At 71.6% G+C, this 55,650-nt stretch carries 51 protein-coding genes, 2 tRNA genes and 1 riboswitch (2 of these 54 cut by a window edge); of the genes, 21 read left to right on the top strand and 32 right to left on the bottom strand.

The genetic code is table 11. From position 1 onward, the window contains the following. The 3 genes from ACTWLT_RS08645 to ACTWLT_RS08635 all read right to left on the bottom strand — a co-directional run. Positions 1 to 1,666, bottom strand: partial view of an acyl-CoA dehydrogenase gene (locus tag ACTWLT_RS08645; RefSeq protein ID WP_445317854.1) — the 5' portion only. It extends 191 nt beyond the left edge of the window; only the first 1,666 of its 1,857 coding nucleotides appear in the window; the start codon lies at positions 1,664 to 1,666; its stop codon lies beyond the left edge, outside the window. 138 nt (positions 1,667 to 1,804) lie between these two features. Then, on the bottom strand, positions 1,805 to 2,932 hold the full coding sequence (locus ACTWLT_RS08640; protein ID WP_252417032.1) for a PP2C family protein-serine/threonine phosphatase: 1,128 nt from the start codon (positions 2,930 to 2,932) through the stop codon (positions 1,805 to 1,807). A 101-nt stretch (positions 2,933 to 3,033) separates the two neighbouring features. Further along, complete coding sequence (locus ACTWLT_RS08635; RefSeq protein WP_445317820.1) at positions 3,034 to 3,666, bottom strand: septal ring lytic transglycosylase RlpA family protein; 633 nt, start codon at positions 3,664 to 3,666, stop codon at positions 3,034 to 3,036. 187 nt (positions 3,667 to 3,853) lie between these two features. On the opposite strand from ACTWLT_RS08635, the gene ACTWLT_RS08630 reads away from it, so the two are divergent. Genes ACTWLT_RS08630 through ACTWLT_RS08620 form a run of 3 tightly spaced genes read left to right on the top strand, consistent with a single transcriptional unit; the run spans position 3,854 to position 5,985 of the window. After that, a complete protein-coding gene (locus tag ACTWLT_RS08630) occupies positions 3,854 to 4,405 on the top strand; it encodes a phosphoribosyltransferase family protein (protein WP_445317819.1) in 552 nt (183 codons plus the stop codon). A gap of 33 nt (positions 4,406 to 4,438) precedes the next feature. Further along, complete coding sequence (locus ACTWLT_RS08625) at positions 4,439 to 5,497, top strand: questin oxidase family protein (RefSeq protein ID WP_445317818.1); 1,059 nt, start codon at positions 4,439 to 4,441, stop codon at positions 5,495 to 5,497. A 56-nt stretch (positions 5,498 to 5,553) separates the two neighbouring features. Continuing rightward, positions 5,554 to 5,985: an ASCH domain-containing protein gene (locus ACTWLT_RS08620; RefSeq protein WP_445317817.1), complete on the top strand. Its 432-nt coding sequence runs from the start codon at positions 5,554 to 5,556 to the stop codon at positions 5,983 to 5,985. Positions 5,986 to 6,009: 24 nt separating this feature from the next. Here the strand turns inward: ACTWLT_RS08620 and ACTWLT_RS08615 are convergent, their stop codons facing one another. Beyond that, positions 6,010 to 6,888, bottom strand: coding sequence for an LLM class flavin-dependent oxidoreductase (locus ACTWLT_RS08615; protein WP_445317816.1), 879 nt, complete (start codon positions 6,886 to 6,888; stop codon positions 6,010 to 6,012). A 234-nt stretch (positions 6,889 to 7,122) separates the two neighbouring features. Between ACTWLT_RS08615 and ACTWLT_RS08610 the strand changes: the two genes are divergently transcribed. Continuing rightward, on the top strand, positions 7,123 to 7,824 hold the full coding sequence (locus ACTWLT_RS08610; protein WP_445317815.1) for a dihydrofolate reductase family protein: 702 nt from the start codon (positions 7,123 to 7,125) through the stop codon (positions 7,822 to 7,824). 17 nt (positions 7,825 to 7,841) lie between these two features. Here ACTWLT_RS08610 and ACTWLT_RS08605 read toward each other — a convergent pair whose 3' ends face one another. Beyond that, a complete protein-coding gene (locus ACTWLT_RS08605) occupies positions 7,842 to 8,207 on the bottom strand; it encodes a VOC family protein (RefSeq protein ID WP_445317814.1) in 366 nt (121 codons plus the stop codon). A gap of 70 nt (positions 8,208 to 8,277) precedes the next feature. Here ACTWLT_RS08605 and ACTWLT_RS08600 point away from each other — a divergent pair, with 70 nt between their 5' ends. After that, complete coding sequence (locus ACTWLT_RS08600) at positions 8,278 to 8,922, top strand: dihydrofolate reductase family protein (protein WP_445317813.1); 645 nt, start codon at positions 8,278 to 8,280, stop codon at positions 8,920 to 8,922. Positions 8,923 to 8,998: 76 nt separating this feature from the next. Here ACTWLT_RS08600 and ACTWLT_RS08595 read toward each other — a convergent pair. Next, positions 8,999 to 9,069, bottom strand: a tRNA-Gly gene (locus ACTWLT_RS08595). 227 nt (positions 9,070 to 9,296) lie between these two features. Between ACTWLT_RS08595 and ACTWLT_RS08590 the strand changes: the two genes are divergently transcribed. Further along, a complete protein-coding gene (locus tag ACTWLT_RS08590; protein WP_445317812.1) occupies positions 9,297 to 10,280 on the top strand; it encodes a zinc metalloprotease in 984 nt (327 codons plus the stop codon). 85 nt (positions 10,281 to 10,365) lie between these two features. Here the strand turns inward: ACTWLT_RS08590 and ACTWLT_RS08585 are convergent, their stop codons facing one another. Further along, a complete protein-coding gene (locus ACTWLT_RS08585) occupies positions 10,366 to 10,923 on the bottom strand; it encodes a pyridoxamine 5'-phosphate oxidase family protein (RefSeq protein ID WP_445317811.1) in 558 nt (185 codons plus the stop codon). 99 nt (positions 10,924 to 11,022) lie between these two features. On the opposite strand from ACTWLT_RS08585, the gene dcd reads away from it, so the two are divergent. After that, on the top strand, positions 11,023 to 11,601 hold the full coding sequence (gene dcd / locus ACTWLT_RS08580; protein ID WP_089018323.1) for a dCTP deaminase: 579 nt from the start codon (positions 11,023 to 11,025) through the stop codon (positions 11,599 to 11,601). 59 nt (positions 11,602 to 11,660) lie between these two features. Here dcd and ACTWLT_RS08575 read toward each other — a convergent pair whose 3' ends face one another. Then, positions 11,661 to 12,638, bottom strand: coding sequence for a C40 family peptidase (locus ACTWLT_RS08575; protein WP_445317810.1), 978 nt, complete (start codon positions 12,636 to 12,638; stop codon positions 11,661 to 11,663). Between the two features lie 75 nt (positions 12,639 to 12,713). Then, positions 12,714 to 12,849: riboswitch (cyclic di-AMP (ydaO/yuaA leader) on the bottom strand. A gap of 234 nt (positions 12,850 to 13,083) precedes the next feature. On the opposite strand from ACTWLT_RS08575, the gene ACTWLT_RS08570 reads away from it, so the two are divergent. Continuing rightward, entirely contained in the window at positions 13,084 to 15,102 is a 2,019-nt protein-coding gene (locus tag ACTWLT_RS08570) for an N-acetylmuramoyl-L-alanine amidase (RefSeq protein WP_445317809.1), read from the top strand. A gap of 56 nt (positions 15,103 to 15,158) precedes the next feature. Here ACTWLT_RS08570 and ACTWLT_RS08565 read toward each other — a convergent pair whose 3' ends face one another. The 5 genes from ACTWLT_RS08565 to ACTWLT_RS08545 form a co-directional block, all read right to left on the bottom strand. Next, positions 15,159 to 16,169 carry a C40 family peptidase gene (locus ACTWLT_RS08565; protein WP_445317808.1) on the bottom strand — a complete coding sequence of 337 codons (1,011 nt, stop codon included), beginning with the start codon at positions 16,167 to 16,169 and terminating at the stop codon, positions 15,159 to 15,161. A gap of 167 nt (positions 16,170 to 16,336) precedes the next feature. Continuing rightward, on the bottom strand, positions 16,337 to 17,338 hold the full coding sequence (locus tag ACTWLT_RS08560; protein WP_252417017.1) for a hemolysin family protein: 1,002 nt from the start codon (positions 17,336 to 17,338) through the stop codon (positions 16,337 to 16,339). Next, positions 17,331 to 18,644 carry a hemolysin family protein gene (locus ACTWLT_RS08555; protein WP_445317853.1) on the bottom strand — a complete coding sequence of 438 codons (1,314 nt, stop codon included), beginning with the start codon at positions 18,642 to 18,644 and terminating at the stop codon, positions 17,331 to 17,333. The genes ACTWLT_RS08560 and ACTWLT_RS08555 overlap by 8 nt, the downstream gene beginning before the upstream one ends. 118 nt (positions 18,645 to 18,762) lie before the next feature. Continuing rightward, entirely contained in the window at positions 18,763 to 20,961 is a 2,199-nt protein-coding gene (locus tag ACTWLT_RS08550) for a (Fe-S)-binding protein (protein WP_445317807.1), read from the bottom strand. Between the two features lie 287 nt (positions 20,962 to 21,248). After that, positions 21,249 to 21,512, bottom strand: coding sequence for a cell division protein CrgA (locus tag ACTWLT_RS08545; protein ID WP_445317806.1), 264 nt, complete (start codon positions 21,510 to 21,512; stop codon positions 21,249 to 21,251). Between the two features lie 222 nt (positions 21,513 to 21,734). On the opposite strand from ACTWLT_RS08545, the gene ACTWLT_RS08540 reads away from it, so the two are divergent. The 4 genes from ACTWLT_RS08540 to ACTWLT_RS08525 are packed head-to-tail and all read left to right on the top strand — an operon-like array spanning position 21,735 to position 24,922. After that, positions 21,735 to 22,538 (top strand): DUF881 domain-containing protein, encoded by an 804-nt coding sequence (locus ACTWLT_RS08540; RefSeq protein ID WP_445317805.1) that lies wholly within the window; start codon positions 21,735 to 21,737, stop codon positions 22,536 to 22,538. Next, complete coding sequence (locus tag ACTWLT_RS08535) at positions 22,535 to 23,980, top strand: class E sortase (protein WP_445317804.1); 1,446 nt, start codon at positions 22,535 to 22,537, stop codon at positions 23,978 to 23,980. Before ACTWLT_RS08540 ends, ACTWLT_RS08535 begins: the two co-directional genes overlap by 4 nt. 4 nt (positions 23,981 to 23,984) lie before the next feature. Beyond that, positions 23,985 to 24,269 carry a hypothetical protein gene (locus ACTWLT_RS08530; protein WP_252417012.1) on the top strand — a complete coding sequence of 95 codons (285 nt, stop codon included), beginning with the start codon at positions 23,985 to 23,987 and terminating at the stop codon, positions 24,267 to 24,269. 2 nt (positions 24,270 to 24,271) lie between these two features. After that, complete coding sequence (locus ACTWLT_RS08525; RefSeq protein WP_252417011.1) at positions 24,272 to 24,922, top strand: aminodeoxychorismate/anthranilate synthase component II; 651 nt, start codon at positions 24,272 to 24,274, stop codon at positions 24,920 to 24,922. A gap of 51 nt (positions 24,923 to 24,973) precedes the next feature. Here the strand turns inward: ACTWLT_RS08525 and ACTWLT_RS08520 are convergent, their stop codons facing one another. From ACTWLT_RS08520 to ACTWLT_RS08485, 8 genes are all read right to left on the bottom strand, one after another. Further along, positions 24,974 to 25,636, bottom strand: coding sequence for a SanA/YdcF family protein (locus ACTWLT_RS08520; RefSeq protein ID WP_445317803.1), 663 nt, complete (start codon positions 25,634 to 25,636; stop codon positions 24,974 to 24,976). Positions 25,637 to 25,700: 64 nt separating this feature from the next. Further along, positions 25,701 to 27,518: a Stk1 family PASTA domain-containing Ser/Thr kinase gene (gene pknB, locus ACTWLT_RS08515; RefSeq protein WP_445317802.1), complete on the bottom strand. Its 1,818-nt coding sequence runs from the start codon at positions 27,516 to 27,518 to the stop codon at positions 25,701 to 25,703. Further along, positions 27,515 to 28,930 (bottom strand): serine/threonine-protein kinase, encoded by a 1,416-nt coding sequence (locus tag ACTWLT_RS08510; protein WP_445317801.1) that lies wholly within the window; start codon positions 28,928 to 28,930, stop codon positions 27,515 to 27,517. Before ACTWLT_RS08510 ends, pknB begins: the two co-directional genes overlap by 4 nt. 1 nt (position 28,931) lies before the next feature. Continuing rightward, positions 28,932 to 30,437 carry a peptidoglycan D,D-transpeptidase FtsI family protein gene (locus ACTWLT_RS08505; protein WP_445317800.1) on the bottom strand — a complete coding sequence of 502 codons (1,506 nt, stop codon included), beginning with the start codon at positions 30,435 to 30,437 and terminating at the stop codon, positions 28,932 to 28,934. Beyond that, positions 30,434 to 31,924: an FtsW/RodA/SpoVE family cell cycle protein gene (locus tag ACTWLT_RS08500; protein ID WP_252417006.1), complete on the bottom strand. Its 1,491-nt coding sequence runs from the start codon at positions 31,922 to 31,924 to the stop codon at positions 30,434 to 30,436. Before ACTWLT_RS08500 ends, ACTWLT_RS08505 begins: the two co-directional genes overlap by 4 nt. A 30-nt stretch (positions 31,925 to 31,954) precedes the next feature. Further along, a complete protein-coding gene (locus ACTWLT_RS08495; RefSeq protein ID WP_445317799.1) occupies positions 31,955 to 33,430 on the bottom strand; it encodes a PP2C family protein-serine/threonine phosphatase in 1,476 nt (491 codons plus the stop codon). Beyond that, positions 33,427 to 33,912 carry an FHA domain-containing protein FhaB/FipA gene (locus ACTWLT_RS08490; protein ID WP_074315675.1) on the bottom strand — a complete coding sequence of 162 codons (486 nt, stop codon included), beginning with the start codon at positions 33,910 to 33,912 and terminating at the stop codon, positions 33,427 to 33,429. The genes ACTWLT_RS08495 and ACTWLT_RS08490 overlap by 4 nt, the downstream gene beginning before the upstream one ends. A gap of 6 nt (positions 33,913 to 33,918) precedes the next feature. Beyond that, positions 33,919 to 34,707 (bottom strand): FHA domain-containing protein, encoded by a 789-nt coding sequence (locus ACTWLT_RS08485; protein ID WP_252417004.1) that lies wholly within the window; start codon positions 34,705 to 34,707, stop codon positions 33,919 to 33,921. A gap of 207 nt (positions 34,708 to 34,914) precedes the next feature. Here ACTWLT_RS08485 and ACTWLT_RS08480 point away from each other — a divergent pair. The 3 genes from ACTWLT_RS08480 to ACTWLT_RS08470 all read left to right on the top strand — a co-directional run bounded on the left by ACTWLT_RS08480 (position 34,915) and on the right by ACTWLT_RS08470 (position 36,984). Beyond that, a tRNA-Leu gene (locus tag ACTWLT_RS08480) sits at positions 34,915 to 34,997 on the top strand. Between the two features lie 68 nt (positions 34,998 to 35,065). Beyond that, the gene (locus tag ACTWLT_RS08475; RefSeq protein WP_445317798.1) at positions 35,066 to 36,181 is read left to right on the top strand and encodes an NAD-dependent epimerase/dehydratase family protein; all 1,116 of its coding nucleotides are present in this window, start codon (positions 35,066 to 35,068) and stop codon (positions 36,179 to 36,181) included. Continuing rightward, positions 36,178 to 36,984 (top strand): WecB/TagA/CpsF family glycosyltransferase, encoded by an 807-nt coding sequence (locus ACTWLT_RS08470; protein WP_445317797.1) that lies wholly within the window; start codon positions 36,178 to 36,180, stop codon positions 36,982 to 36,984. The genes ACTWLT_RS08475 and ACTWLT_RS08470 overlap by 4 nt, the downstream gene beginning before the upstream one ends. Before the next feature lie 66 nt (positions 36,985 to 37,050). Here the strand turns inward: ACTWLT_RS08470 and ACTWLT_RS08465 are convergent, their stop codons facing one another. Continuing rightward, entirely contained in the window at positions 37,051 to 38,922 is a 1,872-nt protein-coding gene (locus ACTWLT_RS08465; RefSeq protein WP_445317796.1) for a S8 family peptidase, read from the bottom strand. A gap of 213 nt (positions 38,923 to 39,135) precedes the next feature. Between ACTWLT_RS08465 and ACTWLT_RS08460 the strand changes: the two genes are divergently transcribed. Next, positions 39,136 to 39,735 carry a hypothetical protein gene (locus ACTWLT_RS08460; protein WP_445317795.1) on the top strand — a complete coding sequence of 200 codons (600 nt, stop codon included), beginning with the start codon at positions 39,136 to 39,138 and terminating at the stop codon, positions 39,733 to 39,735. Here ACTWLT_RS08460 and ACTWLT_RS08455 read toward each other — a convergent pair. From ACTWLT_RS08455 to ACTWLT_RS08445, 3 genes are all read right to left on the bottom strand, one after another. Next, positions 39,703 to 40,104 carry a hypothetical protein gene (locus ACTWLT_RS08455; protein ID WP_445317794.1) on the bottom strand — a complete coding sequence of 134 codons (402 nt, stop codon included), beginning with the start codon at positions 40,102 to 40,104 and terminating at the stop codon, positions 39,703 to 39,705. The genes ACTWLT_RS08460 and ACTWLT_RS08455 overlap by 33 nt on opposite strands. A 216-nt stretch (positions 40,105 to 40,320) precedes the next feature. Next, positions 40,321 to 40,542: a DUF397 domain-containing protein gene (locus ACTWLT_RS08450; protein WP_121656330.1), complete on the bottom strand. Its 222-nt coding sequence runs from the start codon at positions 40,540 to 40,542 to the stop codon at positions 40,321 to 40,323. Beyond that, a complete protein-coding gene (locus ACTWLT_RS08445; RefSeq protein ID WP_252416998.1) occupies positions 40,512 to 41,393 on the bottom strand; it encodes a helix-turn-helix domain-containing protein in 882 nt (293 codons plus the stop codon). The genes ACTWLT_RS08450 and ACTWLT_RS08445 overlap by 31 nt, the downstream gene beginning before the upstream one ends. Before the next feature lie 626 nt (positions 41,394 to 42,019). Between ACTWLT_RS08445 and ACTWLT_RS08440 the strand changes: the two genes are divergently transcribed. Further along, positions 42,020 to 42,304 carry a hypothetical protein gene (locus ACTWLT_RS08440; RefSeq protein WP_445317793.1) on the top strand — a complete coding sequence of 95 codons (285 nt, stop codon included), beginning with the start codon at positions 42,020 to 42,022 and terminating at the stop codon, positions 42,302 to 42,304. Positions 42,305 to 42,402: 98 nt separating this feature from the next. After that, the gene (locus tag ACTWLT_RS08435; RefSeq protein WP_445317792.1) at positions 42,403 to 42,837 is read left to right on the top strand and encodes a hypothetical protein; all 435 of its coding nucleotides are present in this window, start codon (positions 42,403 to 42,405) and stop codon (positions 42,835 to 42,837) included. 7 nt (positions 42,838 to 42,844) lie between these two features. Here ACTWLT_RS08435 and ACTWLT_RS08430 read toward each other — a convergent pair whose 3' ends face one another. Continuing rightward, on the bottom strand, positions 42,845 to 43,744 hold the full coding sequence (locus tag ACTWLT_RS08430) for a PASTA domain-containing protein (RefSeq protein WP_445317791.1): 900 nt from the start codon (positions 43,742 to 43,744) through the stop codon (positions 42,845 to 42,847). Positions 43,745 to 43,933: 189 nt separating this feature from the next. Then, a complete protein-coding gene (locus tag ACTWLT_RS08425; protein ID WP_445317790.1) occupies positions 43,934 to 44,629 on the bottom strand; it encodes a PASTA domain-containing protein in 696 nt (231 codons plus the stop codon). 122 nt (positions 44,630 to 44,751) lie between these two features. Between ACTWLT_RS08425 and ACTWLT_RS08420 the strand changes: the two genes are divergently transcribed. Beyond that, a complete protein-coding gene (locus tag ACTWLT_RS08420) occupies positions 44,752 to 46,143 on the top strand; it encodes a hypothetical protein (RefSeq protein ID WP_445317789.1) in 1,392 nt (463 codons plus the stop codon). 48 nt (positions 46,144 to 46,191) lie between these two features. On the opposite strand, the gene ACTWLT_RS08415 is transcribed toward ACTWLT_RS08420, so the two are convergent. After that, entirely contained in the window at positions 46,192 to 47,670 is a 1,479-nt protein-coding gene (locus ACTWLT_RS08415) for a glutamate-cysteine ligase family protein (RefSeq protein ID WP_445317788.1), read from the bottom strand. Positions 47,671 to 47,968: 298 nt separating this feature from the next. After that, a complete protein-coding gene (locus tag ACTWLT_RS08410) occupies positions 47,969 to 48,550 on the bottom strand; it encodes a YceI family protein (RefSeq protein ID WP_252416991.1) in 582 nt (193 codons plus the stop codon). A gap of 100 nt (positions 48,551 to 48,650) precedes the next feature. On the opposite strand from ACTWLT_RS08410, the gene ACTWLT_RS08405 reads away from it, so the two are divergent. Next, the gene (locus ACTWLT_RS08405; protein ID WP_252416990.1) at positions 48,651 to 49,163 is read left to right on the top strand and encodes a MarR family winged helix-turn-helix transcriptional regulator; all 513 of its coding nucleotides are present in this window, start codon (positions 48,651 to 48,653) and stop codon (positions 49,161 to 49,163) included. Between the two features lie 234 nt (positions 49,164 to 49,397). Here ACTWLT_RS08405 and ACTWLT_RS08400 read toward each other — a convergent pair whose 3' ends face one another. The 3 genes from ACTWLT_RS08400 to ACTWLT_RS08390 form a co-directional block, all read right to left on the bottom strand. Next, a complete protein-coding gene (locus ACTWLT_RS08400) occupies positions 49,398 to 52,091 on the bottom strand; it encodes an ATP-binding protein (protein ID WP_445317787.1) in 2,694 nt (897 codons plus the stop codon). Positions 52,092 to 52,231: 140 nt separating this feature from the next. After that, positions 52,232 to 53,380, bottom strand: a complete 1,149-nt coding sequence (locus ACTWLT_RS08395) for an acyl-CoA dehydrogenase family protein (protein WP_252416988.1) — start codon at positions 53,378 to 53,380, stop codon at positions 52,232 to 52,234. 79 nt (positions 53,381 to 53,459) lie between these two features. Next, the gene (locus ACTWLT_RS08390) at positions 53,460 to 54,992 is read right to left on the bottom strand and encodes an acyl-CoA carboxylase subunit beta (RefSeq protein ID WP_445317786.1); all 1,533 of its coding nucleotides are present in this window, start codon (positions 54,990 to 54,992) and stop codon (positions 53,460 to 53,462) included. A gap of 178 nt (positions 54,993 to 55,170) precedes the next feature. Between ACTWLT_RS08390 and ACTWLT_RS08385 the strand changes: the two genes are divergently transcribed. Further along, a protein-coding gene (locus ACTWLT_RS08385) for a snapalysin family zinc-dependent metalloprotease (protein ID WP_445317785.1) crosses the window boundary here: on the top strand, positions 55,171 to 55,650 show its 5' portion. The gene runs 96 nt beyond the window's last position; only the first 480 of its 576 coding nucleotides appear in the window; it begins with the start codon at positions 55,171 to 55,173; the stop codon falls past the right edge of the window.

Here is a 55,650-nt window from a genome sequence, read left to right as displayed (position 1 = left end):
GGAGCAGCCAGCCGACCACCAGGTCGCCGATGGCCAGCAGGAAACGCCGGCTGCTCAGCCCGACCTTGTACAGGGCGCGGGCGTCGCCGCCCTGCGCCTCGCCGAGCCAGCCGGTCAGCACGCCGAGGATGTTCTGGATCTCGGCGAGCGCCTTGCCGAGCGCCTGCCGCTCCTCCTTGAGCTGGCCGTTGCCCGCCTCGGAGGAGATGAACTCCTGGATCTCGCCGGCGACCGCCATCAGCGCCTTGCCGTTGTCCCGGACGATCTTGCGGAAGATCAGGTCCAGGCTCTGGATGGCCGTGGTGCCCTCGTACAGGGTGTCGATCTTGGCGTCCCGGACGTACTGCTCCAGCGGGTAGTCCTGGAGGAAGCCGGAGCCGCCGAAGGTCTGCAGCGCCTCGTGCCCGAGCAGCTCGTACGCCCGCTCCGAACCGACGCCCTTGACCAGAGGCAGCAGCAGGTCGTTGACCCGCTTGGCCAGCTTGGTGGCCTTCTCGTCGCCGGCCGCCTCGGCGATGGCGACCTTGTCCTGCCAGGTCGCGGTGTAGAGGACCAGGGCACGCAGACCCTCGGCGTACGACTTCTGCAGCAGCAGCGAGCGGCGCACGTCCGGGTGGTGGGTGATGGTGACCCGGGGCGCGGTCTTGTCCGCCTGCTGGATCAGATCGGCGCCCTGCACCCGGTTCTTCGCGTACTCCAGGGCGTTGAGGTAGCCGGTGGAGAGGGTGGCGATGGCCTTGGTGCCGACCATCATCCGGGCGTACTCGATGATCATGAACATCTGGCGGATGCCGTCGTGCTTGTCGCCCAGCAGCCAGCCCTTGGCCGGTACGCCGTGCTCGCCGAAGGTCACCTCGCAGGTGTTGGAGACCTTCAGGCCCATCTTGTGCTCGACGTTGGTGGCGTAGACGCCGTTGCGCTCGCCCAGCTCGCCGGTGGTCTCGTCGAAGTGGTACTTCGGCACCACGAAGAGCGACAGGCCCTTGGTGCCGGGGCCGCCGACGCCCTCCACGCCCACCGGGCGGGCCAGCACGTAGTGCACGATGTTGTCGCTCAGGTCGTGCTCGCCCGAGGTGATGAAGCGCTTCACGCCCTCGATGTGCCACGTGCCGTCCGGCTGCTGGATGGCCCGGGTGCGGCCGGCGCCCACGTCAGAGCCGGCGTCGGGCTCGGTGAGGACCATGGTGGAGCCCCACTGCTTGTCGATGAAGAGCTTGGCCCACTGCCGCTGCCGCTCGTTGCCCTCGACGTGCAGCACGTGCGCGAAGGACGGGCCGGAGGCGTACATCCACACCGGGGCGTTCGAGCCGAGCACCAGCTCGGCCAGGGCCCACCAGAGGGCGCGCGGGGCATTGGTGCCGCCCAGCTCGGGCGGCAGGTCCAGGCGCCAGAACTCGGAGTCCATGAACGCCTGGTAGGACTTCTTGAACGACTCCGGCAGCGGCGCGGTGTGCGTGGCCGGGTCGAAGACCGGCGGATTGCGGTCGCTGTCCGTGTAGCTGGCGGCCAGGTCCTCGCGGGCGAGGCGGTCGACCTCCGCGAGGAAGCTGCGGGCGGTGTCGGTGTCGAGATCCGAGTACGGCTCCTGGCCGAACGCCCGGTCCGCCCCGAAGACCTCGAAAAGGTTGAACTCGAGGTCCCGGAGGTTGCTCTTGTAGTGGGTCATGCTCACTGGCCCCGCTTCCGGACAGGTGTTACCGATCAGTAACCCCGACTGTATTACTCGCGGGTAGCCAGCGACAAGCGGATCTCGTAAGTGACGGCCATTACACACTCGCGCCGTCCGGGCCGCCCAGCCGGTCGGTCAGCTCTCGGTGGCGCCGACTTCCCAGCTCGGCACGGCTGCCGCCACCCCGGTCCGGGCGCCGACGTACTCCATCAGGACCAGCGCGATGTCGTCGTCGAGCCGGCCGTGCACCCACTCGACCAGGGCCGTCTCCAGCGAGGCCAGCCCGTCGGCGACCGTGCCGTGGCCGAGCAGCCGCCAGGCCCGGTCGGCCGTGGGGAAGAACTCGCCGTCCCGCCGCGCCTCACCGAGACCGTCGGTGAACAGCAGCAACCGGTCACCGGGCTCCAGGCGCTCGACCCGGGGGCGGACCACCGGCATGAAGCCGAGCGGGGGTGCCGGCGCCGGCGGCTCCAGCGGGATCACCGCGCCCCGACGCAGCAGCAGCGGCGGCGGATGCCCGCAGTTGACGATCGTGAGCGTGCCGCCACGCTCCTCCACCAGCGCCGCGGTCACGAAGTCCTCGTCGCCGACGTTGCGGGCCACCGCGCGATCCAGGTCCGCGACGACGGCGCGCAGGTCCGCCCGTTCGTAGGCCACGTGCCGGTAGGAACCGAGGACGATGCTGGCCAGCCGGACGGCGTCCAGGCCCTTGCCGCGCACGTCACCGATGATCATGCGCACGCCGTACGGGGTGTCGATCGCCTCGTACAGGTCGCCGCCGATCTGGGCGGTCGCCGTGGAGGAGATGTAGCGGCCGGCCACCGAGAGCGTGCCGACCTGCGGGCCGAGGGGACGCAGCACCGCCTGCTGGGCCACCGAGGCGAGCTTGGACAGCTCGCCGATCTGCTCCGCCTGCCGCTGCCGCACCGACGCCACCGCGACGGCCAGCCCGGTGGCGAGCGCGACCGCGACCACGTTGGCCGAGGTGACCAGCGACATCTTCGGCTCGACCACGGCGAAGCCGGCCCCGATCAGGGTCGCCGCGGTGCCGACCCCGAGCACCACCGACCAGGACGCCAGGGAGGCGGCGAGGAACGGGGCGGCCACCAGCAGCGCGACGTAGTGCGCCCTGCGGCCGTCCGCCACCTCCACGGCCGAGACGATCGCGAGCAGAACGAGGGCCGCGCCGAGGCCGGCGCGGGATCCGGGGCTCAGCGGGCTACGGCCCGACTGGAGGAGTCGCGTGGGTACGAGGGACAGCATGCCTGATCCTCGTGAACGGGTGAATGAACCTGGCCCGTCGTCTGAGGATGTTCTGTCCACCCGGCCCGGGTGTCCGGCCAGATCGGCGTCGGCCACGCCGGTCAGCCGAGGACCTCGTACCTGACGGTCAGCGCGCCCACGTCGACCGAGGCGATGGTGGCGAACGCGGCCCGGGAGAGGTCGAGGCAGCGGCCGTCGATGAACGGACCGCGGTCGTTGATGCGCACCACGACCGACTTGCCGCTGCTCGGGTTGGTCACCCGGACCCGGGTGTCGAACGGCAGGGTCTTGTGGGCCGCGGTCAGCTCGTTCGGGTTGAACGACTCACCGTTGGCGGTGAGCTGACCGTCGGAGTAGAAGGACGCGCCGCACGAGCCGCTCTCCAGGACCTTCGGCTTCGCCGTGGTCTTCTTCGCGGTCGGGGTCGGCTTCGGCGCGGCGGTGCGGGCCTTGTTCCGGGAGGCGGCCTGCGGCGAGCGGCTGGCGGACGGGCTGGCCGACGCACTCGGGGAGGCACTGGCACTCGGGGAGGCCGCCGGGGAACTCGCGGCGAGGCTGCTGGGGGCGGCGGTCGGGGCGAACTCGATGGCGGCCTGCTCCGGCTGGGCGGAACCCGAGGTCAACCGCACGGCGCCGACGGTGCCTCCGACGGCGAGCGCGACGCCGACCGCCGCGGTGGCCGCGATGCCCGCCGGGGAGGAGAACATGCGGGTACGGGAGTGCCTACCAGCCACCGGCCCGGTCCTTTCGTCGACTGAACAAACCGGGTCGGACCGTAACGAGAGAAGCACTTCCGACGTCAACGTGATCATCGTGGTATGCCCGCATTTGCGCTGGTACGTGTAGCCGATCATCCGAGGCGGGATGGGCCGCCCGGCCCGGGTGCCGACACGCCGGGCACGCGTGCCCCAGGATGGACGGATGCCCGCCGAGCTGACCGAACGCCTCACCGCCCTGTTCCGGTGGATCGACCCCGGGCCGGGCACCAGCCACCTGGTCAGCGACATCTCCGGTTGGTGGCGCGACCCGGCGGTGCTGGCTGAGTTGGGGCCGGCCCTCGTGGCGCCGTACCGGGCCGCCCGGCCCACCGTCGTCCTCGCCCCCGCGGTCACCGGGCTGCTGCTCGGGCCACTGGCCGCCACCGCCCTCGGGGTCGGCTTCGTGGCCGCGCACAAGCCCGGCGACGGACGGCTGCCGGCCGGGCCGCTCACCTGGGCGCAGAGCCCGCCGGACTACCGGGGCCGGCGGGTCGACCTGGCCGTGCGGGACCGGCACCTCAACCCCGGCGACCGCGTCCTGGTGGTGGACGACTGGGTGCGCACCGGGGCACAGATCCGCGCCCTGTACGACATCTGCGCGGCGCGCGGTTCCGAGGTGCTGGGCACCGCCGTGGTGGCCGTCGACTGCCCGCCCGACGTCGCGACCGAGCTGCGGATCACCGGTCTGATCGCCGGCGCGGATCTGCCGTCTTGACCTGAACCCTGGTTCATCTCCGACGATCGGCACATGAGCGACGGGATTCTCGACGAGGCGTACGAACGGCTGCACCGCACCGGCCCCGAATACGAGGGCTGGCTGTCCAACCACGGGCCGATGGCCGTCGAGGCGCTGGCCCGGCACGGGCACCAGCAGCGGGTGCACCGCTGGCTCGACGACTACCTCGGTCGCCTCGACGACCTGCCCAGAGGGCTGCGCCCGATCGACGACTGGCGGGAGGCACTCGGTGACCCCAAGCGGGCCGGCGACTGGCTCGCCTACTTCGACCGGGAACTGCGCGAGCACCCGTGGCGGGAGGTGCTCGGCACCTGGTGGCCTCGGCTGCTGCCCGGAATCGCCGCGGGCGCCACCCACGGCGTGATCCGGGTCGGGCACGCCGTACGCGCGCTCGACACGGCCGACGCGAACCCACAGCGGCTCACCGAGCTGGGCCAGGCCCTCGGCTACTGGGCCGCCCGCTGGCAGCCCGTCCCCGGTGCCGACGGAATCCTCGACCCGGCGGCGTCGAGCGAGCACCACTCCGCCGAGGCGGGAGGGCCGGACGTGGCCGCCGCCCTGGCCGCACTGCCCCGCATCGACGACCGCTCCGGGGGCATCCTGGACCGGCTGGGCCGGCTGCGAGGCGTACCCCGGTGGGAGCCCGCGCTGGCGGCGCTGCGCCCCGCGCGGACCCCGGCCGAGGCGGAGCGCGGGCTCACCACGCTGGTGCACCGGGCCGGCCTGGACTACCTGCGCTTCGGGCACGCCGAGCCGGTCATGCTGGTGCACGCGGTCACCGCGCCGACCGCGGTGCTGCGTACCCTGCCGGCACTGGACCGGGCACTCTGGGCACCGAGCCTCGCCGCGGCCTGGGCCGCGACGGCGGCCGTGACCTCGGTGTACGCCCCGACGGACGGAATCGCGCCGCCAACCGTGCCGGCCGCCACCCCAGCGGAGGTCTTCGCCCGAGCGGCCCGGCACGGTGACGCGCACGTGGTCAAGCTGGCCGACGCGGTGCTCGACGCGCACGCCGCCACCGGCGACGACCGGCTGCTCGGCGCCGCCGGCTACGCCGGCCAGCTCATCTGACCCGGCGCGGCGTATTGCGGCGGCGGCGCGGGCCGGGCTGGCCTAGCCTCGGCAGGATGTGGCCTCGGATCGGTGAACTGCGCACGCTCGCTCTCGGCACCCCCGGCGAACTGCGGGCGACCCTGAACACCCTGGTGCTGGCCGGCGTGAAGACCGCCACGGCCGGCCGGCTCGCCGAGTACGCCGAAGAGAACGAGGAGTTGGAGCGGGTCGGCGAACGGCTGGCCCTCGTCGACGACGACGACGCGCTGGCCGGCGTCGTGGAGATCACCGGCGTGGAGGTGGTCCGCTTCGCCGACGTGCCCTGGGACTTCGCCCGCTCCGAAGGGGAGGGTGACCGCTCGATCGAGGAGTGGCGGGCCGGCCACTCGGCCTACTGGGCGCGGCTCGGCACCCCGGTCGACGACGACACTCCCATCGTCTGCCTCCGGCTGCGGCTCGTCTCCGGCGGCGAGGGCGGCGTGGCCAGCGGCGACCTCGGCACGTGACGTCGGCGATGCCGGCGGCGCGGCTCAGCCGCGCAGCTCTGGCAGCAGGCGGGTCGCCACGTCCGCCAGCACGGCCTCGTCACCGGCGTACCAGCTGCTGGCCCGCGGCCAGTGCGTCACCACGTCGGTGAAACCGAGGTCGGCGGCGCGGCCGACCTGGTCGGCGAAGAACTGGGCGCTGCTGAGCGAGAAGACCGGGGCCGCGTCCAGCGACAGGTAGCGGTCCAGGGTCGCCGGGTCGCGGCCGGCCTCGTCCAGCGTCCGGTCCATCCGGCCGCACAGCGCCGACACCGTGCCCCACCAGCCCTCCACGTCCTCCGCCTCGGTGCCGGTGGTCACCCAGCCCTGACCGAACCGGGCCACCAGCCGCATCGACCGCGGCCCGTTGGCGGCCACCACGAACGGCACCCGGGGCCGCTGCACACAACCCGGGTTGTTGCGCGCGTCCACCGCCGTGAACCAGTCGCCACGCCAGGTGGTGCCGTCCTCCCGCAGGATCAGGTCCAACAGTTCGGTGAACTCGGCGAACCGGTCGACTCTCTGGCGCGGCGGCAGCGTCTCGCCGCCCAGCACCGCCGAGTCGAACCCGATGCCGCCCGCGCCCAGACCGAGCAGCAGCCGACCGCCGGAGACGTCGTCCACAGTGGTGATCTGCCGGGCGAACGCGGCCGGGTGCCGGAAGTTCGGCGAGGCCACCAGGGTGCCCAGCCGAATCCGGGAGGTCACCGTCGCGGCTGCCGTCAGCGTGGTCATCGAGTCGAACCACTGGCCGTCCACCAGATCCCGCCAACCCAGGTGGTCGTACGTCCAGGCATGGTCGAAGCCCCACTCGTCGACCTGTCGCCAGCGACGCTGCGACTCCGCCCAGCGCTGGTCCGGCAGGATCACGATGCCAATCCGCATGATCGCCAGCCTAGCCGTGCCGGTGGCGATCGGGCTTCCACCGCTACGCAGGTGCACCTGGGTCGATCGCGGCAGTCAGGTTCGACAAGGCTCCGGTGGGCCCGGTTGCGGCGTCACTGCGAGATGTGACTGCCATCACATACCGATCGTGTAGGCGTCCTCCGATCGGCTCCGACCCGTTGCTGAGCGAGCACCCAGGCTGGGTGTCGCACGACCGGAGAGGAACCACACGAGATGACGAAGGTGACCGCACAGCTGTCGGTGTCGGTGGACGGGTTCTACGCCGGCCCGCAGTTCACCGGCGACGGCAACTGGATGGACTCGGCCGAGAGCCTCGGCTTCTTCCGGGTCACCCGCTGGGCGACCGAGGCGATGGCGTGGCGCGAACGGCTGGGCTTCGCCGGTGGGGAGCAGGACACCAACTCAGACGTGCTCGCCGAGTCGTTCGGGGCGGCCGGCGCGTACGTGATGGGACGGCGGATGGCCGACGGAGGTGAGGTGCCCTGGGGCGAGGAGCCGCCGTTCCGCGCGCCGGTCTTCGTCGTCACGCACCGCCCCCGCCAGCCTCTCCTGCGTGGAGGTGGCACCAGCTTCACCTACGTCACCGATGGTGTGGCCAGCGCCGTCGAGCAGGCACGCGAGGCGGCCGGCGGCCGGAACGTCGCCGTGGCCGGAGGCGGCAGCCTGGTGCGGCAGGTGCTCAAGGCCGGCCTGCTGGACGAGTTGGAGCTGCACGTCGTACCGGTCGTGCTCGGCACCGGCCTCAGGCTGTTCGACGCGGACCTCGACCTGGGCGAGAAGGAGGCGATCGAGCTGACGCCGACCCGCGTCCTCCACACGCCGCAGGTCACCCACATCCGGTACGCGGTGACCGGTCGCGCCCCGCTCGTGCTCGACGACCGGGGCAGCGGCGGCGGCCCGACGGTGACCGAGTGATTCCCGGCGACCGGCGCCTACAGGCGCGACAGCACGAGCAACCGGTTGCCGTCGGGGTCGGTGACCCGGGCGGACCGCTCACCCCAGGGCTGGTCGACCGGCTCCTCGGTGACGGTGGCACCCGCGGCTCGCAGCACGTCCACGGCCTCGTCGCAGTCGTCGGCGTAGACGCACAACTCCCATCGCAGCGCCGCGGACGGACCGCCCGCCTTCGGGTCGGCGGCCAGGCCCAGTTCGCTGTTGCCCAGCCGGAGCGCGACGAACTCCGGGTCGCCCTCGTCCGGAAACCGGTAGGTCTGCTCGAAGCCGACGACGTCCCGGTAGAACGCGATCAGCCGGGGCAGGTCGGGCGTCGTCACGATCGGAAAAGCTTCGGTGAACACGGGATCACCTCCAAAACGGACACTAGCCCTTCCCCGTACCGATCTGCTGAACAGTTACCGAGGAGGATCGATGCCGCAGTTGTTGAGGGTGCAGTGCTTCAACGTGTCGCGTGACGGGTTCGGCACAGGTGAGGGGCAGAGCTTGGAACGGCCCTTCGGCCACGCGGACCCCGCACCCCTGTTCTCCTGGCGCGCCGCCACCGCCAGCTTCCACTACCGAACCGAACCCGGCGGCACTCGCGGGCTGGACGACTACATGACCCGCGACTACGACTGCAACATCGGCGCGGAGATCATGGGTCGCAACAAGTTCGGCCCCCACCGTGGCCCCTGGGAGAACCACGAGTGGCAGGGGTGGTGGGGGGACAACCCACCCTTCCACACGCCGGTCTTCGTGCTCACCCACCACGAACGCCCGTCGTTCACCCTGGCTGACACCACTTTCCATTTCCTCAACGCGGACCCGGTCGAGGCGCTGGCACGCGCGAGGCGGGCCGCCGGCGACCGGGACGTACGCCTTGGTGGTGGAGTCGCCACCATCCGCGAGTTCATCGAGGCCGACCTGGTCGACACGATGCACATCGCCGTCGCGCCCGTCGACCTCGGTCGCGGTGAGCGGCTGTGGGAGAGCCACACCGATCTTCTCGACCGCTTCCACCTCGACTCCGTGCCAAGCCCCAGCGGAGTCACCCACCTCCTGTTCTGGAGACGGTGACGGCCGTCGCTGCTGACCGCAGCAACGTCGAAGGCCCTGGCTAGGACTTGCGTCCTGACCAGGGCCTCGACCTCGGAGCGGGTGACGGGAATCGAACCCGCACTGTCAGCTTGGGAAGCTGATGTTCTGCCATTGAACTACACCCGCAGGCGGCACCACTGTACCTGAGTCACCCAGCCGGTGCACCAAGGTACCCCTGCGCGCCAGACCCACCCCGCCGCGCCGCCGTCGGCATACCGCAGCTTGCAGAAAGAAGTTTCCGGACGGCAACATATGGCCGTTCTCAAATGCGTCGATGAGTTGTAACGTCTGCCACACGTTCTCAGCCCGGCGTGACACACCCCCTGCCACGCCGCCAGAAAGAAGGTGGGCCAATGGGGCTCCGTCCCAACCTGCTGACCCGGCGTGCCGCCGGTGTCGCGTCGACGACCCTCGCGCTGCTGCTCAGCACCGCTGCGGTGGGCGTCGTTCCGGCTGCTTCGGCCTTCTCCGCGGCGCCCGGTGGCGCCTGTGTGGAGCCGGCCGACAGCCACGCCAACGCCCGGGTGAAGCCCGGCGCCGCGGCCAAGCACGAGCCGAACGAGCTGACCGCGAAGCAGGTCCGCGAGCGGGACGCCGACCTGGCCGCGGCGCTGCGTGAGCGCGCGAACTTCCGGACCGGGGCCGGTGCCTCGGTGCTGGCCACCGTCACCATCCCGGTCGTGGTGCACGTGATCCAGCGGGACAGCACCCGGGCCGGCGGCAACATCCCCGACTCGCTGATCACCGCCCAGATCAACGTGCTGAACCAGGCCTACGCCGGCGCCACCGGCGGCGCGGTCACCGCATTCGACTTCCGGCTCGACAAGATCAACCGGGTGACGAACCCGTCCTGGTACCCGATCGTCGAGGGCTCGACGGCGGAGCGGTCGATGAAGTCCTCGCTGCGAGTCGGCGGCAAGAACACGCTCAACATCTACCTGGGCGAGCTGAGTGACGACCTGCTGGGCTGGGCGACCTTCCCGCAGCGGAAGCTGAGCAGCATGGACGGGGTGGTCGTGCTGAGCGAGTCGCTGCCGGGTGGCACGGCGACCAACTACAACCAGGGCGACACCGGCACCCACGAGGTGGGCCACTGGCTGAACCTCTACCACACCTTCCAGGGTGGCTGCGGTGGCTCGGGTGACAGCGTCAGCGACACCCCGGCCGAGGCGTCGCCGGCGTACGAGTGCCCGACCGGGCGGAACACCTGCTCGGCGACCGGGCTGGACCCGATCACCAACTTCATGGACTACACCTACGACTCGTGCATGTACCAGTTCACTCCCGGTCAGGCGAGCCGCATGCTGACCGCGTGGAACGCGTACCGCGCGGCGTAGCTCTCCCGCGTACCACCGGTGCCGGCTCCGTCACGACGGAGCCGGCACCGGTGTCTTCCCCCAGGACCGGGTCTGTGGGCCGCGGTCAGGCGGCCGAACGCTGGACGTCACGGCTGCGACGGGCCGGGCGGGTCTGCGGTACGGCGGCCGGCTTGGCCGCCACGGCCGGGGGGTGCGGGTCGAGCCAGACCTGAACGGCAGGCCCGCCCGGCGCGTCACCGGGCAAAACTGCGGCGTGCTGCTCGCGGCGGGTCAGCATCGCCACGTCGACGGTGAACTCGAACAGCTGCCAGTCGACCTGCGGAGCCGCCCGGGAACTCTGCGCCAGCCGAGCCACCCGGGCCGGATCGGTCACCGGCCAGGCGCGCCCCGCCACGTACGCCTCGTCGTCGCTCTCCTCCGGTGGGAAGGAGTGCAGCGCGTAACGGCCGTCCCGTTCGAGGTCACGGCGCTTCGGCGAGTCGATGACGAAGCAGAACAGCCCCTCGTCGGTGATGACCGGGGAGACGGGATGAACCCGGGGCCCGCCGTCGGCGCGGACCGTTGCCAGGTAGCCGAAGCCTGGCCCGTACTGCTGGAGGAGAACGCGGATCCCGTCGGCGAGGCGGGGCTCGTCGGCGGCGAATTCGGACCAGGAAGCCATGCCGACATTCTATCGAACAAATGTACGACTAGCGACCTCGACGCGCTGGTCACCGGCACCGGATCCGGGCGTTCTCGGCAACGCCGCTATGGTGGTCGAATGCTGCTCTCCGACCGCGACCTGGTCTCCGAGATCAAGGCCGGCACGCTGGGCCTGGAGCCGTTCGAGCCCACCCTGGTCCAACCGTCCAGCATCGACGTACGACTCGACCGGCTGTTCCGGGTCTTCAACAACCATCTCTACACGCACATCGACCCGGCGATGCAGCAGGACGACCTGACCTCGGTGGTCGAGGTGCCCGACGGTGAGCCCTTCGTGCTGCACCCGGGGGAGTTCGTGCTCGCCTCCACGCTCGAGGTGATCTCGCTCGGCGACCAGCTCGCCGGCCGGCTGGAGGGCAAGTCGAGCCTGGGCCGACTCGGCCTGCTCACCCACTCCACCGCCGGGTTCATCGACCCGGGATTCTCCGGTCACGTGACGCTGGAGCTGTCCAACGTGGCGAATCTGCCGATCACCCTCTGGCCGGGCATGAAGATCGGGCAGCTCTGCATCTTCCGGCTCTCCTCGCCGGCCGAGCACCCGTACGGCTCGGTGGTCTACGGCTCCCGGTACCAGGGCCAGCGGGGGCCCACTCCGAGCCGCGCCTGGCAGCACTGGCGCACCTGGCCGACGCGCTGACCCGGTAACGACGAGGGCCCGCCGCGACGAATCGCGACGGGCCCTCCGGTCATCCGGGATCAGCCCGGGCGGCCGTAGCTGTGGATCGGGCCGTCGTCGACCTTCTTCATCTTGATGGGTTGGCCGGCCTGCGAGGCGTGCACGACCCAGCCGTTGCCCACGTACATGCCGACGTGGTGGATGTCGCTGTAGTAGAAGACCAGGTCACCGGCGCGCAGGTCGGCCCTGCTGACGTCCTTGGTCACCCGGCTCTGCTGGGCGGCGTTGTGCGGCAGCGAAACCCCGGCCTTGGCCCAGGCGGCCAGCATCAGGCCGGAGCAGTCGTACGAGTTCGGGCCCTCGGCGCCCCACACGTAGGGCTTGCCGATCTGCGCGCAGGCGAACTTGACGGCCACGCCGGCACCGCCGCCCGGGTAGCTGGCCGGGCAGGGCGCCGGACGCAGCGGGCCGCCACCACCGTTGCCGTACACCTTGAGGCGCAGCTTCTGCAGCCGGTCGATCTCCTCGTTGATCTGCTTCTTCTTGGCCGCCAGCTGGGCTTCGGTCCGGGTCAGCTGGGTCACCATCTCGTCCAGCGGCGCCTTCTGCCGGGCCAGCTCGTCGCGCAGGTCGGCGACCTGCGCGACGTCCTCCTGCTGGTTGTGCGCGAACCGGTCGAGCATCTCGAGCTGCCCGACCACCTCGCTCGGCGACCGGCTGCCCAACACGGCGTTGACGGTGGAGACGGCCTCACCCTTGTAGGCGCGGACGGCGAGCGCGCTGACCTTGTCCATCGCCGCGTCGACCTGGCGTTCCAGCGGGGCGATCCGGGCGGCGAGCGCGTCGGCCTGCCTGCGCTTGGCGGCCAGGTCGGTGCGGGTGGCGTTGTGCCGTTCGATGATCGGTTCGAGTTTGTTCCAGTCGGCGTCGATCTGGCGCTCGATCTCGGCGACGGACGGGTCCGCGTGGGCCGCGGTCGCGCTGCCGGTCAGGACGACGGCGACGCCGACCAGTGCGGCGAGGGCGGTGGTGAAGCGGGACCAGCGTGGGCGCGGCACGATCGACGTCAGGCCGGCTGACGCCGACCGTTCGGACGACGGCCGCGGGGCATGGTGAGCCACCGGGTTCCGTACTCCTTCTTCCTGACCGCCTACCGGGTTAGCTGACGGGTTCGGGCGGGAAGTTGGCGCCCTACCGCAGTGGTTGCGGATTCACCCCGGAAAACCTGGGTCCCCGGTTCGCTCGGAAGCGACTCGGCGGTGTCGGTCCGTTACCGCCCGGGCTGGGTGGACCTGCTGTCGGGCCGACGAATGACCAGAGTAGAGACGGCTGTTACCGATCCGCAACCCGCGCGGCCGTGACACTCCGTACCGATCCGACGGGATCACCCACCGTGGCCGGAGATTTGTTTCCTATCGCGCCGATATTCGGAAAGATATTGACGCGGACTCCCGGACGGCGCGAAGGTGACCTCACGTGTACTCGCTATATCTAGGGGGTTCGATGCACCATCCAACCCTGTCGACCGGCCGGCGCGCGCTGCTCGCCGCCACCGTGGTCGCCGCCCTGACCGCCGTACCACTACCCGGGCCGGCCACCGCCGCGCCCACCGCCGACCGCCAGCAGCAGTACGCCGCCGCAGCCGCCGAGTACGGCGTTCCGGAAAGCATCCTGCTCGGCGTCTCGTATCTGGAGTCCCGGTGGGACACCCATCCCGGCACCCCCAGCACCAGTGGCGGCTACGGGCCGCTGCACCTGACCGACGCCGCCCACGTCACCACGCTGCCCGCCGGTGGCCACGTCGACGAGGGCGAGGACCCGCGCGGCGACGAGTCCCGGCCGCTGACCGTCACCGCGCCCACGGTGACGGGATCGCGGCAGGCCCCGCCCGCGGCGGCGGCGCTGCAGACCCTCCAGGCAGCGGCGAGCCTCGTCGGAGTCGGCACGGAGACGCTCCGCTCCGATCCGGCCGCCAACATCCGCGGCGGGGCCGCGCTGCTCTCCTCGTACCAGAGGGATCTCGGCGGCCCGGTCGGCGCGGTGAGTGACCCCGGGGCCTGGTACGGCGCGGTGGCCCGGTACTCCGGCGCCGACACCGAGGACGCCGCGGCGGCCTTCGCCGACGAGGTGTACGACCAGATCCGCGTCGGCGCGAGCCGGCGGACCGACGACGGCCACCAGGTCACCCTGACCGCCCAGGCGGTCAACCCGGACGCCAGCGCGCTGCACCGGCTCGGGCTGCGGCGGACGGAACGGCCCGACGGGCTGGAGTGCCCGGTCCGCCTCGCCTGCGAGTGGATTCCCGCCCCGTACGAGAAGTACGGGCCGGGTGCCGGCGACTACGGCAACCACGACCTGGGCAACCGCCCGGCACAGCAGAAGATCGAGTACATCGTCATCCACGACACCGAGGGCTACTTCGCGCCCAGCGTCGACCTGGTCAAGCAGGCGGACTACCTGGGCTGGCACTACACGCTGCGCTCGGTCGACGGCTACGTGGCCCAGCACGTCAAGACCAAGGACGTCGGCTGGCAGGCCGGCAACTGGTACGTCAACGCCAAGTCCGTCGGCATCGAGCACGAGGGCTTCGCCGGCCAGGGCACCTGGTACACCGAGGCGATGTACCGCACCTCGGCCAAGCTGGTGCGGCACCTGGCGACGAAGCTCAACATCCCGCTGGACCGCCAGCACATCATCGGCCACGACAACGTGCCCGGCACCATCGCGGGGAACGTCCGCGGCATGCACTGGGACCCGGGCCCCTACTGGGACTGGTCGCACTACTTCGACCTGATGAAGGCGCCGTTCCGGACCATCGGCACGGCCCGCACCGGCCTGGTCACCATCGACCCGGACTTCGCCACCAACCGGCCCGCCTTCCACGGCTGCAACCAGCAGCCGCCGGGCGTACCGACTCCGGTGCCGCCGGCCGCGCCGTGCCCGTCGCGCGGTTCGTCGGCGGTGATCCTGCACAGCGCGCCGAATCACGACGCACCACTGGTCAACGACATCGCCCTGCGCCCGGACGGCTCACCGGACACGATGTACGTCTCCGACCACGGCGCACGCGCCTCGGCCGGCCAGACGTACGCCGTGGCGGAGGTCCGCGGCGACTGGACGGCGATCTGGTACCTCGGCCAGAAGGCCTGGTTCCACAACCCCACCTCGGCGCGGACCGCGAAGTGGGCCACGGGCTTCGTGGTGACGCCCAAGCCGGGCAAAGCCACCATCCCGGTCTACGGGCGGGCCTACCCGGAGCAGGCCGCCTATCCGGCCGGCGTGCCCTACCAGGCCATCTCGCCGTTGCAGTACACGTTCGCTGCCGGGCAGCGGTACGCGGTGGGCGGGATCCTGCCGAGCGAGTACTACCGCGCGACCACCTTTGACGGGTCGTCGCCTGGCGACTGGACGGTCGTCCGCGGTGACCTGCGCTACGTGCAGGTCCAGTTCGGTCACCGGATCATGTACGTCAACCTGGACGACGTGCTGCTGCTGCCGTCGCCGCTGGGCGCACCCGGCTGAACGGAAACGACGGCCCCCGGTCGGTGACCGGGGGCCGTCGTCGTGCGTGCGGTGGGTCAGGGTCTGCGGAACCCGGCGACCGGCATGTTGTTGATGCTGGCCACCTGCACCGGTTTACCGGCGCGTGGCGCGTGCACCATCTGGTCGTTGCCCAGATACAGGCCGACATGGTGCAGGTCGCTGAAGAAGAAGACCAGGTCACCGGGACGGGCGTCGGCCCGCGAGATGGCCTTGCCCTCGTGCCACTGGTCACCGGTGTGGTGGGTCAGGTTGATCCCGGCGGCCTTGTAGGCGTACTGGGTCAGGCCCGAGCAGTCGAACGAGTTCGGGCCGGTGGCGCCCCAGACGTACGGCTTGCCGATCTTTCCGCAGGCCGTCCGGATCGCGGTGCGGGCCTTGTCGCTGACCACACCGTTGATGGTCGGGCAGCCCGCGGTCTTGACCGTGGTCTTCGGCAGGGACGCCTCAAGCCGCTTGATCTCGCCGTCGATCTGCTTCTTCTTGGCCGCCAGCTCGTTCTGCTGCTTCGTCTGGGTGACGATCAGCGCGTCGAGCTTCTGCTTCTGACCGTCGTACTTGGCCCGCACGGCCAGCACGCCCTCGACCTCCTTGCGCTCCTGCGCGGCCAGGCGGTCGAGCACGGTGAGCTGCTCGGTGAGCGTGTCCGGCTTGGCGCTGACCAGCAGCGCGCCGATGTCCTGCGACGGCCCGGACATGTAGTAGCGGGAGGCGAGGTCACCGACCCGGTTCAGCGCCAACTCGCTCTGCAGTGCCAGCGGCTCGATCTTCTTCTGCAGGTCCGTCGACTTCTTCCGGTTGTCCTTCAGCTGCGCCCGCACCTTGTTGTACTGCTCGATGGTGGGCTCCAACTGCTCCCACTGCTTGTCGATCTGCGCCTCGATCTCGTCGACCGTGGGCTCGGCGTACGCCGGCGCGGCGAGGACTCCGGCGCCGACGGCCGCGGCGGCGACCAGAACGAGTAGACGGTGGGCGACACGACGCAGACCGCCCGGCCGAGTGGACAGTCCAGGGGCGTGACGATGAGGGGGCATGGTTGCCACCGGCACCGACTCCTTTGCGACCGACCGCCGGGCGCCTCGCGTGAGGGAAGGGCCGAGGCAGACGACCCACAGCGGTCGGTGCCCCACATTAGGGAAGTGGCGGGCGGTAATCAAGGCGGACCGCGTCATCATCACTGTGCCGCAACCGCTTGCACACCAAGGGTATTGGCCGATTAGCCAACGATTGCGGTCAATACGTCGTCGAGCGTGACCACACCGAGCGGTCGCCGACCGTCGCTGACCAGCACCATGTGCCGCCGCTCGCGGCGCATGGCCAGCAGCAGATCGGCCAACGTACGCTCCGGCGGCACCACCGCCAGCGGCCGGTAGACCTGCGCCGGAACCGGTGCCCGGCGACCCTGCCCGGCGTACCCGAGCACGTCCTTCACGTGCACGAAGCCGAGCACCCGGCGGGTGGAGCGCTGCACCACCGGGAACCGCGACCGGCCGGTCCGCGTCGCCAGCACCTCCAGCGACGCCGGCGAGACGTCCTCGGCGACCGTCACGACCGTCGACCACGGCTGCAACGCGTCCGCCGCGGTCCGGGTGTGCAGGGCGAGCGCGCCCGTGATCCGCGCGTGCTGCTCGGCGTCGAGCAATCCCTCGGTACGCGCCTGGGAGACCAGCCCCGCCAACTCCTCGGCCGTGAACACCGTCTTCACCGACTCGGACGCCTCGACCCGCCAGAGCGCCAGGACACGGCGGGCCGCCCACTTCATCGCCAGCAGCAGCGGCTTGGTGGCCACGCAGAACGCCAGCATCGCCGGGCCGAGCCAGAGCGCCGAGACCTCCGGACCGGCCAGCGTGATGTTCTTCGGCACCATCTCGCCGACCACCGTGTGCAGGAAGACCACCACACCCAGCGCCAGCACGAACGCCACCGGGTGCACCGCCCTGTCGGGCAGGCCGGCCGCGTGGAACGGCGACTCCAGCAGGTGCGCCAGCGCCGGTTCGGCGATCGCGCCGAGGCCCAGCGAGCAGACGGTGATGCCGAGCTGCGCGCCGGCGATCATCAGCGGGATCTGGTTCATCGCCGACAACGCCCACCGGGCCCGCTTCGAACCGGCGGCCAACGGCTCGATCACCGTCCGCCGGGACGCGATGAGCGCGAACTCGCTGCCCACGAAGAACCCGTTGCCGAGCAACAGGACCACGGTCACCAGCAGCTCAGTCATCGTCGTCCGGCTCCGCCGGTCGCAGCACCCGGACCTGCTCGATCCGGTGCCGCTCCACCTCCACCACGGTGAACTCCCAGCCACCCTCCTCGACCGTCTCACCGGCCAGCGGGATGTGCCCGAGCCGGGCCATCAGGAACCCGGCCAGCGTCTCGTACGGCCCGTCGGGCAGCTGGAAACCGGTCTGCTCGGCCAGCTCGTCGGAGCGCAGCACCCCGTCGACCAGCACCGTGCGCTCGCCGCCCGGCACGGTCAGCTCACCCGGGCCGGCGTCGTCCACGCTGGCCGGGTCGAACTCGTCGGCGATCTCCCCGACCAACTCCTCGACCAGGTCCTCCACCGTCACCACGCCGTCCGTGCCGCCGTACTCGTCGACCACGATGGCCAGGTCGGCCCCCGCCGCCTTCAACGCGGCCAGCACACCGTCCAGGTCGAGGCTCTCCGGCACGTACACCGGCTCACGGGCCACCGACGCGACCATGGTCGACGCCCGAGCTGCCAGCGGCACCCCCAGCGCGTCCGGCACTCCCGCCACGCCGGTGACCAGGTCCAGGGTCTCCTCGTACACCGGGAACCGGGTCCGCCCGGTCTGCCGGGACAGGTCGAGCAGCTCGGCCACGGTGGCCGTGGCGCGCAGCGCCACCACGTCGACCCGGGGGGTCATCGCCTCGGCCGCCCGCTTGTCACCGAAGCGGATGGTGCGGCGCAGCAGCATCGCGGTGTCCGTGGGCAGCGCACCGGCCCGGGCGGAGATGGCCGCCAGCAGACCCAGTTCCTCCGGTGAGCGGGCGCTGGCCAACTCCTCCTGCGGCTCCACCCCGAGCGCCCGGACCAGCCGGTTCGCCGAGCCGTTCAACCCCCGGATCACCCAGCCGAACGTGCGGGAGAAGGTCCGCATCGGGCCGGCGGTGGCCAGTGCGGCCGGCATCGGCCGGGCCAGCGCGGCGTTCTTGGGCACCAGCTCGCCGAAGAGCATGGAGATCAGAGTCGCGAGGGCCAACGCCAGGAACGGGGTGAACCGTTCGGTGTTGTCGCCGGCCACCGGGTGCAGCAGCGGGGTGAAGATCCGCGCCAGGGCCGGTTCGGCCAGGTAGCCGGTGAGCAGCGCGGTGATGGTGATGCCGAGCTGCGCTCCGGAGAGCTGGAAGGACAGCTCGCGCAGCGCCGTGCGTACCCTCAGGGCGGCCTCGTCGCCGGCGGCGGCCCGCCGGTCGATCTCCGCGCGATCGACCGTGACCAGGGCGAACTCGGCCGCGACGAAGAACGCGTTGCCCGCGGTCAGGGCAACGAAGCCGACCAGGGGCAGCAGCGTGGTCAAGAGCAGGCCGTCGATGTTCGCCTCACCTCGGCGAGATTCTTGCACGACGGCGGCGGCACCCACGGGTGCCGCCGCCGTCGACCATATCGACCGGGGGGTACGGGCCTCAGCCGGCGACCGGCGTGGCCTCCTTCTCGCCCTGCTGCTGCTCCGGCTTGACCGAGCGGAGCAGCACGGTGGCCACGTCGATGACCTCGACCTGCTCGCCGGCGCCCTTGCCGTTCACCCCGTCGCTGAGCATCGTCGAGCAGAACGGGCAACCGACGGCGACCGTCTTCGCCCCGGTGGACATGGCCTCCTCGACCCGGTCCACGTTGATCCGCTTGCCGATCTTCTCCTCCATCCACATCCGGGCACCGCCGGCGCCACAGCAGAAGGAGCGCTCGCTGTTACGCGGCATCTCGGTGAGCTCGCCCTCGATGGCGTCCCCCAGCACCTCGCGGGGAGCCGCGAAGACCCGGTTGTGCCGGCCCAGGTAGCAGGGGTCGTGGTAGGTGACCCCGCCGTCGACCGGCTGCACCGGGGTGAGCTTGCCGGTGGACACCAGGTGGGCCAGGAGCTGGGTGTGGTGGACCACCTCGAACTCGCCGCCGAGCTGGCCGTACTCGTTGCCCAGGGTGTTGAAGCAGTGCGGGCAGGTCGCGACGATCTTGCGCTTGGTCTTCTCGCGACCCTCGAACGCCTCGTTCAGCGTCTCCACGTTCTGCTGGGCGAGCATCTGGAAGACGAACTCGTTGCCGATCCGCCGTGCCGGGTCGCCGGAGCAGGTCTCGCCCTCGCCCAGGATCGCGAACGTCACGCCCGCCTCGTTGAGCAGGGTGGCCACGGCGCGCGTGGTCTTCTTGGCCCGGTCCTCGAACGCACCGGCACACCCCACCCAGAACAGGTACTCGAAGTCGTCCACCTCACCGACCCGGGGCACCTCGAAGTCGAGCCCCTTGGTCCAGTCCTCGCGGGTGTTCTGCGGGGCGCCCCACGGGTTGCCCTTGTTCTCCAGGTTGCGCAGCATCACGCCGGCCTCGGAGGGGAAGCTCGACTCGATCAGCACCTGGTAGCGGCGCATGTCGACGATGTGGTCGACGTGTTCGATGTCGACCGGGCACTGCTCCACACAGGCACCGCAGGTGGTGCAGGACCAGAGCACGTCCGGGTCGATGACGCCGCCCTCCTCGGCGGTGCCGATCAACGGCTTGTCGGCCTCGGCCAGGGCCAGCACGTCCAGGTGGGCGAGCTGCGCCTGGGTGGCCTTCTCCTCGCCGGTCAGGTCCTTGCCGCCGCCGGCCAGCAGGTAGGGCGCCTTGGCGTACGCGTGGTCGCGCAGGCTCAGCACGAGCAGCTTCGGCGACAGCGGCTTCCCGGTGTTCCAGGCCGGGCACTGCGACTGGCAGCGACCGCACTCGGTACAGGTGCTGAAGTCCAGCAGGCCCTTCCAGCTGAACTGCTCGACGTGGGCTACGCCGAACTGGTCCTTCTCCGGGTCGGCCTCCTCGAAGTCGAGCGGCTTGCCCTGGCTCGTCATGGGGCGCAGCGCGCCGAGACCGGAGCCGGCGGGCTTGGCCGGCTCGCGCTTGAAGAAGATGTTCGGGAACGCGAGGAAGCGGTGCCAGGCCACGCCCATGGTGACGTTCAGCGAGATGACGATCAGCCAGGTCATCGAGATAATGATCTTGATGACAGCGGCGACGCTCGTACCGTCCTGCCAGTCGGGCAGCACCGCGCCGACCGCGTGGCTGACCGGGGTGGCCCAGAACGGGTACTCGAAGTGGTCGGTGGCGACCTTGAAACCGCGGATCAGCAACCCGAAGATGAGGACCAGCAGCACGATCCACTCGACGAAGTAGCCCTGCCACATCGTCGAGCCGGTGAACCGGGACCGCCCGCCCGGCCGGTTGGGCCGGTTGCGCAGCCGGATCGCCATCAGCACCAGGATGCCGACCAGGCCCAGCACGGTGATGACCTCGGTGGCCAGTCCGAAGATCGTCCAGTGCCCGATGATCGGCAGCCCGCCGGTCGGGGTGACCACCTCGAAGTACGCCTCGAGCACCAGCAGCGACAGCACGATGAAGCCGACCATCACGAACCAGTGCGCCGCACCCACGACGCCCCACTTGAGCATCCGGGTGTGGCCGGCGGTCTCCACCAGCATGGTCTTCGCGCGGGCGGCCTTGTCGGTGAACCGCTCCGGCGCGGGCTGCCCGAGCCGGATGACTGCCACCATCTTCAGGACCGCACGCACCGCAAGCCACACCGCAACGGCGGTGATGGCGGCCGCGAGGATCGTGGTGACGATCTGGACGCTGCCCATCGAGTTGGCCTCCCCGGTCTGCTGCTGTCGAGCGGTTCAGCGACCGGGGCCGGGTCAGGACGAGGTCAGCGTCGCACCGCTGCCGCACCTGCGACCGGACCGGTCGATGACCTCGCTCCGCTCGGTCATGCAATGCAGCCTACGCGCAAGGTTACCCAGCAGTAACGTGAGTCATCTCGCAGTAGGCCACGCCGCCTGCGGACACCATAGGGTGCCCCGCCCGGTCCTGCCGGGCAGGGGCTCGACGGGGTGACGTGGGTCCTCCGGCGTGGAAGCGCCGAGCCGGCTCAGCGCCAGCGGGAGAGCAGAGCCAGCGAGGCGACCATGGCGCCGAAGCCCACCGCGAGGTTCCAGTACTGCCACGACGCGACCGGGTACTGCTGCTCGGAGAGGTAGTAGATCACCAGCCAACCGATGCCAGCCACGATCAGGGCGACCGCCGTGATCGGCAGCCACACCGGGCTAGGCTTGCGCGTCGACGCCGCCGTCGTCGGACGGACGTCCGTCGGCGGGGTGTACACCTTCTTCTTGCGGACCTGAGACTTGGGCACGACGCTCTCCAGAGGGGGTGACGACCTCGTCCGGCCTGACAACCGGGCGCAGGGGCGACGGTCCATGGCCAATAATGTTCGACAGCTAGCGTAGTCCCGAACGCCCGTCTGGACCACGAATGGGGTCAGGCCGGTGCACGGAGTGACCGAAAAAGGCGGGACTGTTCGGATCATCGGCCCCGGCCGGGGCGGACGATCCCCGACACGCGGAAGGAACGCTCGGTGGAGTACACATCCGGCGCAGCCTCCTGGCAGAAGGCCCTCCGACGGGCCGGCGCCGGGCTGTTGCCCCGGCGACCGCGTCAACGCCGACCGGGCTGGTCGATCGGGGTGCCCCTGATCGCCGCCGCGGCGGGACTGCTCTTCACCACCACCGCGACCACAGCCGGCGGCACCGCGCTGCGGGAGGACCGCCGGCCCCAGCTCAACCAGCTCATCGAGGACCGCCGCGAGCAGGTGGCGGCGAGCGAGCGCCGGGCCGCCACACTCCGCGGCGAGGTCGAGCAACGAACCGACGCGCTGGCCGACTCCAACGGCCCGATCAAGGCCCAGCAGCAGCGCGGCGCGCTCAACCTCCAGGCCGCCGGGTTCACCGCGCTGACCGGCACCGGGGTGACGGTGGAGCTGAACGACGCGCCGCGACGGAGCGACCAGACCCCCTCGGACGCCAGCAACGACGACCTCGTGGTGCACCAGGGTGACGTGCAGGCGGTGGTCAACGCGCTCTGGGCAGGTGGAGCGGAGGCCATGTCAATCATGAACGTCCGCGTGCTCGCCACCAGCGCGGTACGCTGCGTCGGTAACACCCTGCTGCTCCACGGCCGGGTGTACTCCCCACCGTTCAAGATCGTAGCAATCGGCGATCCCGCTGCCCTCCAGCAGGCCCTCGCCAGCTCTGAGGGAGTCCGGTTGTTCAAGGACGCAGTCGACGACTACCAGCTCGGTTACAAGGAGTCCGCCTCCACGGTGACGGTCCCCGCGTTCGAGGACTCGACCGCCCTGCGCTCGGCGACGGTGCCCCGGTGAGCGGCGCGGACGACCGGCGCGACGGGCGACACCGGGACCAGGCCGACGAGCCGACGGCGTTCCTGCCCAAGGTCGACCGGCCCGAGCCGACCCCGGCGCGGCCCGGCCCGGCCGGCAACTGGCCCGATCCCGTGCTGCCCACCCGGCCCCGCGCGACCCGCCCGCCGGTCGCCCCCGAGCCGCCCGCCGCCGCCGGCCCCGCCCCGGGTCAGCAGGGGAGCGACGCTCCGCCGCCCTGGCGCGGCGCCGCACCGGCCGCGCCCGGCGGCCCCGCAGGTCCGCCCGCCCCCGGCCGTCCGACCGCACCCAACCAGGGACCGGTCCGGCCTGCCGCCCCTGGCAACGCCCCGACCCGCCCACCGACATCCGCCACCCCGGCCCCGCCGGTGGCTCCCCGCACCTCGACCCCGTCGGGTGGCGACGCGCCCACCGCGTTCATGCCAACGGTCGGCGCCCGTCCCACGCGGGCGACCGGCTCCCCGGCGGCCCCGGTCTCCCCGGCGCCGCCGAACCGCGCCACTGACCCGGCCGCCACCCAACCGATCCCGTCCATGCCCACCGCGGCCCGTCCGCCGGCCATGGACTCGACGGCGCTGATGGGTGCCGTCCCCCGCACGGCCACGACCGACGAGCCGGCCGGCGCCGAGGACAGCGGCGCCGAGCCGCCCCGGCCCCGACGTGGCGAGCGGGTGGTCCAACTCCGGCCACACCAGACCGGCGAGGGCTACAAGAGCGTCTACTCCGAGCTCACCCGCCCGTCGCTCGGCTCCCGGGTGCGCACCGGCATCCGGGTCACCGGCGAGGTCCTGATCACCTTCGGCCTGGTGGTGCTGCTCTTCGCCGGCTACGAGGTGTGGGGCAAGTCGGCCATCGTCGACGCCCACCAGGACGACCTCAGCCAGCAACTCGCCCAGGCGTGGGGCCCGACCGACGACCCGACGGTCGCCCCGTCAGCCGCAGCCCCGAGCGTCAAACCGTCGCCACCCGTGCGCGGCAAGCCGATCGCCGGGCTCTACATCCCCAAGCTCGACAAGAACTGGGTGGTGGTCGAGGGCGTCACCCAGGCGGACATCCGGTACGCCCCGGGCCACTACCCGGCCAGCGCGCTGCCCGGCCAGGTCGGCAACTTCTCCGTCGCCGGCCACCGCAACCGGGCCACCTTCTGGCGGCTGGACGAGCTGAACGACGGCGACGCCATCGTGGTCGAGGGCAAGACCGACTGGTACGTCTACCGGGTGTCGCAGTCCCGGATCGTCAAGCCCACCCAGGTCGAGGTGGTGGCCCCGGTACCCGGCGAGCCGAACAAGAAGCCGACCAGGCGGATGCTCACCCTCACCACCTGCAACCCGAAGTTCGACAACTACCAGCGCCTGATCATCCACGCCGAGCTGGACCGCGCCCAACCAAAGTCGGCGGGCCGCCCGGCGGAGCTGGGAGGCTGACCCGATGTACGCGTTCATCTGGCGCAAGCTCCCGTTCGGCCTGGCCGGCAAGCTGACCGGCTCGCTGCTGCTCGCCGCCGCCACGGTCGCTCTGCTCTGGTACGTGGCGTTCCCGTGGGCCGAGCCGCTGCTGCCCTTCGACGACGTACAGGTCACCCAGGACTCCGACGTCCCCGGAGCCCCGGGCGGCGGTGACACGGTGCCCGGGGACGCTCCGGCCGGTGACGAGCACGAGCTGCCCTACGACACCGACCAGAACAACTCCGCGCCCCCCTCCCCGAACAGGTGACCATGCGCGTCCTGGTGATCGACAACTACGACTCGTTCGTCTTCAACCTGGTGCAGTACCTGGGCCAGCTCGGCGTGGACTGCGAGGTCCGCCGCAACGACGAGATCGACGTCGCCGAGGTGGGCAGCCTGGGCGCCGCCGGCATCCTGCTCTCACCGGGGCCGGGCAGCCCCGACCGGGCCGGCATCTGCCTGGACGTCATCCGCCGGTACGCGGGGGAGCTGCCCATCTTCGGCGTCTGCCTCGGCCACCAGGCCATTGGCGAGGCGTTCGGGGCCACCGTCACCCGCGCGCCCGAGCTGCTGCACGGCAAGACCTCCGAGGTACGGCACCAGTCGGTCGGCGTCCTCGCCGGCCTGCCCGACCCGTTCACCGCCACCCGCTACCACTCGCTGGCCGTGCTGCCCGAGACGCTCCCCGACGAGCTGGAGGTCACCGGCTGGACCGGGTCCGGCGTGGTGATGGCGATGCGGCACCGGACGCTGCCGATCGAGGGTGTGCAGTTCCACCCGGAGTCGGTGCTCACCGAGGGCGGGCACCTGATGCTGGCCAACTGGCTCGCCGCCTGCGGCTACCGGGAGGCGCTGGAGCGCGCACCGGAACTCGCCGCCGAGGTCGACGCCCGCCGCCGGGCCGCATTCGCCACCACCTGAAACCATCCCGGCCGCCCCGCCCGGGCGGACGCGCACCGGCTCGGCGGCCGGTCAGACCTTCAGCGCGTCCCGCACGGCCGGGTTGACGGGTGAGTGGACCGCGGGCGGCCTGCGCCGGACAGCGTCCAACGCCGCCTTGCCGCTGGCGAGGTAGTCCCGGATCGACTTCTCGACGAGCAGGGCCGGCCCGCAGCCGGGGCAGCGAGCGATCACGCCGTCGACGTCGAGGCCGAGATGTCGGCACAGCGTCACGGCTCGGGACACGTGGTAGGACTGGGTCACGATGAGTGCCCGCTCGACGCCGTACACCTCGCGGGCCCGGGCACAACTGTCGTAGGTGTCCAGGCCGAACGGGTCGGCCACCACCCGACGCGGGTCGACACCCAGCTCGGTCAGGTACGACGTCATCACCGCCGTCTCGTCACCCGACGCACCACCCCCGTCTCCCGACACGAGGACCACCCGAGCCCGCCCGCTGGTCACCAGGGCGGCGGCGGTCTCCAGGCGGCCGGTCAGCCGATCCCCCGGTCGACGCCGGTCGGGTGCCACGGCGGTGCCGAGGACGATCACGACGTCGGCGGTCGGCGCATCGGCCTCGGCGTGGACGTGACCGCGTGCGGCGATCACCGTCCACAGCCACGGGAGGCTGGCGAGCAGCAGTGCGGCCGCTCCCAGGACGGCGGCGCGTCTGAGGCGTCGAGGCCACCGGCTCACGCCGGCGGCACCGGAGGACTCGTCGGCACTCATACCGGTGGGCCCGGGAACCGGGACACCCGGCCTACTCCTCGGGGAGCCGGCTCGGTGGGAACGGCCACGGCAGACCGGAGCCGCCCCCGTTGCCGGTCGGCGTGCCCGTCGGCGTCGGCGTCGGCGTCACCGGCGTGGTGGGCGTCGGGTCGACCTTCTCCGGGATGCTGATCTCGATGGTCACCGTCTTGTTCTGGGCCAGCTCGGTGCCGGGATCCGGGCTCTGCTTCTGGACCCGTCCGGCCTGGTCGGCCGGCACCTCGTCACCGTCGCGGAAGGCGACCTTGTAACCCGCTTCGCGAAGCTCCTGGGCGGCCTCGTCCCGGGTGGAGTTGATGACGTTCGGAACCTTGCCGACGTTGCCCCGCGAGACGTCGACGGTCACCTTGCTTCCGCCGGGGACGGTGGACCCGGACGGCGGGGTCACCTTGACCACGATGCCCTTCTGCGCCGGGTTGTCCACCTGCCGCTCCTCGACCACCAAGCCCTGCCCCTCGAGCTGGTCCTTGACGTTCTCGAGCTGCGAATTGACCAGACCGGAGGGAATCCTCACGTCCGGCTTGCCGCCACAGACCTGGATGGTCACCGTGCCAGCCTCGGCCAGGCGGGTGCCCGGCTGCGGGCTCTGGCTGTCCACCGCGCCCTTCGTGCAGGTCGCGTTCTGGACCGCCTCGCCCACCTGCACCTGGAAGCCGGCGTTGCGGAGTTCGGTGATCGCGGCTTCCTGGCTCTTTCCGGTGACGGTGGGCACCGACTTCAGGTTCTTGTCCTGCTGCTGACTCCAGAGCAGGGCGGCGACCAGCGCGATCACCGCGAGAACGCCGACCGCGCTGAACGTCGCGATCAGCCAGGAGGACGCCTTGCGCTGGCGCGGGTCGCCGACCCGGGCCGGAATCTGCCGGGTCTGCTGCGCGCCGGCGGCAGGCGGGTAGCCGCCACCGCCACCGGCGGGGGCCATCGCCACCGTCTCCGCCTCGCGCAGCACCGGGGTGGCCAGCACCGGACGGCCAGCGGCAGCGCGGAGCAGGTCGGCCCGCATCTCGCCGGCACTCTGGTAGCGGTTGAGCGGGTTCTTCGACAGCGCCTTGAGCACGATCGCGTCGACCGCCGGGGTGACGTCCGGGTTGATGTCACTCGGCGTCGGCGGCGTCTCCCGCACATGCTGGTAGGCGACACTGACCGGGCTGTCCCCGACGAACGGCGGGTGGCCGCAGACCAGCTCGAAGAGCACGCAGCCGGCCGCGTACACGTCGGAGCGGGCGTCCACGGCCTCACCGCGTGCCTGCTCCGGCGAGAGGTACTGCGCCGTGCCGATGACCGCGCTGGTCTGCGTCATGGTGGTCGCACCGCTGGCCAGCGCCCGGGCGATACCGAAGTCCATCACCTTGACCTGGCCGGTCTGGGTGAGCATGACGTTGCCCGGCTTGATGTCCCGGTGGATGATGCCGTGCCGGTGGCTGAACTCGAGCGCCGCGCACATGTCGGCGCAGATCTCCAGCGCCCGGCGGGGCTGCAGCCGGCCCTCGGCGCCGAGCACCTCCTTCAGGGTTCGTCCGTTGACGAACTCCATGACGATGAACGGCAGCGTCTCGCCGGTCGGCGCGGTCTCCTCGCCGGTGTCGTAGACCGCCACGATCGCCGGGTGGTTGAGCGAGGCGGCGTTCTGCGCCTCACGACGGAACCGCATCTGGAACGTCGCGTCCCGGGCGAGGTCGGTGCGGAGCATCTTGATCGCGACGTCCCGACCGAGCCGGAGGTCGCGACCGCGGTGCACCTCGGCCATGCCGCCATAGCCGAGCAGCTCGCCGACCTGGTACCTGCCACCGAGCAGGCGGGCCTGCGCTGTCATCGCGTCTGTCGTCCTTCGCTCGTCGTCGTCCCGCCGTCGCCCGGCTGGAGCCGTACCTCACGACGGTACGACGTCCGGGTCGCATCGTCGCGTCCGTAGAGCCCCAGCGCGCCGGACGTCACGGTCTGTGCGGCCGGTGCATCCGCTTCACCAGCCTGCGACTGCTTCCGCAGGTTGTAGGAAATCACGCCGGAGCAGAGCAGGACCAGTACGGCCAGCAGGATGGCGAGAAGCACCATTCCGGGGCGGGACCGGCGGGGGTCGGGTGCCGGCAGCGCCGGGCCGGCCTGCCGGACGTACGCCGGCGGGTGCTCCTGCCGGGTCTGTGCAGGCGGGACCGCCGCCGCGCCGCGTGGGTAACCGGTCGGGGCGACCGGCGGCCGGGCGTGCGGGGCGGCCGGTGCGACGGCGGTGGGGCGGGGATGCTGGGCCGGCGCGATCGCGGTCGGCCGCTGCGCGGCGGCCGGCGGGCGGTGCGGGGCACCCGGCGGGCGGTGGTGCGGCGCCTGCGGCACCTGGGCCCGGCCGGGCGCGGCGGGCGAGGACGGCACCCCGGAGATCGGCCCGGACTGGCCACCGGCCCTGGCCTGCTGGGAGAGCGCGGCCTTGAGCTGGCGGGCGACCCCGGCGAGGGCGGCGGCGCTGGGCCAACGGGCGGCCGGGTCCTTCGCCAGCGCCCGTTCCACCACCGCCCGGACCTGCGGCGGGATGTCGGCGGGCAGCGGCCTGGGCGTCTCCCGGACGTGCCGCATGGCGATGTCGAGCGCGTTGTCACCCTCGAACGGTCGCCGTCCGGCGAGGCACTGGTACGCGACCACGCCGAGCGCGTACACGTCGGATGCCGGGGTGGCGACCCCGCCTGTGGCCTGCTCGGGCGAGATGTAGGAGGCGGTGCCGAGCACCGAACCGGCGGCGGTGAGCTGGCCGACCAGGTCGGAGCGGGCGATGCCGAAGTCGGTCAGCACCAGCGTGCCGTTCGGCCGGACCAGGAGGTTGCCCGGCTTCACGTCGCGGTGCACGATGCCCTTCTCGTGGGCGGCGTGCAGCGCGTCGGCGGCCTGCGCGACGAGTGCCATCGTCCGGGCCGGAGTGAGCCGGCCCACGCGGCTCAGCGTGGACGACAGGGCGTCGCCCTCGACGTACTCCATGACCAGGAAGGCGATCTGCTGGTCGTTGCCGAAGTCGTAGACGTCCACCACACCGGGGTGGTTGATGGTGGCCATCGTCCGGGCCTCGCCGCGGAACCGCTCGGCGAAGTCCGGGTCGTCGAGCAGCGCGGGCAGCAGGCTCTTCACCGCGACCGTCCGGCCGAGCACCTGGTCGGTGCCGCGCCAGACGTCGCCCATGCCGCCGCTGGCGATCCGCTCGTCGAGACGGTAGCGGTTACCGAGCTGGACGCCGGGGCTGAGCATGTCAGCGGCCCCCGGTGTCGAGGATGGCGGCCCGCATGATCTGGCCGCCGATCCGGGCCGCCTCGGCGCTGCCGCCGCTGCCGGCCTGCTCCAGGACGACACAGACCGCGGAGACCGGGGTGCCGTTCTTGTCCAGCGCGAAGCCGATGAACCAGCCGTGGTCGGGTCGGTCCGGCGCGGACTGCGCCGTGCCGGTCTTGCCGCCGACCGTGTAGCCGTTGATCGCCGCATTCTCGCCGGTGCCCTTCTGGACCACGCTGACCATCATGTCGCGCAGGTCGCCGGCGACCTGACCGGAGACCGGCTGGCGCAGCTCCCTCGGCTTGGCGGTGTAGTAGCTGGTCGTCCGGTCCGGGGCGAGCAGCTGCCGGACCAGGTACGGCCGCATCTGACTGCCACCGTTGGCGACCGCGCCGGCGATCATCGCGCCCTGCAGCGGGGTCATCCGGACGTCCCGCTGGCCGATCGAGGACTGGGCGAGCGCGGCGGGGTCGTCCCCGCCGTCGGCGTTCTGGATGGTGCCGGTCCGGCTGGCCGCCGTCGGCAGGCCGTCCTCGCCGAGCTGGCCGACGGTGAGGTCGTCCTGCTCGAAGCCGAACTGCCGCGCCTTCTCCTTGATGGTGTTGGCGCCCAGGCGCACACCGAGCTGGGCGAAGCCGGTGTTGCACGATTCGGTGACCGCGTCCAGCAGGGTGACCTGCGGCTCGGGGCAGATCGACGGTGTGGCGTTGCGGATCGGCTCGCCGGAGGTGGGCGGGGTGTAGCTGGAGCCGGCCGGGATCTGGGTGGACTTGCTGACGCCGTTCTCCAGCGCGGCCGCGGCCACCACGATCTTGAAGGTGGAGCCGGGCGGCAGCGTCTCGCCGAGCGCGCGGTTCTTCAGCGGGCCGTCCGGATCCTGCTCCAGCCTGTTGTACGCCGCGGCCGCCTCGTTGGTGTCGTGGCTGGCCAGCGGGTTCGGGTCGAAGCTGGGCATGGAGACCAGTGCCTGCACCGCCCCGGTACGCGGGTCGATGGCGATCGCCGCGCCCTTCTTCACCCCCTGCTGGTTGTTGCGCATCTGGTCGTACGCCACGTCCTGGGCACGCTTGGAGAGGGTGAGCAGCACGTTGCCGCCGCCGGTCTGGTCGCCGGTGAACATGTCCTTGAACCGGTCGCCGATCAGCTGGTCGCTGGTGCCGGCGAGGAAGTCGTTCTCCACCCGCTCGATGCCGGTGTCGGCCAGGTTGACCGGCTTGTAGCCGAGCACCTGCGCGTACTTGGCGCCACCCGGGTAGGTGCGCTGGAACTTCAGCTTGCCGCTGGTCTCCTTGCTGGTGGCCAGCGCCGTACCGCCGGCCTCGATGTTGCCGCGCTTACGCTCGTACTCGGCGACCTGGACACGGCCGTTGTAGTCGCTGGTGCGGTACTCGTCGGCCTTGTAGGCCTGGATCCAGTTGAGGTTGGCGAAGAGCAGGCCGAACAGGACCATGACGACAACGCCGACGCGGCGCAGGGGTGCGTTCACGGTTTGATCACCTCCGTGGGAGCACCGTGCAGCTGCTCGGGTGGGCCTCCGGCGGGCCGGGCAGCCTTGCCGCCACCCCCCGTGACCGGCCGGCGGGCTCCGTCGGAGACCCGCAGCAGAACCGCGATGAGCAGCCAGTTCGCCATCAGTGACGAGCCACCGGCGGACAGGAACGGGGTGGTCTGGCCGGTCAGCGGGATGAGCTTGCTGATCCCGCCGACGATCACGAAGACCTGCAGGCCGAGGGTGAAGGCGAGACCACCGGCGAGCAGCTTGCCGAACGAGTCCCGGACCGCGAGCGCGGCGCGCAGGCCCCGCTCCACGATCAGCAGGTAGACGACCAGCAGCGCGGAGAGCCCGAAGAGGCCGATCTCCTCACCGATGCCGGCGAAGATGAAGTCGTTCTGCACCTCGGGCAGGATCTCCGGCTGACCGCCGCCCGGCCCGGCGCCGAAGAGCCCGCCCGTGCCGAGGGCGAGCAGCCCCTGGACGAGCTGGTAACCCTTGTCGGTCGGGTCGGCGAACGGATCCAGCCAGATCTCCGCACGCAGGTAGAAGTTGGCGAAGGGGCCGCCGACCATCTCGCCGAGGACGTAGGCGAGGTAGGCGCCGCCGAAGAAGAGCACCAGGCCGATCAGCAGCCAGCTGACCCGTTCGGTGGCGATGTAGAGCGTCACCACGAACATGCCGAAGTAGAGCAGCGAGGTGCCCAGGTCCTTCTCGAACACGAGCACCAGGAGGCTGATCAGCCAGACCACGACCACCGGGCCGAGGTCGCGCCCGCGCGGGAAGTCGATGCCGAGGAAACGCCGGCTGGCCAACGACAGCACCTCGCGCTTGCGCACCAGGTAGTAGGCGAAGAAGACCAGCAGCGCCAGCTTGGCGAACTCACCCGGCTGGATGGAGAAGCCGCCGATCCGGATCCACAGCTTGGCTCCGTTGATCTCGGAGATGCTGCTCGGCAGCACCGCCGGGAGCATCACCAGCACGATGCCGGCCAGACCCAGGGTGTACGCGTACCGGGAGACCGAACGGTGGTCCCGCATGATGGCGAGCAGCCCGGCGGCGAGGATCACCGAGGCGAGCGTCCAGGCCAGCTGCCGCCCGCCGATGCCGGCGAAGATCGCCAGACTCTCCCGGTCGACCGGGGCGGCCTCACCCAGGTCGATCCGGCGCAGGAAGCCCACCCCGAGACCGTTGAGCAGGGCCACCGCCGGCAGCAGCGCCGGGTCGGCGAACGGGGCGAGGAACCGGATGACCAGGTGCAGGCCGAGGAAGACCGCGCCGAGTGCGGCGGCGGGCATCCAGAAGTCCGGGGTCACCGTGTCCAGCAGGTTCGCCTCGACGGTCGCCCCGTACGCGGCCACCAGCACCATGGCGAGCAGCAGCAGGGACAGCTCGGCGTTACGTCGGGACCGGGCCAGGCGTACGCCGGACTCCCCGCCCGTGGTGGCGGGCGAGGGTGCCGGTGTGGCCGCTACGGTCACGGGTGGAGTCCTCGGGATCTCAGCCGACGCTCACTCGGGAGACCGGCAACCGGCCGGGTCGAGCGCCGGACTGGCCGGGTCGGAGGGCGTGGCGTCGGGTGTGGTGGTCGGGCCGGTCGCACCGACGGCGGCGGTGGCGCCAGTGGTCGGCGTTGGGCTGACGGCCCCGTTGGGGGTCACCGGCGCGCCAGCACTGGGGCTGCCGTTCGGCGCCGGGGTCGTCCCGGCAGGCGTCGGGGTCGGCGTCGGCGCGCCACCCGCCGTGGTCGGGTCCGCCGGGCAGAGCGGCTTCAGGTTCGGGTTGCTCGGGGTGTCGCTGGTCAGCTCGGCGAGCTGGCGCTCGGCGTCCGGCTCGCTCTTGGCCCGGATGCCCACCTTGACGGTGTCCTGCGCCGCGACGGTGAGGTCGTCCAGTCGGGTACCGCTGGTGCGGTGCACGCTGGAGAGGTCCATCCCGGCGATCTGACCCTGGATGCCCCGGAAGACAGCGACCTGCCCCTCCTCGGTGGCACCCACGTAGTACTGCCGCTGGGTGTAGGTCCAGCCGGCGAAGACTCCGCCGCCGAGGATCACCAGCAGGGCCAGCGCCATGGCGGTCGCCCGCACCGGCCGGTGCTTCCGCCGCTCCGGTTCGTCGTCGTCCTGGGACGCCGGCTCCTCCGGGGCGGGAGGACGCGGCGCGGAGAGCGCCGAGGCCCGGGCGGCCGGGGTCGAGTCGTCGGCGGAGGTGGCCATGCCCCGGTCGCGGGCGGCGGCGCCGCCGACGATCGGGGTCGCCTCGACGATGTCGTGGTCGGTGGCGTCGGCGATGATCACCGTGATGTTGTCCGGCCCGCCGCCGCGCAGCGCGAGCTGCACCAGCCGCTCGACGCACTTCTGCGGGTCGGGGTACTCACGCAGGGTCTCGCCGATGGTGTCGGCACTGACCACGCCCGAGAGGCCGTCGCTGCAGATCAGGTACCGGTCGCCCGGCAACACCTGCCGCACCGAGTACTCCGGATCGATGTCCCGGCCGTCCAGGGCGCGGGTCAGCAGCGACCGCTGCGGGTGGCTGCTCGCCTCCTCGGCGCTGATCCGGCCCTCGTCGACGAGCATCTGGACGTACGTGTCGTCCTTGGTGATCTGCGCGAACTCGCCGTTGCGCAGCAGATAGGCCCGCGAGTCGCCGATGTGGACCATCCCCAGCTTGCTGCCGGAGAAGAGGGTCGCCGTCAGCGTGGTGCCCATCCCCTCCAGCTGCGGGTTGGCGTCCACCGTGTCGCGGAGTTGTTGGTTGGCGGTGCCCACGGCCGAACGCAACGCGTCGACGAGAGCGTCCCCCGGGACGTCCTCGTCGAGCGGCGCCATGGCACCGATGACGATGTTGCTGGCGACGTCACCGGCGGCCATGCCGCCCATGCCGTCGGCGACGGCGAGTAGCCGCGGCCCGGCGTAGACGGAGTCTTGATTACCGTCTCGGATCAGACCGCGGTCGCTGTGGGCCGCATAGCGCAGGGTCAGAGTCATGGCCGTAATTCGAGGGAAGTGCGGCCGATCCGGATCGGCACGCCGAGGGGGACGGGGGTTGGTCCGGTGACCTTAGCGCGATCGAGGTACGTGCCGTTAGTCGAGCCGAGGTCCTCGACGAACCACTGCCCGTCGCGCGGCACGAGCCGGGCGTGCCGCGCGGAGGCGTAGTCGTCGGTGATGACCAGGGTGGAGTCCTCAGCCCGACCAATGGTGATCTGCGCTTCACCGAGAGTGATCCGGGTGCCGGCCAGCTGACCGGCGGTCACCACCAGCTGGTGTGCCGCCCTGCCCCGCTTCACCTTCGCCGGCTTGGCCGCCTGCCCCGTCGAGGCGCCCACAGCGCGCGGCGCGGCCACCAGGCGGCCGGACCGTGCACCCGCGAAGAGGTCCCGGCGGATCACACCGACCACCGTGAACACGAAGATCCACAGCAGGATCAGGAACCCGAACCGGGCAACGGTGATGACCAGCTCCGGCAAGGCGGGTCAGCCGTCCACGCGGAAGGTCAGCGTCGTGGTGCCGAGCTGAACCATGTCGCCGGGGTTGAGGGCGACCGCGGAGACCCGCTGGCCGTTGACCATCGTGCCGTTGGTCGACCCCAGATCGGTCAGCACGACCTGTCCGCCGTCAAAATCCAGCCGGGCGTGTCGCCGGGAGATGCCGACGTCGGGCAGGCGCAGGTTGGCCTGGTCGCCGCGACCGATCACCGTCGACCCCATCTGGAGGGGGTACGTGCGCCCGTCGCCCGAGACCAGCCGGACGTTGCGGGCACCACCGTGACCGGGCGGCGGGCCGTAGCCACCACCCTGGTCGTACGCGGGGTACGCGGGCGGGCCGGCGTCGTAGCCGGGTGCCGACACCGGGGCGACCTCGCCGCCGGTGTAGACCTCGGCGGTGACCCGGAACATCCCCGTGTCCAGGCCCTCGCCCCGCTCAATCTCCACGATCACATCGCCGTAGACCGTCCAGGCCTGCTCGCCGATGAACTCCGCCTGCGACTGGGCCAACTCCTGGGCCAGCGCGGCGGCGTACGGCGCCAGCCGACTGTGGTCGAACGGCGAGAGATCGATCACGTAGCGGTTGGGCACCAACGTGCGCCCACCGGCCAGGATCGCCTTGTGCGCCTCGGCCTCCCGCTGCATGGCGTTGAGGATCTCCACGGGGTGGACCACCCCTTTGAAGACCTTGGCGAAAGCCCCTTCGACCAGGCCTTCCAGACGCTTCTCGAAGCGTTGCAGCACGCTCACCGGCTCCTCCTCGGGTCCCGAGGACATGATGGTATCCGGCCGGCGCGCGCGCAGCTCACACGCCGCTCGGCCGCCTGCTACCGGCCCGTTCGGGTGGGCCGGGACTACCGTGCTACTCTTTCGTCCGCCACGAACGGTAACCGCTCGTGGCGAGCGCCTTGGACAGCGTAGTATCTCCGAGGCCCGCTGGAGACAGCGGGTTCGGGGCAGCTAGAGTGTTCCGGGTCGTGCCACGGGGATGTGGCGGAATGGCAGACGCGCACGGTTCAGGTCCGTGTGCCCGAAAGGGCGTGGGGGTTCAACTCCCCCCATCCCCACCCACAGGCGAGGGCTCCGCGGAATGCGGGGCCCTTCCGTCATATCGGGGCGTGCCGGGCATCACGCTATGCTCCGAAGGTCTCTTCCTCCGATGGACCAGGAGTGGCGTGTGAGTGTCGCGTTGGTGACCGGGTCGGGCGGTCTGATCGGCTCCGAGGCGGTCCGGCACTTCGCCGGCCTCGGTCTGGACGTCGTCGGCATCGACAACGACATGCGTCGGTACTTCTTCGGCGAGGACGGCTCCACCTCGTGGAGCCTGGAGCGGTTGAGCCGGGACCTGGGCAGCGCCTACACCCACTTCGCGGTCGACATCCGGGACCGGGACGGCCTGGAGCAGGTCTTCAAGAAGTACGGGTCGGACATCGCCGTGGTGATCCACAGCGCGGCGCAGCCGAGTCACGACTGGGCTGCCAAGGAGCCGTACACGGACTTCGACGTGAACGCCGGCGGCACGCTCAACATCCTGGAGAACACGCGGCTGCACGCGATCGACGCGGCGTTCATCCACTGCTCGACCAACAAGGTCTACGGTGACCGGCCCAACAGCCTGCCGCTGGTCGAGCTGGAGACCCGGTACGAGCTGCCCGAGGACCACCGCTGGTACAAGGGCATCACCGAAGAGATGTCGATCGACAACTCGCTGCACTCGGTCTTCGGCGCCTCGAAGGTCGCCGCGGACGTGATGGTCCAGGAGTACGGGCGCTACTTCGACATGAAGACAGCCTGCTTCCGGGGCGGCACGCTGACCGGCCCGGCGCACTCGGCGGCCGAGCTGCACGGGTTCCTGGCGTACCTGATGCGCTGCGTGATGGAGGGCCGGACATACAACCTGTTCGGCTACAAGGGCAAGATGGTCCGCGACGCGATCCACTCGCATGACGTGCTGACCGCGTTCGAGGCGTTCTTCCGGGCGCCACGCTCGGCGGAGGTCTACAACCTCGGCGGGGGCCGGCACTCCAACACCTCGCACATCGAGGCGTTCCGGATCGCCGAGGAGATCACCGGCCGCGAGGCGCGGATCAACTACGTCGAGCAGAACCGCACCGGCGACCACCAGTGGTACGTCAGCAGCATGGACCGGTTCGAGAAGCAGTACCCGGACTGGAAGATCACCTACGACGTGCCGATGATCCTGCGGGAGATCTACGAGGCCAACGTGGACAAGTGGGTGCCGCAGGCATGACCGCTCAGACGAAGCGCAACGTGCTCGGCGTCCTGGTCGACGCCACCGACTACGCCACGGCGACCGAGGCGGTGGTGAGCGCGGCGCACGAGCGGCGTCCACTCGCGCTGACCGCGCTGGCCGTGCACGGGGTGATGACCGGGGTGCTGGACCGGGCGCACAACGCGCGGCTCAACTCCTTCGACGTGGTCACCCCGGACGGGCAGCCGGTGCGCTGGGCGCTCAACCTGCTGCACCACGCCGGGCTCACCGACCGGGTCTACGGGCCGACGCTGACCCTGCACGTGCTCTCCCGTTTCGCCGACGAGGGCCTGCCCGTCTACCTGTACGGCTCGACCGAGGAGACCCTGGCCAGGCTGATCCCGGCCCTGGAGCGGATGTTCCCGGCGCTGAAGATCGCCGGGGTGGAGCCGTCCAAGTTCCGTGCCGTCCAGCCCGGTGAGGACGCCGAGATCGCCGACCGGATCCGGTCCAGCGGTGCCCGGCTGGTTCTGGTCGGGCTCGGCTGCCCGCGCCAGGAGGTCTTCGCGTACGCCATGCGGCCCCTGCTGGACATGCCGCTGATGGCGGTCGGCGCGGCCTTCGACTACCACGCCGGGCTGCTGCACCAGCCGCCGGCGTGGATGCAGCGCGCCGGGCTGGAGTGGTTCTGGCGACTCGGCCTGGAGCCGAAGCGGCTCTGGCGCCGCTACCTGATCCTCAACCCGGCCTACCTGACCCGGCTCGCCGGGCAGAAGACCGGCCTGTGGAAGGCCCGCCCGCCGGCTCCGGCCACCGAACGACCGCCCACCTTCGCGGTCTGACCCTGATCGGCACGGCACGAGGCCCCACCCGGCGTTCCGGGTGGGGCCTCGGCCGTGGGAACAAGGTCAGAGGGTCAGGGTCCAGGTGTTGATGTAGCCGGTGTCCCCGGAGTAGACGTCCCGCACCTGGAGTCGCCAGGTGCCGTTCGCCGCCTCACTGGAGACGTTGGCGGTGTAGGTCGTGTTCACGTTGTCGGCGCTGTCGAAGTAGCTGCTGTTCTTCAGCCGGTACGCCGAGCCGTCCGGGGCGACCAGGTCGATCACCAGGTCACCGCGGAAGGTGTGCACGATGTTCACGGCGATGGTCGAGGACGCCGAGGCGTTGCGGCCGCAGCCGGCGATCGTGATCGAGCTGGACGCTGTGGCGCCGGTGTCCGGGATCGCGACGTCGGTGCCGTTGCTGCCGGAGCAGCCGCCGCCACCCGAACCGGTCACGGTCAACGTGTAGGTGGCCGTGCGGGTGCCCGCCGCACCGCTGCCCGTGATGGTGACCGGGTAGCTGCCAGCGGGGGTGCTCGCCGAGGTGGCGATGGTGAGGGTGGACGAGCCGCCCGAGGTCACCGTCGACGGGCTGAACGACGCGGTCGCGCCGGCCGGCAGGCCGCTGGCGGAGAGGCTGACCGACTGGGCGGAGCCGGCGGTGGTGGCCGTGCCGACGGTGGCCGTCACCGAGCCGCCCGGAGCGGTGGAGCCGGAGGTCGGCGACACCGAGATCGAGAAGTCGTTGGCCGGCGGGGTGCCGTTCACGACGTAGAGCAGCTGGTTCGGGGTGCCGGTGCCGACGTTGGTCACGACGTTCGGGGTGGAGTTGTTGACCAGGTTGTCCCGGACCTGCTGCGGGCTCCAGGACGGGTTCGCCGAGAGTGTCAGCGCCGCCGCTCCGGCGACGTGCGGCGACGCCATCGAGGTGCCGCTGATCGTGTTCGTCGCGCTGCTGCCGGTGTACCAGGCCGAGGTGATGTTGACGCCCGGGGCCAGGATGTCGACGCAGGTGCCGAAGTTGGAGAAGCTCGCCGCGGCGTCGTTGTTCTGCGTCGCACCCACGGTGATCGCGGAGGCGACCCGGGCCGGGGAGTAGTTGCAGGCGTTCTGCCGGACGCCGAGGGCGTTGCCGTTGCCGGCGGCGACCGCGTACGTGACGCCGGAGTTGATCGAGTTCGTGACGGCCGTGTCGATCGAGCTGTTGGCGCCACCACCGAGGCTCATGTTCGCCACCGCCGGCTTGACCGCGTTCGCGGTCACCCAGTCGATACCGGCCACCACCTGGGCGTTGGTGCCGCTGCCCTGGCAGTTGAGCACTCGGACGCCGACGATCTGGACACCCTTGGCCACCCCGTACGCGGAGCCGCCAACCGTCCCCGCCACGTGCGTGCCGTGGCCGTTGCAGTCGTCGGCAGAGCCACCGTCCACCGCGTCGAAGCCGGAGACGGCCCGTCCGCCGAAGTCGTTGTGCCCGTACAGCACGCCGGTGTCGATGATGTAGGCGCGGACGTTCGACGCCGTGTTCGGGTAGGTGTACGAGCTGTTCAGGGGCAGGTTCCGCTGGTCGATCCGGTCCAGGCCCCAGGATGGCGGGTTGGTCTGGGTGCCGGCGATCGAGACGGTGTGGTTCTGCTCGACGTACGCCACCGCCGGGTCGGCGGCGATCCGCGCGGCGGCCTTCGCGCCGACACGGATCTCGAAGCCGCGCAGCGCCGCGCCGTAGGTGCGGGCCACCGTGCCGCCGTGCCGGCCGACCAGCCGATCCGCGTTGTCGCCGACGGCGCCCCGGCTGACGGCTGTGTCCTTGAAGACGACGATGTAGCTGTCCGCGACGGCCGTGTCCCCACCCGCCGCCCGGATGGCTGCGGACGGTTCGGCGGCCAGGGCGGGTGTGGCAGCGGCCAACAGGGTCAGTGCTGCCACCCCGACGAGTGCGGACCTGTGGGCAAGACGCATCTCTTACCTCCCTCCGACCGGCAGCCGCCCGACGCGGGTCCCGCTCAGATCCATGACGGCCGATCTTTCCGAGAGTAGGTCAGGGCAGTGACGAAGATAAACATGTCGCATCGTCCATAACTCGGAGAGGATGCCCCTACGGGGACGGCGTCCGGGACGAACGAGGGCTGCGCCCGGATTCGCGGACGGCCCCGATCGGAGAGGCTGACCAGCATGGAGAGCCCACTCGCCGCCCTGCTGCCGATCACCGTCCTGTGGATGGCCGCCGGCGTGGTCGCGGACGGCCTGCCCCGGCTTGGCCGCGCCCGCGCGCTGCGCCGACGCGCCGGGCACCTGCTCATCCTGACCCTCGTGGGTCTCACGCTCACGGCGACCGTGCTCGCGGCCGGGTTGTTCAGTGCCGGAAACGCCCCGGCCGATCAGGCCGCCGCCGCCCTCAATCTCGCCGGGCTCCCCGCACTCGTGGTGGCGGTCTGCACCGTACGCCGGGTGCGCCGGCTCCGGGCCGGCGCGGGAGCGTTCGCCGCAGCGCCGGAGACGCCCACGCCGTACGGCCTTCGGGCCGCCGCGGCGCACCCTCTGATCGGGTTCCCGTTGCAGGTCACCGGTGTGCTGACCGTGCCCGCAGTGGTCGCGGCGAACGGCACCGATCTGCTCGCCGTACCGGGCGTCACCGGTCCGGCGATCACCGTCGGCGCGCTCGGGATCCTGGCGATCGGCGTCCGACACGCGCTCCGGCACAGCAGGCTCGCCGAGCGGGCCCGGCCGGACGCACAGCGGTCAGCGCGAGCGCCCGGGCCCCTGCACGTATAGCAACTCCAGGATCGCGCGGGTCGCCTCGAACCAGCGGTCCAGCCAGCCCGGTGGCGGCACGCTGCCCTTCGGCGGCAGCTCCATCAGCAGCCCACGCAGCAACGGGTGGTCAGCCAGCGACCCGGTGGCCTCCATCGGCCAGCCGGTCGGCGGGAAGGACGGCTCGACCAGCGGGTTCGGGTCCAGCGACGGCAGGGAGAGCGGCGGGTCGGCCGTCTCGGACGCCGACCCCTCGCGCCCGCTCAGCTCCTGGTCGGTCGAGACCACCTCGGTCAGTACGGTGTCCCGACGCGCCCCGCGGTACTTGCCACCGAACCGCTCCGGCTTGCCCGGACCGTTGGTGAGGTTGTCAGACCCGATCGTCGTCATCTGTCTCGCCTACCTCGCTCGGTTGCGGATCGGTGCGGCGGGTCGTGGACCAGCGCCGTACCGACCGGTTCAACGAGGCGGACCCGCTGTGGCGACGGGAATCCCGACGGAACCTCGCCGGCCCGCCGTCGGCACGCACCCGTGGCCCGGCTGCGCTGGACACGGGAAGGTCCCCGTCCGGTCGAGACCGGACGGGGACCCCCGTGGCCCACGTGGTCAGGCCGAGCCGAACACACCACCTCTGGTGCCGGCGACGAAGGCGTGCCAGTCACCCGGGGCGAAGACCAGGGCCGGGCCGGCCTTGTCCTTCGAGTCCCGCACTCCGACCGCCCCGGTCACGTACGCCACCTCCACGCAGTTGTCACAGTTCGGCCCGCTCTTCGAGCTCTTGAACCACGTTGCCTGCGTCAGGTCCACGGGGAACCCCTTGGTCGCCATTTCCACAACGGCTCCTCTGCCAGTTTTGCGATGTGTGCGACGGACTCCTCCGGACGAATGGCCGCAGCGCGGATGTGATCGAAGATGAAGCTGTACTTCTGTAGTTCGTCGCTCTTCTCCAGGAAGAGCCCACCCGTGGCGTTCTCCGCGTACACGACATCCGGATCACCGGGCTCGGGGAAGCTGAGGATCGTGAAGGTGCCGTCCATGCCGGCGTGCGCACCCACCTCGAAGGGCAGGATCTGCAATGTCACGTTCGGCAGTTCGGCAACCTCGACCAGCCGCTTGAGCTGGCCACGCATCACCTCGTCCCCGCCCACCGGCCTGCTTACCACCGCCTCATCGAGCACCACCCACAGATCGACCGGATCGTCCTGGGTCAACAACGACTGACGGCCCAGACGGACACGCACCCGCTGATGTACCTGATCGGCCGTGAAGTCCGGCCGGGCGGCGCGGATCATCGCCCCGGCGTACTCCTCGGTCTCCAACAGACCGGGCACCACCTGCTGCTCGTATGCCCGGATCGAACTCGCCGCGGCCTCCAGCCCGACGTACGCCCCGACCAGCACCGTGCTGTACGGGTGCCACCAGCCCTTCTGCCGCGCCTCCCGGGCGATCTGCACGAGTTCGTCGCTCTCGGCACCCACCACGCCGTAGATCCGCAGCATGTCGCGGACGTCGCGCGGTGTGGCCGACGTGTGCCCGGTCTCGATGCGGGAGATCTTCGACGCCGAGCACTCCAACTGCTCGGCCACCACCTCGATGGTGATGCCGGCGGACTCCCGCTGACGGCGCAGCTCGGCACCGAGCCGTCGCCGTCGGATGGTTGGGCTGCGCCGCTCACTCATGGCGCAACCACTGCCTCGCTGATCCTCGCCGCTGGCTGCTCGACCCCACTCGGGCTACCTCCGGTCGACGCGCCACTGGCTGCACCCGCCGGGGGCGCGACCGTCGACCGGCGAGCGTTCGCGGCGAAAGGGGTGGTGCCGGTCATCGGCCGGCCGCGACGGGCGAAACCGGCCCCCAGTGTGCCGTCCGGACGCGGATGGCTTCAAGCGCCGCTTTCGATCAGCGACTCACGTATAGGCAAAAGTCGACGTGCAACTTGCATGAAGCACGTCCCTGATGCAGTCTGTCCGTATGGCACGGATCACTCAGCGTCTCCGTCCGGTCCCCCGGTGTGGTCATCCCACCGATCCGGGGAAGCCGATGCGACGCGGGCCCGGCCAGCGACACCGAGACCTGCTCCGGGGTGAAGACCCCGCCGCTGCAAGCCGGCAAGCTGCGGCGGCGGGCGCGGTTCCCGGAAGCAGTCGAGTGATGGTCGGGTGGCGGCACGCCACCAGCGGAGTACGGCCCGACCACCACCAACCGCACCACCGGTCCACGAGGCGCGATCCCGTCACCGGGCCGAGACGTTCCCCCGATCAGTCACCGCCGGCGCAACCGCCGGCCGACCTCCCCAGGAGCCCATGTGCTTCCCCGCTCCGGTGACGTACTGCACGTGACTCGCGCGGCGAGTGTCCAGTTCCTCAGGCCCATCAGATACCGGGTGATCCGGGTGCTCGACTGGCCGACCTACGACGGTTGGCTCTGGCTCGACGGCTACGAGTTGAACGCGGCGGGCGACGCGGTCACCCGACGGTCGATCTTCGTCCAGCGGGAAGGGCTGCAACAGGTGCAGTCCGCACCGGAGCCCCGCCCACACACCGTACGGACCCGGCGCCCCGTCGTCCGTACCCCCGTCCGGGTGGGCTGACCAACGCGATCCGCCGCCGGTGGGCGTGCCGTCGCCATAGAATTGGTACGCCCACCCCGGCACCGTTCCACCCGCGCGTCCAGGGCCCTGAGCCTGGGATGGTCATGGTCAATCAGCCCGCCCTGCGGCGGCACCACCGCTCCCGTATCGCCTACGCCTTCGGACTCCTCGCCCTGCTCGGGGCCATGACCACGGTCCTGGTCCTGGTCCGCGACCCGGCGATGTCGTCCACCCGGCTGACCACGCCGGTGCCCGCACCCGAGATCACCGTGATCGACGCCGACCCGCCTGTGGACGAGGAGCCCGGCTGGATCGGCGCCGGCGCCCCCACCCACAGCACCGACCCGACCGGCCCTGCGGCCGGTGCCGGTGCCGGCGGTCAGTACGACGGCCGCCAGGAGATCACCGAGGCGGCTCCTGCCCCACACGCCGCGACGGATGTCCGCCGCTCACTGTTCTGGTCCGGAATCTTCGGCCTCACCATCTCGCTGGCCGGCCTCGGTCTGGTCGGCACCCGCCGCCGCATGTGGTGAGCGCCGGTCACGGCGTGTTCGTCACCGTCGGGCTCGGCACCGTCGGACTGACCCCGGTCGAGGGCCGGGCCTGCGAGACGATCAGCAGTACCTCCTCGTCGGTCGCCACCGTCGTGCCGGCCCCCGGCTCGGTGCCCACCACCGTCCCCGGCGGCAACCCGGACGGGCGGTACACCACCCGGTAGGTCACACCGAGCCGGTCCAGCAGCCCTTCGGCGGTTGCCTGCGGCAGGCCGGTCACCGGCGGCACCGGCACCTCGACCGGCTCGGTGGTGGCCGCCGGGCTGCTCGGTGACTCGCTGGTCGGGGCCGCCGAGGTCGGCGCCGCGCTGGTCGGGGCCGCGGTGGTGGCACTGGCCGGCGGAAGCGACGGCGTGATCCGCGGGTCGTCCGGGTCGTCGTCCCGCGCGGCGAGCACCACCCAGAGCGCCGCCCCGAGCAGGCCCGCGAGCAGCAGCGCGAGCACGCCCCAGAGGATCGGCATCCACCAGCGGCGGCCGCCCTGCTCCTCGGCGTACCACTCTCCGGCGGGCTCGGCCGGCCGCGGCGCCCGCACCTCCGCCCGCCCGGACCACGGCGGCGGAATGGACGGCTCCGCGGGCATCCGCGCGGTCCGGTCCACCGGCCCACCCGGCTGCGACGGCGCGGCGCGGTCGATCGGCATGGTCCGGTCGGCCGGCGCGCCGGGACCGGACGACGCCGCGCGGTCGATGGGCATGGTCTGGTCCGGCGACGCGGCCGGGCCGGCCGGAGCGGTGCGGTCGATCGGCGCGGTCTCGTCCGGCGACGCGGCGCGGGGCGGGGTGGCGGGCTCGGCCCGTTGTGGCCGGTCGGCGGCGGGCGGCAGGGGACGGGTCCGGTCGTCGTCGTGATCCCCGGCGGGCGGCTCCTGGCGGTCGTCGCTCATCGCACGTCCTTTCCCGAACCGGGCGGGCGCCATGGCCCTCGACCGCCAACCTAACCGCCCACACCGGGATCGGCTGGTATCAGCGGCCCGAACCGCCCGGCCCGAACCGGTGTCGACGATCGGGACGACCCGAACTCGGGCGACCCCGCGCCGGCCGCCGCTGGCGGTCGTTGGTCACCGAGCAAGGGATCAGAGGGTCGGTCCCACACTCGGCAGGCTGGGTGGCGCTGCCGCCCCACACCAGATGCTGACCTCGTCGTTCCAGCGGGCCGCGCCGTCCTCGGCCGGCTCCTGCCGGCTGACCTCTCCGGTGCGTCCGCTGCGGTAGCGCGGGTAGAGGCCCTCCTCGACCAGGTCCGCGGCGGCGTCCGAGCAGTCGTCACCGACCACGTCCGGCACCTCCGCCGCCGGCGCCGGGCCAGCCACGTGGAGTTGCACCGTGGCGCCCCGGGCGACCGTGACCCCCACGGCGGGCGAGCTGCTCTCGACCGTACGACCGGTGCCCGTACCGAAGACCAGACGCCAGCCCAGTCGCTGCTTGCGCAACATGTCCCGGGCCTGCACGAAGTCGGTGCCGACCACCGGTGGCACGGTCAGCCCGCTCCCCTTGGTCGAGGAGGTGCGAGGGGCCGACGGCGTGGTCCGGCCGGTGCTCGGTCGGGGTGCCGTCGCCTGGCCGGTCGGCGTACCGGTCGCGGTCGCCACCGCCAGCGGGTCCGTCGGAGATCCCTCATCCTCGCCGGCCAGCAACCACCCGCCGGTCGCGCCGATCGCGACGAGCAGCACGGCGACCAGCCCGCCGCCCAGCAGCACACTGGCCCGGCCGGGACCACCGTCGTCCCGGCCGCCCGCGGAATCCTGCCGACCCGTGTTCGCGTCCGTCATACCGCCCACCGCCTCATCACCGGCGACCGTACCCGGCGCCGCCCAACACGCTGCGCCGGCGCTCGACCCCGGCGGGTCGTTGCCACTCGCCGCGCCGACGACGGGACGCTACGCTGCCCGGCATGGCCAGACGGGGCTGGGGAGTATCGATCGCGACGGCGATCGGCATCGCTGCTGGCGCTGGCGCCGCTCAACTGGGCTTCGGCTACGGGCTCGGCGTCATCACCTGGACGCCCACCGATGCCGGGGCCACCAACACGGCCTGGGCGGACGGCCTCGCCTGGGCCACCTGGCTCGCTGCCAGCTCGACCGTGCTGGGTGCGGTCTGTGCCCAGCGGCTGCACCAGCGGGCCGTACCGCCGACGGCCGACGCGAGGGTGACCGACAACGAGCTGACACCGACCGCCGTTCCCGGGACGGGAGCCGCGGACGGGTCGGACGCGCCGAAACCGGCAACCGTCGCGGCCGGCCGTCCGACTGCGGTCGACGACACCGGCCGGGCGGCGGACCGGCCGACCTCGGCGGGCGACCGGTCGGCGCACGAGGTCCCGCCCGGCGAGCACAATGGTCTGCTGCGGCGGGTCGCCGTGGCGCTCGGTGCCGGGATCGGCGGGTTGGTCACCGTGCTGCTGGTCGCCGTGCCCGCGCGTGTCGCGGTGGGCGCCGACACCGGGGCGCCGCAACGGGCGGCCGCCCTGCACGCGGGCCTGGGCATCCTGATCGGCGTGCTCGTCGCGGTCTGGGCGCTGCGCTCCCGCGCCGCCGCGCTGAACGTGACCGCGACGGCCGCCTGGCTCTGGCTGCTCGCGGTGGTCTCGGTCGTCGACGGGGTACGCGTCGGACGCGGACTGACCGGCGCCCAGCTCGGCACCTGGCAGTTCGACCCGGACCACCCGCGTTACTGGATCGGTGACCAGCTCTACTGGCCGGGTGCGCTGCTGGCGCTCGTTCCCGCGCTGCTGATCGGCGTGCTGGCGGCGCGGCGGGCCGCCCGGTCGGCCGGGCACCGGGTCGGCGCGGCGGCCTCCGGCGCGGCTGGTCCGCTGCTCGTCGCGCTCGCCTACCTGACCACCGTGCCGCGCTGGTCGGTGTTGGGCCCGGAGCAGCTGTCCACCCAACTGATCGCCCCGTACGCGCTCATCGCCGGCATCGGTGGCTCGGTGCTGATCGCCGCGCTCGCCGAGCGGGCCGACCGCAACCGGGACGCGGCGGCCACGGCGGGCTCGCATCCGGTTGCCGAGGCCTCTTCACCTCGGTCGCACGAGGTGGCCCCGGCCCCGGTCAGCCCTTCGGCCGAGGCCGGCGCCGGGCGCGAATCGGTCGGCGACGTGCCTCCGGCGGACGAGGTCGTCCCGGGGACGCGGGCCGCCGTACCCCGGGTGCCGGCACCGCGCACGGACCCGGACGGCGCCGGTCCGGCCGCCTCCACCGACGGTGGGCCGACGGAGGGTGCGGCGACGGGCGGCCGGCGGAGCCGATCGCCCCGGCGGGCCGGGCGACCCCTCACCGACTGAGGCGCCCGGCGGCGACGAGCCACCAACGTGGTCGCCGGGTAAGCGGAGTCAGTCGACCGGCCAGGTGTGCACCGGCTCGTTGCCGCGCTGGAGCTCCGCGTACCGCTGCACCATGTGGTGCAGCGCGGCAGGTCGGTCCATGCCCCGGTGCCGCTCCGCCGCCCAGACCGCCTCGGTCTGCCAGACGGCACCGTTGCGGCCGGTCCGGCAGCGCTGCTCGATGATGTCGAGCAGGCGGTCCCGCTGCGCCGGGGCGACACCGAACCCGTCCAGGCCGGCAGCGGCGGTGGGCAGCAACTGCTCCAGCACCAGCTTGGTGACCGGCACGTCGCCGAGCCGGGGCCAGTGCAGTACGGCGTCCAGACCCCGCCGGGCGGCGGCGTGGAAATTCTCCTCGGCCGAGCTGAAGGTGAGCTGGCTCCAGATCGGCCGGTCCGCCTCGGCCAGGCCCCGGGCGAGCCCGAAGTAGAAGGCCGCGTTGGCCAGCATGTCCACCACCGTGGGGCCGGCCGGCAGCACCCTGTTCTCCACCCGCAGGTGGGGGCGACCGTTCATGATGTCGTAGACCGGGCGGTTCCACCGGTAGACCGTGCCGTTGTGCAGCCGCAGCTCACCGAGCTGGGGCACACCGCCGGCGTGCAGCACCTCCACCGGGTCCTCGTCCTCGCAGATCGGCAGCAGCGGCGGAAAGTACCGGACGTTCTCCTCGAAGAGGTCGAAGATCGAGGTGATCCACCGCTCACCGAACCACACCCGGGGGCGTACGCCCTGGGCCTTCAGCTCGTCGGGACGGGTGTCGGTGGCCTGCTCGAAGAGGGCGATCCGGGTCTCGGCCCAGAGCTGACGGCCGTACAGGAAGGGGGAGTTCGCGCCGATCGCGACCTGCACGCCGGCGATGGCCTGCGACGCGTTCCAGTAGTCGGCGAAGCTGTCCGGCGCCACCTGGAGGTGGAACTGGAGACTCGTGCAGGCGGCCTCGGGGGCGATCGAGTCGGTGTGCGTACGCAGTTGCTCGACGCCGCGGATGTCGAGTTCGATGTCCTCGCCCCGGGCACCGACGATCTGGTCGTTGAGCACCCGGTAGCGCTCGTTCGTGGAGAGGTTGTCCTCGACCAGGTGCCCCTCGGTGAGGGTGGGCAGGATGCCGACCAGGACGATCTTCGCGTCGGACTTGGCCGCGCGCTCGTCGGCGCGGGAGAGACTGCTGCGCAGGTCGTGTTCGTAGTCGGCGAAGCCGGTGCCCTCGATCAGCCGGGGTTCGGCATTGAGTTCCAGGTTGAACTGCCCCAGCTCGGTCTGGAAGAGCGGGTCGGCGATGTCGGCGAGGATCTCCTCGTTGCGCATCGCCGGCTCGGCCGCCGAGTCGACCAGGTTGAGTTCGATCTCCAGGCCGGTCATCGGCCGGTCGGCGTCGAAGCCGAAGTCGTCCAGCATCAGGGCGAAGACGTCGAGGCAGCGACGGACCTTCTGCCGATAACGGACGCGGTCCTCCCGGGAGAAGGCGCCCTGCGAGACGTCCCTGCCCATGTGTCCTCCCGACGCCCGGCGCGGTCGGGATCCTGCCGCCATCCCGGAAAGCGCATTGTGAACCATCCACGGTAAGAGCGCTCACCTGGCCGAGGCCAGAGGACGGCAGCGGTGATCCGACGCCGACCGAGGGGGATGCGCTCGTGGGGCCATCTGTACCCCGTCGGCGCCGTGCCGGACCGGATGCCCGCGAGAACAACTCGTGACAATTGCCACGAGTTCGGCGGCGAGTGGCGGAGACGGCGCCAGGCCCGCGCCGACGTGCGGCGCGGGCCCGGCGTACCGGCGATCCGAAGGATCAGGCCTGGCGGACGGCCTCGCCCTCGATCTCGATCTTGATCTTGCGGCTGACCAGCACGCCGCCGGTCTCCAGCGCGACGTTCCAGGTCAGGCCGAACTCCTCGCGGTCGATCTCGGTGCTCGCGGAGAAGCCGAAGATGTCCTGGCCGAACGGGCTGCGGCCGACACCCTCGAACTCGACCTCCAGGTCGACGGGGCGGGTGACGCCCCGGATGGTCAGCTCACCGGAGAGCACGAACTCGTTGCCGCGGCGGGACTTGACCCCGGTGCTGCGGTACTCCAGGGTCGGGAAGTTCTCGGCGTCCAGGAACTCGGGGCTGCGCAGGTGCGCGTCCCGGTCGGCCTGGGTGGTGTCGATGCTCGCGGCCTGGATGGTCGCCGCGACCGAGGACTGCAGCGGGTCCTCGGCAACGGTGATGGTGGCGGTCGCCTCGTTGAACTCACCGCGGACCTTGCTGACCATCATGTGCCGAGCGACGAAGCCCACCCGCTTGTGCGCGACGTCGAGCGCGTAGGTGCCGGGGGCCGGGATGGTGAGGCCGTCCCAGTCGCGGGTAACCGCATCGATGCTGCTGGTCATGCTGCTGTCCTCCAGAAGAATTGTTTAGTAGCCCAACGACTGCTTGAGCAACTATAGCCGCAACAACATTCCCTGTGTCAAGGACTGGTAGGATGAACCAGTGACCAACGTGTTCGACGATCCCCGGATCACCGCCGTCGGCCTGCTCTACGAGGCGCACGCCGGGCTGTCGGCCCGGTTCGCCGCCCAACTCGAAGAGCACGGCCTCTCCTCGGTCGAGTTCGAGGTGATCACCCGCCTGGCCCGCTCGCCGGGCAATCAGCTCCGGATGACCGACCTCGCCGCCCAGACCTCCCTGTCCACCAGCGGGGTGACGCGGGTGGTGGACCGGATGGAGCGCGACGGACTACTCACCCGCCGGGCCTGCCCACACGACCGGCGCAGCTCGTACGCGGTGGTCACCGCCGCCGGCCTGCGACGGCTGGACGAGACGCTGCCCGGGCACCTGCGGATCATCGAGCAGTGGTTCACCGGCCAGCTCGACCCCGAGGCCCTGGCCGCGCTGCTCGACGGCCTGCGCCGGGTTCGTGACGCCGTGCATCCCGGTGCCACCGCGGGCAGCACCGACACCGCCCCCGACCAGACCGCCAACGCCAACGGCGCCACCTGCTGACCGCCGTCCGGCATCGGCGACGGCCTGATCAGTGATCGGCGCCACCGGCAGAAAGACCGGCAGAACTGACCTTGGCAGCCGGACATGCGGGCCGAAACAGGCTTTCCGCCCCGATCACGGTGGCAGGCTTTCCTCCACCGGGGAATCACCGGGGGGTGACGGCGCGGGCGAACAGCGAGGGGTAGCACCAAGGGGGCTCTTCGCTCGCGCCACTCCCCACCCGGCCGACCCCGACTACCGCGCCGCCGGCCCGCCCCGCGAGGCAGTCAACGCGTAGAGCAGCTCCGACTCGTGCGGCAGCAGGCGGATGCCACTCTCCTGGCAGACCCGGTCCAGCCGATCAAGGACCGCCCGGTCCCCGGTGCTCGCGGCCAGCCCGACCAGCGCCTCCACCGCGTCCCGCCGGTCCCGACCCGCCTCCGCCGCGGCGGCGAACCACTCGGCCGCCAACTCACGGTCGCCCCGGTGCAGCGCCAGGTTGCCCTCGATCAAGGCGCAGATCGCCGCCTTCGGTTCACCCCAGACCGACACCGCATCGTCCGTGCGCGGCCTCGGCGGCCCGGCCCGCCCGGCCGGCGGCCGTGACGGTACGGCCAGCGCCAGCTCAGCGGCGTCGGCGCGCAACTCGGTGAGCACCTCGGACGCCTCGTCGCCGCGACCGTCCTGGGCGAGCGCCAACCCGATCGTGCCGAGCACCCGCCGGCGATGCCGCGGATCACCCAGCTCGGACAACGCCGCAACCGCCCGCCGGCCCTGGTCCACGGCGTCGGCGTACCGGCCCTCCAGACGCACGACCTCGGCCCGGTTGGCCCAGGAGAGCACCCGCAGCCGCTGTTCCCCGCACTCGGCGGCGAGCCGGTCCACCGCGGCCAGCCGGCGGTGCGCCGCGGCCAGGTCGGCGGCCCGGATCTCGTGCCAGGCGAGGGCGTTCTGGGCCACCGCCATGTCCCGGATCCGGCCGTTGCGGGCGGCCAGCCGGAGCACCGCCTCGGCCTGCTCGCGGGCCTCGTCACGCCGGCCCACGGCGACCAGCAGCGCGCTCAGCACGATCCGCGCCTCCAGTTCGCCGTTGATGTCGCCGGCCTGCCGGAACGCGTCCAGCGCGGCCCGCGCCGTCGGCAGCTCCTCGCCGCCCGCGCCGTGCTCGGCGGCGAGCCGGGCCACCCCGAGGGCGGCCCACCCCCGCAGTACGGGACCGGCGTCCGCGGTCCGCGGGTCGGCCAGGAGTCGGCGCAGCCACTGCCGGCCGACGACGTCGCGCCCACGGAACCGCCACCAACGCGTCAGACAGCTGGCCAGACGGAGCGCGGTCAGCGGATCGTCGCTCGCGGCGTGGGCCAGCGCCGAGCTGATGTCGCTGCTGACCTCGTCCAGCAGGTGCACCGCCTCGGGCAGCCGTGGGCCGACCAGTTCGGTGGCGGTCCGCGCCACCAGTCGAGCGATCACCACGGCGTGCCGGCGCCGGATGCAGGTCAGTTCCCCACCGCCGGCCGCCTGCTCGGCGGCGAAGTCGCGGACCGCGTCGAGCAGGCGGAAACGGAAGGGACCGGTGCCGCGGACGCTCAACAGGCCGAGTTCGACGAGCCGGTCCAGCAGCGGAACGGGATCGATCACCACCGTGCCGTCCCGGTCGGCCTCGTCGGCGAGCATCTCCTCGGCCAGCTCCACCGACCATCGGTTCCGGAACACGGCGAGCCGCCGCAGCGCGGCCTGTTCCTCCGACGCGAGTAGCCGATAGCTGGTCTCCACCGCGTCCCGCAGGGTCACCGCCACCGCTGCGCGCGTGGCGTCCGGGCCGACCGGGCGGCGGGTGGGCGCGTCCGGCCCGTCCCAGCCGGAATGGACCGCCTGGTCAGCGGGAGTGGCCAGGTCGAGCACGCGGTCGCCGTACCGGTCGAGCAGCTCCGTGAGGTCGAGGATCCGGCCCCGGGCGGCCATCAGCTCGATGGCCAGCGGCAGCCCGCCGAGCCGGCGAACCAGTGCGGCCAGGGCGGGAAGCTCGTCCGCGGTGGGTGGCTCCCGACGGACCTGGGCCAGACGGGCGGTGAACAGTGCGACCGCCGGCCACGACCCGAGCGTGGCCGGCCCGCGCCGCTCGGCGCCCGGCGGCGGCACGTCGAGTGGCGCGACCGGCCAGACCCGCTCGCCGGGCAGCCCGACCGGATGCCGTCCGGTGACCAGCACCCGCAGCGAGGGCAGCGCGCCCGTCAGCCGGTGCAGCGTCTCGGCCACCGGACCCGGGGCGCGCTCCACCGCGTCCACCACCAGCAGGACCGGTCGGCCGGCGAGCCGGGCAACGAGCTCCGGCAGCCGGGCCGCGCCGAGCACGGTCATCGAGGCGGCGAGCACGTCCGGTCCGTCCGAGCCCTCGCCGACCAGCACCCCGGCCACGCCGCCCGGGTGGGCACCGCCGGTCGCGTGCGCCACGGAGAGCGCGAGTGCGGTCTTGCCCACCCCGGCCAGCCCGACCAGGCTGACCAGCCGGGGGCCACGCTCCGCGGTCAGCATGCCGGCCAACTCGGTGACATCGCGGTCACGGCCGATCAGTGCGACCGGCGGTGGAAGTGCGACCTGTGGGCCGGCGGGCTCGACTGTCGCCGCGCCGCCGGTGCCGCGGGTGACCACGAGCGCCGCCGGGATGTTGTCCGCCTGGGGTGGCTCGCCGCCGGCCGTGTTGCGGGCCGCGGCCAGGAACGCCGCCCGGGTGGCGCCGGTCAGCTCCAGGGCCGCGGCAAGCAGTTCCACGGTGGTGCGCTGGGGCCGGACCGATCGACCACGCTCCAGGTCACGCACCGTCCGCACGCCCACGCCGGCCAGGGACGCCAGCTCGGCCTGGGTGAGCCCGGCGGTACGCCGATGCCCACGGAGCAGGTCCGACAGCCCGGTACGGCCCGCCGGGCTCCGCGACCGATCATGATCGGGAGTCATGGGCACGAAGAGTACGGATCGGCTCCGACCATCGGCAGTCGAACGTCGGGCTGCCGACGGCTGCTCGCCGATATCCGACAGCTACCGGACCCCTGCCCGCAACCGGGGCCCGGCCGGTCGTGGCCGGCGCCGAGGACCGCTCAGAGACCCAGATCGCGCGCGATGATCATGCGCTGCACCTCGCTGGTGCCCTCGCCGATTTCCAGGATCTTGGAGTCCCGCCAGAACCGGGCAACCGGGTACTCGTTCATGAAGCCGTAGCCACCGTGGATCTGGGTGGCCTCTCTCGCGTTGTCCACCGCGATCGTGCTGGCGTGCAGCTTGGCGATGGCGGCCTGCCGCTTGAACGGCTCACCGGCCAGCATCCGGGCGGCGGCGTCGTAGTAGGCCAGCCGGGCGGTGTGCGCCTTCAGCTCCATGTCGGCGATCTTGAACTGGATGGCCTGGTTGGCGCCGATCGGCCGGCCGAAGGCGTGGCGCTCCTTCGCGTACCTGATCGACTCGTCCACGCAGCCCTGGGCGAGGCCGACGGCCAGCGCGGCGATGGCGATCCGACCCTCGTCGAGGATCTGTAGGAACTGGGCGAAGCCCCGGCCCCGCTCGCCGAGCAGGTTGGCCACCGGCACCCGGCAGTCGTCGAAGGTCAGCTCGTGGGTGTCCGAGGCCGTCCAGCCCACCTTGGAGTAGCCAGGCGCCACCGTGAAGCCGGGCGTGCCGGTGGGCACGATGATGGTCGACAGCTCCTTCGAGCCGTCCGGGTTCGTGCCGGTGACCGCGGTGACGGTGACCAGGGCGGTGATGTCGGTGCCGGAGTTGGTGATGAAGGCCTTCGAACCGTTGATCACCCAGTGGTCACCGTCCAGCACGGCCCGGGTCTGGGTGCCGGCGGCGTCGGAACCGGTGCCCGGCTCCGTGAGCCCGAAGCCGGCCAGCGCCTCGCCGCTGAGCAGCTTCGGCAGCCATGTCGCGCGCTGCTCGTCGGTGCCGAACCGGTAGATCGGCATGGCACCGAGCGACACCGCCGCCTCCAGCGTGATCGCCACGCTGGAGTCGACCCGGGCCAGCTCCTCCAGGGCGAGGCAGAGGGCGAAGTAGTCGCCGCCCATGCCACCGTGCTCCTCGCCGAAGGGCAGGCCGAACAGGCCCATCTTGCCCATCTGCCGGATCACCTCGTACGGGAAGGTGTGCTGCTCGTAGTGCTCGGCGATGACCGGTGCGACCACCTCGCGCGCGAAGTCCCGCACGCTCTCCCGCAGCGCCGCTTGTTCGTCGGTGAGCCGGAAGTCCATCTCGTCCTCCTGTGTCGACGGGCCGCCGGCGCTCGTGACGCCGGGACGGCTCGCTGTGGCGGTCCGGTCGGTCGTCGGGTCAGACCGGGGTGACGCCGTGCCGGCGCCGGGAGAAGTGCCGATCCTTCGTACGCGCCGCCGCGAACCGGCGGACCAGCTCGGCACGCAGGTCGTGCGGCTCGACGATGGCGTCCACGACCAGCTCGCTGGCGAGCCGGACGACGTCGATGTCCTGCTCGTACTCGGCACGCTTCGCGGCGACGAAGGCTGCCCGCTCGGCCTCGTCCTCGATCGCCGCGATCTTGTTGGCGTAGACCGCGTTCACCGCGGCCTCGGCTCCCATCACCGCGATCTTCGCGCTGGGCAGAGCGATGGTGGCGTCCGGCTCGAAGCCGGGGCCGGCCATCGCGTAGAGGCCCGCGCCGTACGCCTTGCGGACCACCACGCAGATCTTCGGCACGGTCGCCTCGGAGATCGCGGTGATCATCTTGGCCCCGTGCCGGATGATGCCCTGCTTCTCCACGGCGCTGCCGACCATGAAGCCGGGTACGTCGCTGAGGAAGAGCAGCGGCACGTTGAACGCGTCGCAGAGCTGCACGAACCGGGTCGCCTTGTCGGCCGAGTCGACGAAGAGCACGCCGCCCTTGAACATCGAGTTGTTGCCGACCACGCCGACGACCTCGCCGTTCAGCCGGCCGAAGCCGATGGTCAGCTCCTTGGCCCACAGCGCCTGGATCTCGAAGAAGGAACCCTCGTCGAGCAGGCCCTTGACGTACCGCCGCATGTCGAACGCCTGCCGCTCGCTGGCCGGCACCAGCGCGGCCAGGTCGGCCTTCTCCGGCGCGGCGACCGCCTCGGCGGTCGGCGGTGTCTGGGTCCAGTTCGCCGGCAGGTAGGACAGGTAGCGGCGCACCACGGCGAGCGCGTCGGCCTCGGTCTTGCAGAGGAAGTGCCCGACGCCGGACTCGGCGGTGTGCACCTTCGCCCCGCCCATCGCCTCCAGCGTGGTCTTCTCGCCGGTGACCATCTCGACCATCCGGTCGGAGCCGAGGTACATGCTGGCGTTGCCGTCGACCATGGCCACCACGTCGCAGAACGCCGGGATGTACGCCCCACCGGCGGCGCTCGGGCCGAACAGGGCGCAGACCTGCGGGATCGAGCCCGAGGCGCGCACCTGGTTCCAGAAGATCCTGCCGGCGCCGCGCCGACCGGGGAACAGGTCGACCTGGTCGGTGATCCGGGCGCCGGCGGAGTCGACCAGGTAGACCATCGGCACGCTGGTGGAGTATGCGCGCTCGATGATCCGGATGATCTTCTCGACGGTGCGGGCGCCCCAGCTGCCGGCCTTGACGGTGGAGTCGTTGGCCATGAGGCAGACCTGCCGGCCGTCGATGGTGGCGGTGCCGGTGACCACACCGTCGGCGGGCAGCCCTTCGGCGAGGGCGTTGGCGTAGAGGCCATCCTCGACGAACGAGCCCTCGTCGACCAGGAGCGCGACCCGCTCCCGGGCGAAGAGCTTGCCCTTGGCGGCGTTCGCCGCGTGGTACTTGTCCGCGCCGCCGGATCGTGCCCGCTTGCGCAGCTGCTCCAGCGCCTCACCGTCGAGCGTCACGCTGACTCCCTCGCCGCACTGACCTGAACGATCGTTAGGCTAGCGCATCCGCGCGACGCTCGGCGACCCGTGGCCCGATCGGGGGCAACCTCGGCCACGCGTTCGAGAGAGATATTGAAATACATAGATCTATATGGCTAGGCTCCTGACACCCCTCCCTCCCGGATTGGAGTCAGCGATGACCTCACGACTCAATCGGCTCGCCGTCGCGGTGCTCGCGACGGCACTGGCCACCCTCGGCGTCACGGTCGCCAACCCGTCGCCCGCGTCCGCCGCCATGACAATCTGCTACAACACCAGCCAGGCGGGAAGCTTCGCCGGCACCGCCAACCAGGCCGCCTCGATCTGGAACAACGCCACGTCCAACCTGACGCTCTCGGCGAACTGCGGCTCCAACCTGCGGATCTACCAGATCACCGGCGGCGGCTCGTACGCCGTCCGGACCAGCCTCGGCAACGGACGGGTGTACATCGACACCCAGCAGGCCGCGCAGTACAGCCCGCTGCGGATCATGACCCACGAGATCGGGCACATCCTCGGCCTGCCGGACAACTACAACGGGAACTGCGCGCTCCTGATGTCCGGCGGCAGCGCCGGCACCAGCTGCACCAACCCGTACCCGAGCAGCGCCGAGGCGAGCCGGGTGACCAGCCTCTTC

It is taken from the genome of Micromonospora yongxingensis (assembly GCF_052601155.1).
The sequence above is the reverse complement of the archived record's forward strand: the minus strand, read 5'-3'. Positions and strand labels throughout refer to the sequence as shown.

Excerpts from the sequence above, each read along its gene's own strand:
- ACTWLT_RS08640 (WP_252417032.1), bottom strand. The coding sequence starts at position 2,932 with ATGCTGTCCCTCGTACCCACGCGACTCCTCCAGTCGGGCCGTAGCCCG.
- ACTWLT_RS08630 (WP_445317819.1), top strand. The coding sequence starts at position 3,854 with ATGCCCGCCGAGCTGACCGAACGCCTCACCGCCCTGTTCCGGTGGATC.
- ACTWLT_RS08625 (WP_445317818.1), top strand. The coding sequence starts at position 4,439 with ATGAGCGACGGGATTCTCGACGAGGCGTACGAACGGCTGCACCGCACC.
- ACTWLT_RS08620 (WP_445317817.1), top strand. The coding sequence starts at position 5,554 with ATGTGGCCTCGGATCGGTGAACTGCGCACGCTCGCTCTCGGCACCCCC.
- ACTWLT_RS08615 (WP_445317816.1), bottom strand. The coding sequence starts at position 6,888 with ATGCGGATTGGCATCGTGATCCTGCCGGACCAGCGCTGGGCGGAGTCG.
- ACTWLT_RS08610 (WP_445317815.1), top strand. The coding sequence starts at position 7,123 with ATGACGAAGGTGACCGCACAGCTGTCGGTGTCGGTGGACGGGTTCTAC.
- ACTWLT_RS08600 (WP_445317813.1), top strand. The coding sequence starts at position 8,278 with ATGCCGCAGTTGTTGAGGGTGCAGTGCTTCAACGTGTCGCGTGACGGG.
- ACTWLT_RS08590 (WP_445317812.1), top strand. The coding sequence starts at position 9,297 with ATGGGGCTCCGTCCCAACCTGCTGACCCGGCGTGCCGCCGGTGTCGCG.
- ACTWLT_RS08585 (WP_445317811.1), bottom strand. The coding sequence starts at position 10,923 with ATGGCTTCCTGGTCCGAATTCGCCGCCGACGAGCCCCGCCTCGCCGAC.
- dcd (WP_089018323.1), top strand. The coding sequence starts at position 11,023 with ATGCTGCTCTCCGACCGCGACCTGGTCTCCGAGATCAAGGCCGGCACG.
- ACTWLT_RS08570 (WP_445317809.1), top strand. The coding sequence starts at position 13,084 with ATGCACCATCCAACCCTGTCGACCGGCCGGCGCGCGCTGCTCGCCGCC.
- ACTWLT_RS08560 (WP_252417017.1), bottom strand. The coding sequence starts at position 17,338 with ATGACTGAGCTGCTGGTGACCGTGGTCCTGTTGCTCGGCAACGGGTTC.
- ACTWLT_RS08550 (WP_445317807.1), bottom strand. The coding sequence starts at position 20,961 with ATGGGCAGCGTCCAGATCGTCACCACGATCCTCGCGGCCGCCATCACC.
- ACTWLT_RS08530 (WP_252417012.1), top strand. The coding sequence starts at position 23,985 with ATGTACGCGTTCATCTGGCGCAAGCTCCCGTTCGGCCTGGCCGGCAAG.
- ACTWLT_RS08525 (WP_252417011.1), top strand. The coding sequence starts at position 24,272 with ATGCGCGTCCTGGTGATCGACAACTACGACTCGTTCGTCTTCAACCTG.
- pknB (WP_445317802.1), bottom strand. The coding sequence starts at position 27,518 with ATGACAGCGCAGGCCCGCCTGCTCGGTGGCAGGTACCAGGTCGGCGAG.
- ACTWLT_RS08510 (WP_445317801.1), bottom strand. The coding sequence starts at position 28,930 with ATGCTCAGCCCCGGCGTCCAGCTCGGTAACCGCTACCGTCTCGACGAG.
- ACTWLT_RS08495 (WP_445317799.1), bottom strand. The coding sequence starts at position 33,430 with ATGACTCTGACCCTGCGCTATGCGGCCCACAGCGACCGCGGTCTGATC.
- ACTWLT_RS08485 (WP_252417004.1), bottom strand. The coding sequence starts at position 34,707 with ATGTCCTCGGGACCCGAGGAGGAGCCGGTGAGCGTGCTGCAACGCTTC.
- ACTWLT_RS08475 (WP_445317798.1), top strand. The coding sequence starts at position 35,066 with ATGCTCCGAAGGTCTCTTCCTCCGATGGACCAGGAGTGGCGTGTGAGT.
- ACTWLT_RS08470 (WP_445317797.1), top strand. The coding sequence starts at position 36,178 with ATGACCGCTCAGACGAAGCGCAACGTGCTCGGCGTCCTGGTCGACGCC.
- ACTWLT_RS08465 (WP_445317796.1), bottom strand. The coding sequence starts at position 38,922 with ATGCGTCTTGCCCACAGGTCCGCACTCGTCGGGGTGGCAGCACTGACC.
- ACTWLT_RS08460 (WP_445317795.1), top strand. The coding sequence starts at position 39,136 with ATGGAGAGCCCACTCGCCGCCCTGCTGCCGATCACCGTCCTGTGGATG.
- ACTWLT_RS08455 (WP_445317794.1), bottom strand. The coding sequence starts at position 40,104 with ATGACGACGATCGGGTCTGACAACCTCACCAACGGTCCGGGCAAGCCG.
- ACTWLT_RS08450 (WP_121656330.1), bottom strand. The coding sequence starts at position 40,542 with ATGGCGACCAAGGGGTTCCCCGTGGACCTGACGCAGGCAACGTGGTTC.
- ACTWLT_RS08445 (WP_252416998.1), bottom strand. The coding sequence starts at position 41,393 with ATGAGTGAGCGGCGCAGCCCAACCATCCGACGGCGACGGCTCGGTGCC.
- ACTWLT_RS08435 (WP_445317792.1), top strand. The coding sequence starts at position 42,403 with ATGGTCATGGTCAATCAGCCCGCCCTGCGGCGGCACCACCGCTCCCGT.
- ACTWLT_RS08430 (WP_445317791.1), bottom strand. The coding sequence starts at position 43,744 with ATGAGCGACGACCGCCAGGAGCCGCCCGCCGGGGATCACGACGACGAC.
- ACTWLT_RS08425 (WP_445317790.1), bottom strand. The coding sequence starts at position 44,629 with ATGACGGACGCGAACACGGGTCGGCAGGATTCCGCGGGCGGCCGGGAC.
- ACTWLT_RS08420 (WP_445317789.1), top strand. The coding sequence starts at position 44,752 with ATGGCCAGACGGGGCTGGGGAGTATCGATCGCGACGGCGATCGGCATC.
- ACTWLT_RS08415 (WP_445317788.1), bottom strand. The coding sequence starts at position 47,670 with ATGGGCAGGGACGTCTCGCAGGGCGCCTTCTCCCGGGAGGACCGCGTC.
- ACTWLT_RS08410 (WP_252416991.1), bottom strand. The coding sequence starts at position 48,550 with ATGACCAGCAGCATCGATGCGGTTACCCGCGACTGGGACGGCCTCACC.
- ACTWLT_RS08400 (WP_445317787.1), bottom strand. The coding sequence starts at position 52,091 with ATGACTCCCGATCATGATCGGTCGCGGAGCCCGGCGGGCCGTACCGGG.
- ACTWLT_RS08395 (WP_252416988.1), bottom strand. The coding sequence starts at position 53,380 with ATGGACTTCCGGCTCACCGACGAACAAGCGGCGCTGCGGGAGAGCGTG.